The organism is Kushneria sinocarnis (assembly GCF_003633775.1).
Classification (GTDB): Bacteria; Pseudomonadota; Gammaproteobacteria; order Pseudomonadales; family Halomonadaceae; genus Kushneria; species Kushneria sinocarnis.
The window spans coordinates 1-57,671 of the sequence record NZ_RBIN01000005.1 but is presented as its reverse complement, the minus strand read 5'-3'; the positions used below and the strand labels follow the sequence as shown (position 1 = coordinate 57,671).

Here is a 57,671-nt window from a genome sequence, read left to right as displayed (position 1 = left end):
CCAGCGACCACTGGGCGCACCACAGATAGCAGACCCAGAAGGCACCTTCGCTTACGGCGATGGTGTCGTACCAGCGTCCGGGATGAAAGTAGCGCTTTGACATCAGTGATTGTCCATGTAATGGCGATCCGTTCTGCCGGTGTATCGTCCTGTTACGGTCGGTTGCCATGATGGCAGGGTTGGCTGCACTCGTCAGCGGTCGGCGCCGCCGATATGCTGTGTCCTCGTCGTCCTGCCGGAGAAGCGCGCCATGACACTATCGCATTCGGTCCCGGAGGCGGCGGTTGCCGACACCCGTAGGGCCGCCTCGCACTGGACCGACTGGGGCAGGTGGCTGGCGCTGATCAGCATGAGTGTCGATCACGTCACCCGCTTCGCCCTGCCGGCCGACTGGCCGCTGGGCTGGGCCAGCGATACCGTGGGCCGGGTGGCCTTCCCGCTGTTTGCGGCCATGGTGGCCTGGCATGCCCTGTTCGATACCCGCAATCCGTGGCGCTATGCCTGGCGGATCACGGTGATCGGTCTGGTCGCGCAGCTGCCCTACATGCTGATGCCGCGCGTGCTGAACGTGCCGGTGCTCAATGTCTGCTTCACGCTGGCGCTGGGGCTGCTGATCGGCAGTGCCCTGTGGCAACTGGCGCGGCATCCGCCGCGCACGCTGCTGATGCAGAGTGGCGTGATGCTGGCGATGCTGAGCGCCTGCCTGGGAGCACTGGCCCTTGCCGCGCTGCTGCCGGTGCGACTGGAGTACGGCTGGCACGGCGTGCTGCTGATTCCGGTCTTCATGCTGGTACTGCACGCGGCCGCGCATACCCGCGGGCCGGCGCGGCTGCTGGTGATGCCGGCGGCGGCGGTGCTGGCGCTGGTGGCCTGGCCGCTCAACGTGGTGCCGGTGAGCCAGTGGATTGCCCTGGGCACCTGCCTGCTGGTGGTCCTGCTGGCGCTCGGGGGGACGCGAGCGGTACCTGCCCTGCCGCGCTGGCTGCGCATGCCGCGCCGGCTCTGGCTCGGCTGGTATCCCGGTCACCTGGCCCTGATTGCGCTCTGGGTGATCCTGTCAGGGCGCTGACCCCGGCGATTCGGTTATCCACAGCCGGTTGCTCGGGCCCTCGGGCAACAGGTTGTGGGTAACCCTGTGCATGAGTTGTGGCCTGACTGTGGGTCGCTGCCGGACCACTTCCGGGCGCTTTTTCTCTCCTCTCGATTCGGACCTTTTCACACCGGGCGCGGCGGGTAAGCAAGTACTCGCCTCATCGGGGCAAGGCTGTGAACAGACACTATATATTGGACCTTTTTCTGCTTGCAGTACTACATCTGGTAAAAGATCATCAAATCCTATAGCCATGGATCGCTGGTCGGTGTACGCTGGGCACCTTCTGAAGAACACCCTGCAACACCCCCGAATTCCATTGTTTCGTGATGGCCGTCGAGGCCATGACGGCGTTTTCGATCGCCCATTCGAAAGCCACGAGATAGCGAGAGCACACCCATGACGACTGTAGAATCGGCCAGCCGGACGACCTCGATCACCAAGGACGGCGGCAAGCGGCAGATGCCCTGGGATCGCGCTCGACTCGAGCGCTATCTGGACCGCATCCATGAAGAGTTCCCGCAGCTCGAGATCGACGACTACAAGCGCAAGGCGTTCGCCTTCATCGAACGCAAGGAGCGTCTGTCCGCCGAGGACATGGTCGATTACCTGATCCGCGAGGCCGAGTCCAACACCGACGTGGCCACGCCGGAGTGGGAGTTCTTTGCGGCGCGTCTCTACCTCAATCGTCTCTACAAGAAGGCGAGCAAGAACCGTTTCTACAATGACGATGACCGGTACGGCTCCTATGTCGGCCTGCAGGAGAGTCTGGGCGAGCGCGGCATCTATTCGGGTGATGTGCTGCGCAACTACTCCAAGGACGAGTTGATCGAAGCCGGCGAGATGATCGAGTCGGAGCGCGACAAGCTGTTCTCCTACAACGGCCTTTACCTGCTGGCGACCCGCTATCTGGCTACCGATACCGACCGCAACGTCTATGAGCTGCCGCAGGAGCGCTGGCTGACCATCGCCCTCTACCTGATGCAGCAGGAAAAGCCGCGGGCGCGTCGCATGGAGCTGGTGCGCGAGGCGTACTGGGCACTCTCCAATCTCTACATGACGGTGGCGACTCCGACGCTGGCCAACGCCGGCAAGATCGGCGGCCAGCTTTCCAGCTGCTTCATCGACACCGTTGATGACAGCCTGCAGGGCATCTATGACTCCAACACCGACCTCGCCCGGGTCTCCAAGCACGGCGGCGGCGTGGGGGCCTATCTCGGCTATGTCCGCTCCACCGGTTCGGCCATCCGGGGCGTCAAGGGCTCCAGCGGCGGTGTGGTGCCGTGGATCAAGCAGCTCAACAATACCGCCGTCAGCGTCGATCAGCTGGGCCAGCGCAAGGGCGCCATCTCGGTCTATCTCGACATCTTCCACAAGGATATCGAGGCCTTTCTCGATCTGCGCCTGAACAACGGCGATCAGCGCCTGCGCGCGCACGACGTCTTTACCGCGGTGTGCATCCCGGATCTGTTCATGGAGACGGTCGAGCGGCGCGGCGACTGGTATCTGTTTGATCCCCACGAGGTGAAGGAGAAGAAGGGCTGGTATCTGCAGGACTTCTTCGACGAGCGTCGTGGCGAAGGCAGCTTCCGCGAGAAGTACGAGGAGCTGGTCGCCGACGAGAGCGTCAGCCGGCGCATCGTCAAGGCGATCGACATCTTCAAGCGGATCATGGTCAGCCAGCTCGAAACCGGCACACCGTTCATGTTCTACCGCGACCAGGTCAACCGGATGAACCCGAACAAGCATGTCGGCCGGGTCTATTCGAGCAACCTGTGCACCGAGATCCTGCAGAACATGAGCCCGACGAAGCTGATCCAGGAGACGATCAGCGGCGATCAGATCGTGACCTCGCGTCAGGCCGGCGACTTCGTGGTCTGCAACCTGTCCTCGGTCAACCTCGGCCGCGCGGTCACCGCCGAGTCCGATCTGGTGGAAGAGGACATCCTCGAGCGGCTGGTCGCCATCGAGGTACGCATGCTCGACAACGTCATCGACCTCAACCAGCTGCCGGTGCCGCAGGCGACGATCACCAATCGCAAGTATCGTGCCATCGGTCTGGGCACCTTCGGCTGGCACCACCTGCTGGCCCAGAAGGGCATCGACTGGAACAGCGAGGAGGCCGAGCAGTACTGCGACGAGCTCTACGAGCGCATCAATTACTATGCGGTCAAGGCGAGCAAGGATCTGGCTGCCGAGAAGGGCGCCTACAAGGTCTTCGCCGGCAGTGACTGGCAGACCGGCGAGTACTTCGAGCGCCGCGGCTACGACAGCGAGCAGTGGCAGCAGCTGGCCGGAGAGGTGGCGCGCACCGGCATGCGCAACGGCTATGTGCTGGCGGTCGCGCCCAACATGAGTACCGCCCAGATTGCCGGCTCGACCGCTTCGATCGATCCGATCTACAGCGCCTTCTACTACGAAGAGAAGAAGGACTATCGCCGGCCGGTGGTGGCCCCCGGGCTGAACATGGAGACCTACCCCTACTACGAGAAGGGGGCCTATCGGGTCGACCAGTTCGCCAGCGTGCGCCAGAACGGCCGCCGCCAGCGCCATATCGATCAGTCGATCAGCTTCAACTTCTATGTGCCCAGCACCATCAAGGCGAGCACGCTGCTCAACCTGCACATGATCGCCTGGAAGGAAGGGCTCAAGACCACCTACTACGTGCGCTCCAACGATATCGATATCGAGGAGTGCGAGTGGTGCGCCAGCTGAGCCCACCGCCGGACCGTTTCAGCATTACTGACGGCGCCTGCCTGATGCAGGCGCCATCGAAGGAGATTCGTTCATGACCACACCCGTGGCGGACAAGACGGAAAGCGCCGATCAGCTGCGTCGGATCCGGATTCTCGAGCCGACCTATCCCAATCGTTCGACCGGTATCATCAACGGCGAGACGAGCGGCATCCTGAACTGGAACGACATTCCGTATCCGTCCTTCTATCGGGCCTACAAGGAGCTTTCGACCAACTACTGGATCCCCGATGAAGTCGACATGAAGGGTGATGCCAAGCAGTACGCCGAGCTCTCCGGGCGCGAGAAGTACGCCTTCGATGCCATCATCGGCCTGCTGGCCACGCTCGATTCGCCGCAGACCCGCTTCATCTACAACGTGGCGGAGTACATCACCGATCCGGCGGCGCACGCCAACTCGGCGATCATCGGGCAGCAGGAGGTGATCCACAACGAGAGCTACTCCTATGTGCTGGCCTCGATCACCAACCTGCAGGAGCAGAAGCGGATCTTCGAGCTGGCGCGCACCCATCCGACCATCATTGCGCGCAATGAGCCGATCATGAACGCCTACAACGACTTCATGACCGAGAAGACGCCGGAGACACTGGTCAAGGCCCTGATCCAGTCGTCGATCCTGGAAGGCATCAACTTCTACTCCGGGTTCGCGTACTTCTACAACCTGATGCGCCAGAACCGCATGAACGGTACCGGCAAGGTGATCAGCTTCATCAACCGGGATGAGCTGGCGCACTCCAAGTTCATCAGCGAGCTGATCCGCGCCATCGTCGGCGAGAATCCGCAGCTGCAGAACGATGCGCTGACCGAGTACACCCACCAGGCGTTCCACCATGCGGTCGATCTGGAGACCCAGTGGTCCGGCGAGGTACTCGATGGCATCGACGGCATCGATCTCGAGGAGATGCTCGGCTACGTCAAGTATCGCGCCAACAAGATGGCCGGCATGCTGGGCATGGAGCCGCTCTATTCGGATGTCGGCGAGAACGTGATGCCGTGGATCCGGGCCTATGCCGACAACACCACGGATACCAAGACGGACTTCTTCGAGGCGCGCAACGCCAGCTACAAGAAGACCAATCTCGATAACGGCTTCGACGATCTCTGAGATCCGGCAACGCGCCAGCGGCAACGCCTGGCGCAGGGGCGACGGCAATGCACATTCTGCTGGCCTATGACTCGCTGAGCGGCAATACCCGCGAGGTGGCCGAACTGATCCACGCCGAGTGCGAGCGCCTCGGCCATCGGGTGGTGGCGGTCTTTGCCACCGCGGAATCGCTGTTTGATGTCGTCGCCGACGAGCGCGCCGCGCGTGCGTTCGATCTCTACCTGCTGGGCTCCTGGAGCGACAACGGTGGGCGCACGCCGCCGGAGATGAAGGCGTTCATTGCCGAACTGTTCGGCGATGACGGTTTCCGCCCCGAACATGTGGCCGTCTTCGGCACCGGCGAAACCCAGTGGGGCGAGGAGTATTACTGCGGCGCCGTGCACCGCATGGCGCGCTTTTTCAACAGCCGGTATCCGAAGCTCACCATCGAGCAGATGCCGGCCTCACCGAAGGATGCCGCGGCCATTGCCGACTGGACGCGCCGGATCATGACACAACGGGAAACCCACGCTCATGCAGACATTCACGCTCACCACGCCTGACGAATTCGACGCCCTGCTGGCCGATCACGAGCTGGTGCTGGTCGATTTCTTCAAGGACAACTGCCCGGGCTGCAAGATGCTCGACATGGCGCTCAAGCGCTTCGCCGCCGGTGAGCTGGCGGACAGCGTGGCGCTGGTGAAGGTGCAGCTGGAAGTCGTGGGCGAGGAATTCTTCCACCGGCACAGCCTGCGGCAGACCCCGACGCTGCTGCTGTTCCGCAGCGGTGAGGAAGTGGGCCGGCTGACCGGTTTCAACCCGCCGGAGAAGATCGAGGCGCTGGTGGCCGCGCATCTGGAGTCCTCGGCGGTGTGACCGGCTAGTACCGGGTTCATTCGGCATCCCGCCAGGACCTCCCCATCGCGACTGAAGTCGCTCCTACAATACCGATTGGTATCCCTCCAGAAGTGGTTCTGGCCGCGATTGCCTGACAGGAGAGCAGAAATCCCCACGGTGATGACCTAGGGAACCTCCATTGAATGTTCCCGTGGGTGTTGTAGGAGCGGCTTCAGCCGCGATCATTCCATCCGGGCATCAGCGCACATCAATGCCTCTCTATGCGCCTGCGGTGGTCTCGTCTCGGCGCTCCAGCAGCTTCACCAGCGCATGCAGCGTGCGATTGACCGGGGTGGCCACGCCGCGCGCTTCGCCGCGCCGCACGATATAGCCGTTGAGGTGGTCGATCTCGCTGGTGCGCCCCCGCGCCAGGTCCTGGGCGGTGGAGGAGAACTGATTCGGCATGCTCGTGGCGATCGCGGTAACGGTACCGCGCACATCGCCCGGTATGTGCACCCCGCAGGCGTGCGCCACCGCCAGACATTCGCCGACCACCTCATCCATCACCCGGGTCACCCCGACGCCCCGGCTCAGCTTGCCGTAGGGCCTCTGGGCAATCGCCGAGAGCGCATTCCAGGCACAGTTGATGATCAGCTTGGCCCACAGCGCACCGAGGGCGTTATCGGAGACCTCGGCCGGAATCGCCGCCTCGCTGAGCAGGCCGGCCATGCGTTCGCTCTCCGGGCCCGGGCCGAGCACCAGCTCGCCGCGGCCGTGGTGCTGCACATGCCCCGGCCCGCCCATGGCGGTGGCGACATACACCACGGTCGGGATCACCGGGCGATCCAGCACCGGCTGCAGGCGCTCGGCGTTGTCGACGCCGTTCTGCAGGCTCAGCACCACCGCATCCTCGGCCAGCCAGGGCGCCATCGCCTCGCCGGCGGCAACGGTATCGGTGGATTTCACGCAGCACAGCACCAGTGCCGCGCCCCGGACGCCCTCCGGCCCGGTCGTGGCCCGGACCGGGAGGTGTTCGTGCCGCGTGGCGGTCTCCAGCAGCAGGCCCCTGGCGCGTATGGCCTCGACATGCGCTGCCCGACCGATCAGCGTCACGTCATGGCCGGCGCGGGCCAGCATCGCGCCGTAGTAGCAGCCGACGGCGCCGGCCCCCATGATGGCGATCTTCATGCTCATGCTCCCCTGACAGGTTGGGATGGGTCGTCAGTCCAGTCTGACACCGGCGGCGTGCGCCCGCGTGCGCAGGCGATCCATCTCCTCGAGCAGATCGGCGACCAGGGCCGCCAGCTCCGGGACTGCATCGAAGTCCTGCTCCATCCGGCGCATTCGGCGAACCCGGGTCAGCGTGTAGCTGGTGAAATGATGATGGACCCCATGGCGGCCGCCTTCCTCCAGCAGCCCGCCTTCCAGCCGCTCGATCACCCACTGGCGGTCAACGGCACAGGCGCGGGCCAGCTCCTCGAGCGAGAGGTGCTCCTCATCCAGCAGCTCACCCGCGATGATGTCTTGGTGGCTCATGGCTCAGGCTTCCGATGACTGGCGCGGGTCGAACTTCATCTCCCGCGCCATGGTTTGGTAGAGCTGACGCGCCCGTTCGCTGTTGGCCGGGGGCAGCACCACGGTCAGTTCGGCATAGAGATCGCCCGGCGGCTCACCCGGGATGCCCCGTCCCTTCAGACGCAGCCGGCGGCCGGACTGTGAACCGGCCGGCACCGTCAGGCGTACCACACCCGGGGGCGTGGGGACCTCGACCGAGGCGCCCAGCGCCGCTTCCCAGGGGGCGAGCGGCACGGTTTCGTACACGTCCCGGCCCTCGATGCGATAGCGCGAATCCTCGTTGAAGGCGACCTCGAGAAACAGATCGCCGGGTGGGCCGCCGCCTACTCCGGGATGCCCCTGCCCGGCCAGCCGGATATGCTGCCCGGCCTTCACGCCGCGCGGAATGCGAACATTGAGGGCATGATCGACGAGGCTGACCCGGCCGTGGGCGTCCACTTCGGGGCTGTGCAGCGTGATGGTGCGGGCCGCGCCGTGGTAGGCGTCGGCCAGGTCGATGTGGATGCGGGCGTGACGATCCTCGCCGCGCCTGCGGTAGTAACCGCTGCGGGTGCGCTGCTGGTCGGGGTGGCCGAAGATGCTGGCGAAGAAGTCGCTGTAGTCACCCATGTCAGCCTGCGAGAAGCCGCTGCCGGAGAACTCGAAGCCCTCATCCCAGTGGGGTGGCGGGCGGAACTCCTCGCCGGCGTGGTGGTGCTGGTAGTCGTAGAGCTGATCGTAGGCGGCCCGCCGTTCGGGATCGGCCAGCACATCGCGGGCCTCGTTGATCTGCTGCATGTGCTGCTCGGCATCCGCTTCCCGGTTGACGTCGGGATGATAGCGCCGCGCCAGCCGGCGATAGGCCTTCTTGATCTCGTCCGGCGTGGCGGTGCGCTCGACGCCGAGTAGCTGATAGTAGTCCCTGAATTCCACGATCCGGGCTCCCACGCAAGGGCCGACGATGGCCCCGACTGGCCGCCCGACCATCGGGCGGTGTTCACCACACCTGTCTTGCCAACCGCCATGCTGCGCTGTTATCGGGGTGTCGTGCCATGCAGTATAGGGCAATCCGATGAAGGATCTGATGACCACGGGAGAGACCATTGGACGCACCTCGCATATCCGGCAGCCACGCTGCCCGCACGCTGCTTCTCGTGCTGGGCGCGGCACTGGCCCTGAGTCTCGGCACGGGCGGCCTGGCACGGGCGGCATCCCCGGAGATCATCTTTCCCGATCACGTCCAGCAGGGGGCGATGGTGATCGGCCGGGTGCCGCCCGATTCGCGGGTCGAGTACGACGGCCGTACCCTGCGGGTGACCGATTACGGTACGGTGGTCTTCGGCGTGGGGCGCAATGCCGAAGGCGATCAAAAGATTGCGGTGACCCCGCCGCAGGGGTCGACCACAACCGCCCGGGTCGGGGTGACACCGCGGGACTGGCCGATCGAGCGCATTGATGGCGTGCCGCCCGATACGGTGTCGCCGCCGCCGAAGATCGCCGAACGCATCCGCCGCGAGCAGGCCGCCGTCAGTCAGGCCCGTACCCGCAATGATGACCGCATCGGTTTCACCCAGGACTTCATCCGGCCGGTGCCGGGACGCGTCAGTGGTCGCTTCGGGCGCCAGCGCGTTTACAACGGTACCCCGGGCTCGGCGCACTCGGGCATGGATATTGCCGCCGCCGCCGGCACTCCGGTCAAGGCCCCGGCAGCCGGCGTGATCACCTTCGCCGAGCCCGATCTCTATCTGACCGGCGGTACCGTCCTGCTCGATCACGGCTTCGGCATCAGCTCCAATTTCCTGCACCTGTCACAGCTCGATGTGGCGGTGGGGGATCACGTCGAGCAGGGCGAGGTGATCGGTCGGGTGGGCGCGAGCGGCCGTGCCACCGGGCCGCATCTGCACTGGGGAATGAACTGGTTCGAGACCCGGATCGATCCACAGCTGGTGCTTGAGCGTACCCAACAGTAGTGATTACGAGCTATCGCGACTGAAGTCGCGAAGGCTTTTCTTCAAGAACCTCCGACGGACAAAAAAACAGGCCCCGCGGGTGCGGGGCCTGTTGCGTCTGCTGCGACAGCGCCGGCTCAGTGGCCTGCGGCCGCCTTGAGCGCCTGTACCGCCGGCAGCTCCTTGCCTTCCACGTACTCCAGAAAGGCACCGCCGCCGGTGGAGATATAGGAGATATCCTCGGTGACGCCGTACTTGTCGATGGCCGCGAGGGTATCGCCGCCGCCGGCGATCGAGAACGCCTCGCTCTCGGCGATGGCCTTCGCCATGGCTTCGGTGCCGCCGCCGAACTGATCGAATTCGAACACGCCCACCGGACCGTTCCAGAGGATGGTGCCGGCGCTCTTGAAGGCGGCGGCATAGGTCTCGGCGGTCTTCGGGCCGACGTCGAGGATCATCTCGTCCTCGCCGATATCGTCGATCGGCCGCGTCTCGCCCCTGGCATGTTCGGCGAACTCGGTGGCGACGACGACGTCGGCCGGCAGCGGCACATCGACCTTCTCCATGAAGGCCCTGGCCTGATCGACCAGGTCGGCTTCATACAGGGACTTGCCGACGTTGTAACCGGCCGCGGCAATGAAGGTGTTGGCAATGCCGCCGCCGACGATCAGCTGGTCGCAGCGCTCGGAAAGCGCGGTCAGCACATCCAGCTTGGTGGAGACCTTGGAGCCGCCGACCACGGCCACCATCGGGCGCCTGGGATTCGACAGGGCGCGCTCCAGCGCTTCCAGCTCGGAAGCCAGCACGGGGCCGGCGCAGGCGTCCGGGGCGAAGCGGGCAACGCCATGGGTGGAAGCTTCGGCGCGGTGCGCGGTACCGAAGGCATCCATCACATAGAGGTCGCACAGCTGGGCATACTGCTTCGCCAGCGCTTCATCATCTTTCTTCTCGCCCTTGTTGAAGCGCACGTTCTCCAGCAGCACCACTTCACCATCGGCAAGCTCCAGCGGACCATCGAGATAGTCGCGCTCCAGCCGGACGGTCCGGCCCAGCAGCTCGCCGAGATGGTTGGCCACCGGAGCCAGCGAGAGCTCGTCATCGGGCTCGCCTTCGGTCGGGCGCCCGAGATGACTCATCAGCATGACCTTTGCGTTCTGCTCGAGTGCCGTCTTGATGGTCGTCAGGCAGGCGCGGATGCGGGCGTCGGAGGTGACCCGGCCATCCTTGATCGGCACGTTGAAATCCTCGCGAATCAACACACGTTTGCCAGCGAGATCGAGCTCGGACATCTTGCGCACGTTCATGGTCCATCCTCGTTTGTGCCAGGGGCCGAAGCGATCGGCCCGGTTCTTGAAAAGGGGCCGGCTACAGTCGGAACCGGCGGCGGGCGATGTCGAGCCTCCGATGGGGGTCGCCCCGTCTGCTATCGAACCAGCATAGCAGTTCGAACGGCCGGGAACCGGTCCCGCGGCGGCGTGAGCCGGCACGGCCATGGCAGGGCCGACCCGAATCGGTGTCGCCTGAGCAAAAGGCACGATGACCGGTCAGCGCAGATCAGGGGGCGCGGCACGCCAGGCGCGGGTATCCGCCCGTGGGCATGCCTCACAACATGCCTGATTCAGGCATCGGTCACAATGGCTGCAGGCCACGCCACAGCGACGTTTGCCGCAATAACATGTTGCGGGACTTTCGTTGATACCCCTTTAGTCGTATATCGTTGGTAGAAGATCAATGCGATCAAGTCGGCACCCGATGGTGGCGGAGAGAATCCATCGGGCTGCAACGTTCCCGGCCTGCCGGACGTTACGAGAAGCTACCGACGCACTACAGGCAGGCGTTGGCGGCTCTCATATGCTTCTGAAGTGGTCGGCTGCCTGGCGGCCGATCGACTTTGCGACTCATGGAAGGAACGAGGAACACGATAATGACCGACATCACCAGGTTGTTGGGAGAGGAAGCCGAAAGCCTTTTGAGCCACACCTGCACGGGCTTTCGCAAGGAGGATCTCCACCTGCCGGGTCCCGACTTCATCGATCGGGTCATGGCGGACAGCGATCGCAACCCTCAGGTGCTGCGCAACATGCAGACCCTGTTCAACCACGGTCGCCTGGCAGGCACCGGGTATCTCGGCATGCTGCCGGTCGATCAGGGCATCGAGCACTCGGCTGGGGCCTCGTTTGCCCCCAATCCGCAGTACTTCGATCCGAAGAACATCGTCGAGCTGGCCATCGAGGGTGGCTGCAACGCCGTGGCGACGACCCTGGGAGCGCTCTCCTCGGTATCGCGGCGCTATGCGCACAAGATTCCGATGATGCTCAAGCTCAATCACAACGAGTCGCTGACCTATCCGGCGATCTATGACCAGACCCTGTTTGCCGATGTCGAGCAGGCGCATCAGATGGGCTGTGTCGCCGTGGGTGCGACCGTCTATTTCGGTTCGCCCGAGTGCCGTCGCCAGATCCAGGAGATCAGCGAGGCCTTCGAGCGCGCCCACCAGCTGGGGATGGTGACCGTGCTGTGGGCCTACCTGCGCAACCCGGAGTTCAAGCAGGATGGCACCGACTATCATGTCGCTTCCGACCTGACCAGTCAGGCGGTGCACATGGCGGCGACCATCAAGGCCGACATCGTCAAGCAGAAGCTGCCGGAAACCAATCACGGCTTCCGCGACATCGGCTTCGGTCACACCCATGACAAGGTCTACAGCGAGCTGACCTCGGATCATCCCATCGATCTGGCCCGCTATCAGGTGGCCAACAGCTTCATGGGCCGGGCCGGGCTGATCAACTCCGGCGGTGGCTCCAAGGGGCACTCCGATCTCGGCGAGGCCGTGCGTACCGCGGTGATCAACAAGCGTGCCGGTGGCATGGGGCTGATCTCCGGACGCAAGGCGTTCCAGAAGCCGATGAAGGAGGGCGTGGAGCTGCTCAACGCCATTCAGGACGTCTACCTCTCCAGCGATGTCACCGTGGCCTGACGGCTCCCGAGCGTGCCCGGTGGCGGTCCTGCCATCGGGTGGGTGACACGAAAAAGGCCCCGCCGGATTCCCGGCGGGGCCTTTCATTGAGGCGCGACAGGCGAACCCGGCTGCCGGGCAGGCCGGCAGCCGGGCGTGATCGTTACGCCTTGATCAGCTTCTCGGCGCGCTCGACCACCTTGTCGACGGTGAAGCCGAAGTGCTTGAACAGATCCGGGCCCTTGCCGGATTCGCCATAGGTGGTCATGCCGAAGATATCGCCATCGAGACCCACGTACTTGTACCAGGTCGACGGGATGGCGGCTTCGATGGCCAGCCGCTTGCGCACCGTCGGCGGCAGTACCGAGTCGCGATAGCCCTGATCCTGCTCGTCGAACTGGCTGGTGCAGGGCATCGAGACGACGCGGATCTTGTGACCCTTGCCTTCCAGCTCGCCGGCGGCCTGCATGGCCAGATCGACCTCGGAGCCGGTGGCCATCATCACCAGGTCGGGCTGACCGCTGCAGTCGCGCAGGATATAGCCGCCGCGGCGGATGTTCTTCACCTGCTCCTCGTCGCGCTGCTGGGCCGGCAGGTTCTGGCGCGAGAAGATCAGCGCGGTCGGGCCGGTTTCACGCTGGAGACCTTCCACCCAGGAGGCGGCCGTCTCGGTGGCATCGCACGGCCGCCAGGTGGCCAGGCCGGGCAGGTTGCGCAGATCGGAGAGCTGCTCGACCGGCTGGTGCGTCGGGCCGTCCTCGCCCAGACCGATGGAGTCATGGGTGAACACGTGGATAATGCGCGTGTGCGACAGCGCCGACATGCGCACGGCGTTGTGCATGTACTCGAGGAAGACCAGGAAGGTGGCATCATAGGGGATGAAGCCGCCATGCGTGGCGATGCCGTTGGCGATCGCACCCATGCCGAATTCACGTACCCCGTAGTGCACGTAGCTGCCGTTGTGATGCTCCTTGCTGATCGCTTTCGCGCCTTCCCACAGGGTCAGGTTGGAGGGCGCCAGGTCGGCACTGCCACCGAACAGCTCGGGCAGGCTGGGCGCCAGCTCGTTGAGAATGCCGAGCGAGGCCTTGCGCGAGGCGGTGGTTTCCATCTTCTCCTGGGCGCGCTGGATCAGCGCATCACCGTCGAAGTCGGCCGGCAGCTCGCCGCTGTAGCGACGCTTGAGCTCCTTCGCCAGCTCCGGATAGGCCTTTTCGTAGGCGGCCATCTTCTCGCGATACTCGGCTTCGAGCTTGTCACCCTGCTCGCGGGCATCCCAGGCAGCGTACATGTCGTCGGGGATTTCGAACGCCGGATGATCCCAGCCGAGCTGCCTGCGCGCGGCCTCGACTTCTTCCTCGCCGAGGGCGGCGCCGTGGCTCTCTTCCTTGCCGGCCTTGTTGGGCGCACCGAAGCCGATCACGGTCTTGCACATGATCAGGGTCGGCTTGTCGGTGACTTCCTTCGCTTCGCGGATGGCGCGATCGACCTGCTCGGCATCGTGACCGTCGACATCGCGGATGACGTGCCAGTGATAGGCCTCGAAGCGCGAGGCGGTGTCATCGCTGAACCAGCCCTTGACCTCGCCATCGATGGAGATGCCGTTGTCATCATAGAAGACGGTGATGTTGCCCAGGCCCAGATGACCGGCCAGCGAGCAGGCCTCGTGGCTGATGCCTTCCATCATGCAGCCATCGCCGGCGAAGACCCACACGCGATGGTTGATGATCTCGTGACCGTCACGGTTGAACTGGGCGGCCAGGGTACGTTCGGCGATGGCCATGCCCACGCCGTTGGCCAGCCCCTGACCGAGCGGTCCGGTGGTGGTTTCGATCCCCGGCGTATAGCCGTGCTCGGGGTGACCGGGGGTCTTCGAGCCGACCTGACGGAAGTTCTTGAGCTCTTCCATCGGCAGGTCGTAGCCGGTCAGATGCAGCAGCGAGTAGTGCAGCATCGAGCCATGGCCGTTGGAGAGGATGAAGCGGTCGCGATCTTCCCAGTCGGGATTGTTGGGGTTGTGCTTGAGATGATCGTTCCACAGCACTTCGGCGATATCCGCCATCCCCATGGGCATGCCCGGATGGCCGGAACCGGCCTTCTGAACGGCGTCCATGGAGAGCGCACGAATCGCGTTGGCAAGATGACGACGAGATGGCATGAGGGTTCAGGCTCCTTCGGTCGAAGTGTTGATGAACGATTGAAGCGGCCGAAGGCGTTCGTCCGATCGCCTTCTGTAGGCACGCTACATTATCAGGTTGTGCTGCCACCAAGAGTAGCGTTCTGACGGGCTCATGTCGCCCCCGGATGGCCAGATCGATCGGCGATGACGATTTCAGCCCCGGTGAAGGGCCCGTGTTTCATCGAGCATGCGGCCGAACGCGTCCGGATCGTGAACGAAACGGCCCAGAAAGAGACCGTCGAGCTGACCGCTGAGTCGGGTCAGCAGCCCCGGGCCGGCACTGCCGCCATAGATCACCCGGGTCGCCGTGCGGGACGAGAGATGCTCGCGCAGGCGGGCACAGACCTCGCCGATGTGCTCGGCAGAGGCAGGCTCACTGGCGCCGATCGCCCAGTGCGGTTCATAGGCGACAATGAGGTTCTGGTCGTGCTGGGCCCCGGTGAGCCCGGAGACGGCCGAGTCGACCTGCCGGATGCACTCGGCGGCGGCGTCCCCGGCCGGGCCGGATTCGGCCTCGCCGATGCAGAGGATCGGGGTCAGGCCGTTGCGGATGGCGGCGGTGGTCTTGGCCGTGACCACGGCTTCATCCTCGCCGAAGAGGCGACGTCGTTCGGCGTGGCCGACCTCGACGTAGCGACAGCCCATCTCTGCCAGCAGGGCCCCGCTGACCTCGCCGGTGAAGGCGCCGTGATCCTCCCAGTGCAGATCCTGGGCGCCCACCCCGACGCCGCTGTCCCGGAAGATCTCCAGCGCCGGTTCGAGCAGCGGAAAGCTGGGCAGCACGAAGAGATCCACGCTGTGCGAGGTGACCACCGGGTGACGGCGCGCCAGCTCGGCGATGCTTCTGCACCAGGCCAGTGTCTCGTGATAGCCGAAGTACATTTTCAGACTGGTACCGAGACATGAAGGTGCCGATGTCATCAGCGTGGACTCCCTGCTGTGGCTGTCGTGGCGGCCATTAGCCGTTGCTGGCCTGTTCCTGCAGTACATCGTGGACGGCACGCACGATCATTGCCAGCGAAATGGCGCCGGCATCCGGCGTGCCGATGCTCTTCTCGGCCAGCGGTCGGGCACGACCGATCCTGGGCGTCAGGTCGGCAGTGGCCTGGGCGGCTTCATGTGCCCGCTCGACAGCGGTCCCCCAGGCATCCGGCAGCGAGGCCTGACGATTGACCTGTTCGGTCAGGGTTTCGCTGAAGGGCACCAGCACATCGATCAGTGTCTTGTCCCCGACCTGGGCCTTGCCGAAGTGCATGATGTTGTCGCGTGCCTTCTCCACACCGCGGGCAATCGTGGCGGCATCGGGGGCGGTCTCGTCGCCGATGGTGGCGGCCAGGGCATTGAGCGCTGCGCCCCAGATGGCGCCCGAGGTGCCACCGGCACGATCGGCCCAGGCATCACCGGCCATGCGCAGCAGGGTGCCGGCGCCGGCACCGCGCTCGGCGGCATCACGCGCGGTTTCGGCGGCGGCGCGTGCCCCCCGCTCCATGCCGATGCCATGATCACCATCACCGGCCACGGCGTCGATGCGGCCCAGTTCCTCGGCGTTCTCGACGATTACTTCCCGGGTCGCTTCGATCGCTGCCAGGACCCGGCCGGCGGACTGGCGGGACTCTTCGGAAGCGGGCGGAATGGCGTCGGGATCGGGGATGTCGAGCTCGGCGGCATCGATCTGTTCGGCCGTGGCCACGCTGCCCTTGCGATAGGCGGGTGCGTCCGCCGGGGCATGCCAGAAGCGCTCCAGCTCTTCATCGAGCCAGAACAGGGTCAGCGAGGCGCCGGCCATGTCGAGGCTGGTAACCAGTTCACCCACCTCGGGCTCGACGATCCGGACGCCGGCCTCTTCCAGCAGCCGGTTGACCCGGCGATAGACCACGAACAGCTCCTCGTACTTGATCGTGCCCAGGCCGTTGAGCAGTACGCTGGCGCGCGCGCCGTTGGCGCGCTCGACACCCTCCGGGAGCTCCTCGAGCAGGCGGCCGACCAGCAGCTCGGCGAGTTCGTCGGCGGAGGGGATCTCCTGCTCGCTGATGCCCGGCTCGCCGTGAATCCCCAGGCCCACGGCCATCTTGCCTTCCGGCACGTGGAACAGCGCATCGTCGGCGCCCGGCAGGGTGCAGCCGTCAAAGGCGACCCCGAAGGAGCGGGTACGCAGGTTGGCGGCCTCGGTCACCCGCACCACCTCGTCGAGCGTATAGCCGGCCTCGGCTGCGGCGGACGCAATCTTGAACACGGTCAGATCGCCGGCAATGCCGCGGCGCTTGTTGATCTCCTCGAGACTGGCACTGGAGACATCATCGATCACCTTGACCATCTCGCAGGGAATCCCTTCGCTGACCAGTCGATCCCGCGCCTGGCCGAAGTGCAGCACGTCACCGGCATAGTTGCCGTAGCTGAGCAGCACGCCGGCACCGTTGTTGGCGGCCTTGGCGACCGAATAGATCTGCTGGGCGGAAGGGGAGGCGAACAGGTTGCCCATGGCCGCGCCGTGGGCCAGTCCCTGACCGACCAGCCCGGCAAAGGCGGGATAGTGGCCGGAGCCCCCGCCGATTACCACGGCCACCGTGTCGGGTTCACTCTTCGTGCTGCGGATCACCCCCCCGGGGACCTGACGCACGCGCCAGGCGTGTGCCGCCACGAAACCTTCGGTGGCTTCGTCGACGAATGCAGCGGGATCGTTGAACAGGCGAGTCATGGCGGGAAGTCTCCTGGTGCAGCCAAAAATGTATCGGAACAAGCGTTCGGTTCATGCGAGCCGGTCGGAATGAAAATATGATCCCGGCTTGTTCATTTGAAAAGGCTCTGGTTCCGGAATGGTAGCTTCCGGAAGGGCTCGAAAAGCATCCGACTTTAGTGGTACATGGCGCTTCCGCGGTATTCGACCAACGGGCTAGAGGTGTTCAGGGCCGCCGTGTGGCAAGGTTTTCGACATGCCTTGCCCGTCTGCTGACAGGGGTGGCGAGGACAGATCGAGTGGAATGGATCATTTGACTTGCCTTTGTTCAAATGAACGATCCGGCGTATCATGATGTCGGTAATGTATGGACGTGCAGCCCTTCAGGAGGAAGCAGGCATGGCAGAACAGACGAAGTATCGCGTGGCGCTCGGCTGTGACGAGGCCGCCTATGACATGAAACAGGCGCTGGTCGAGCATGTCCGTTCGCTCGGTCACGAAGTCGAGGATTTCGGTACCTATGATGCCGAGCCGGTGCTCTATCCGGATATCGCCTTCAAGGTGGCGCAGTCGATCAACGAGGGTAAGGTCGATCGTGGCATCCTCTGCTGCGGTACCGGTATCGGCGTGGCCATCTCGGCCAACAAGGTCCCCGGTATCCGGGCCGCGCAGGCGCACGATACCTATTCGGCCGAGCGGGCCCGCAAGAGCAACGACGCTCAGATCATCACCATGGGCGGTCGGGTGATCGGCACCGAACTGGCCAAGACGATCGTCACTTCGTTTCTGACCAGCGAGTTCCAGGGCGGTGGTTCCCAGGCCAAGGTCGATCGCATCAAGGCCTATGAGCAGGAGCATTCGACGGGTGGCTCCGGCGCCTGACACGGTGACCGCCAGCCGACCGGGTATTGCTTCGAACGGCGCTCTCCAGCGGGAGGCGCCGTTTTTCATGGGCTTGTCATGCTGGCACGTGGCACCATACCGGCGCTCGACGGAGTGGTTGCTCCGCCTTGAGCCGAGTTCGGACAACAACAGGCAGGGCTGATGAATACGATGGATGGCGGGTTCCGCCGGATCGCCAGCGGGCACCGCAGCGCCCGCCGACAGCAGGGACGGCAGACGGGAGTGACGCGGCCATGACGGAACGCACGACCGATCCCGACGTCACGCTGATGACCGAAATTGCCTCGCTCTATTACGTCGAGGGAGCCACCCAGGAGACGATTGCCGGCCGGCTCGGCCTCTCCCGGGTCAAGGTCGGCCGCCTGCTCAAGCGCGCCCAGAACGAGGGCATCGTTGACGTGCGCGTGCGCCAGCATCCGTCGGTCTCGGCGGAGATCGAGCAGGCGCTGGTCGAGCGCTTCGGCATTCGCCGGGCGCTGATTGCACTGGATCACTCCGATGCCGACCGGCAACGCCACGAGGTCTGCAGCCTGGTGGCCGATCATCTGTCGCGTACCCTCGAGGATGGCACCCTGGTGGCGGTCGGCATGGGACGCAACGTGGGCACCGTGGCAGACAACGTGTTCACCCAGCGTACCCGGCGCTGCTCGTTCATCTGTGCCATCGGCGGCTCGCTGCGGGCCGGCGAGTACATGAATCCCGACCACATCTGCCGGCGGCTGGCAGCGCGTTTCGGGGGCGAGAGCGAAACCCTCTACGCGCCGGCCATGGTGGCCAATGCCGAGCTGCGCGATGCCATGCTGGCCAACCAGACCGTGCGCCAGACGCTGGATCGGGCGCGCCGGGCCGATATCGCCATGATCGGCGTGGGGGATCTCTCCGAGGACAGCAACATGGTGCGCATGGGCTGGTTCTCGCCCCAGGAGATCGCCGAGGCGCGGCTGTCGGGCACGGTGGGCGACATGATGGGCTATGACTTCATCGATCTGAACGGTCAGCCTTCACAGACGCCCATGCAGGGGCGCGTGATCGGTCTGACCATCCCCGATCTGGCGCGCATTCCCGAAGTGATTGCCATTGCCAGCGAAAGCACCAAGGCAGCGGGCATCCTCGGCGCCCTGCGCACCGGGGTCATTGATGTGCTGGCCACCAGCGCCACCAATGCCCACACCATCCTGCATCTGGATGACGCCTCCCGCCCGGGCTGAGCGTCCTGCCTCTCCCTTGCCGACGCCGTGACCCGCACTTCGCCCGTCACGGCGCCGGGCCCCTGTGCCGTCCACGCGGACAGGGGCCGTCGTCACCTGCTCCGATCGATGGTCACCCCGGCCGAGGCGGCCCTCCCGGCGAGCGGCCGGCCGCCCTGTAGAACGACAATACGGTCTTCTGCTTTGGTCTTAGCCGGTACCTGAGCGTCTCGAATAATCCTTCTATTTCAATAATATGGGGCGTTAGACAAAAGTCGCCCCGCCCCGTTGGTTGACTGTTAACAACGCGGCCGGGTATTGCTGTTCGAACCATCTGGCACGGGGCATGGCAGTTGGCACGGGGCATGGCAGTGGCCGGGCTCCGACCCGTACGCAAACGATTCAGGGGGCAGTCATGAAGCAGGCATTTCGCGCGGATAGCACCACGGTAGCGGAGCGCAGTGCGGCACCATCGGGCCGGTTGCGCAAGGGGCTGGCTGTGGCAGTGGGGCTGAGTCTGGGGGCACTGGCGGGGGGGCGCCCAGGTTGCCCAGACCCTCGTGCTCGGCCATGGTGCCGCGGAGGGGAACCCGCGCTCGCTGGCCGCCGAGCGCATGGCAGAGCTGGTCGACAAGTACAGCGACGGCGAGCTTGAGCTGCGCATCCAGGGCTCCGAGCAGCTGGGCTCGGACGTGCAGATGCTGCAGCAGGTCCAGAGCGGCGCCATCGGGCTGACGGCCAACAGCCAGGGAGCGCTGGCGACCATCGTGCCCAAGGCCAACGTGTTCGGCCTGCCGTTCTTGTTCGATTCGCCGCAGGCCGCCTGGCAGGTCGCCGATGGCCCGATCGGCGATGAAGTGGAGGAGCAGGCCGAGCAGCGCGGGCTGAAGGTGCTGGCGTGGTGGAGCAACGGCATGCGCCAGTTCACCAACAACGTGCGCCCGATCGAGGAGCCGCAGGATCTCGAGGGCCTCAAGATGCGTACCTCGCAGGATGCGGTGACCATCGACACCCTGAGCACGCTGGGTGCCAATCCCACGCCGATGGCCTTCGGCGAACTGTACGTGGCCCTCAAGCAGGGCATGGTGGATGGCCAGGAGAATCCGGTGGTCAACATCATGTCCAGCAATCTGGACGAGGTGCAGCAGTACCTTTCGCTCTCCGACTATCGCTATGAAACCACCCCGGTGGTGATCGGCATGCCGACCTGGCAGCGGCTCTCGGAGGAGAACCGCCAGGCCCTTCAGAAAGCCGCCCGGGAGACCACCGACTTCCAGCGCCAGACCCTGATCGATCAGACCGATGAGCTGCTGGCACAGATCCGCGAGAACGGTGTCATGGAGGTCAATTCGGTCGATACCGCCGCCTTCCGTGAAGCCACCCGGCCGGTCTATGACACCTGGCAGGAAAAGCTGGGCGAGATCGTGCCGCGGGCCCGTGAAGCCGCCGAGCAGGCCAATCAGCAACAGACCGACAGCGGTGCCGACGATCAGCAGTGACATCATCGGGCCCGGCGCTGCCGGGCCCGATGCCATGGTCGGACCGGGACTGCAAGGGGAGGCACATGATGCATGGCGTGATGAATGACAAGGGCGCTGTCCGGCAGCGTGAGGAACGCCTGCGGACACTGTCACGCTGGCTGGCCCGGGGCCGCGAGCTCTTCTATCTGCTCGGCAGCGCGGTGGTGGTGGTGACCACGGTCGTGATCGGCACCACCCTGATGGCCGGGGTGATCGTACGCTACTTCCTCTCCGGCTCGCTGGCCTGGGGCAACGAGCTGCCCGTCATCCTGTTCCCGTGGCTGGTCATGGGAGGCGTGGTCATGGCCGCTGTCCGCCAGCAGCATCTGGGGGTGGACTTCTTCGTGCGGCGCCTGCCGGCCGGGGTAGCCAGAGCGGTGGCCGCGCTGATGCAGCTGCTGGTCATCGGCCTGATGGGCATGCTGATCTACCAGTCGCAGTCGCTTCTGATGTTCATGCAGTACCAGAGCTCGCCGGTACTGGGCTGGCCGGCCAGCTGGGCCTTCTACAGCCTGCCGCTGGGCGCCGCCGGCGTGATGGTGATTGCGCTGCTGGAGCTGGTGGCGGTCGTGGCGGGTTGCCCGGCTGTCCCGAATGAGGAGAACGAGTCATGACGCTGCTGGCGCTTCCCGTCTTTCTGCTGCTGGCACTGGCACTGCCGATCGGCTATGCCCTGATGGCCGCCAGCAGCGCCGGTATCCTGGTCAGCGGCCAGTATCCGCTGTCGATCGTGGCCCAGCGGCTGTTCGACGCCACCCAGAGTTCGCTGCTGCTGGCGATACCGTTCTTCATCCTGGCCGGCGAGCTGCTGATCTCGGGGGTCCTCGGCCAGCGCATCATCCGTTTCGCCAGCCTGCTGGTCGGGCGCGTGCGCGGGGCGCTGGGGCAGGTCAGCGTGGTGACCTCGATGCTGTTCGCCGGCGTTTCGGGCTCGGCCGTGGCCGACGCCTCGGCGCTGGGCTCGGTGCTGATCCCGTGGCAGAAGCGTGAAGGTTATCCCGCCCCCTTTGCCTCGGCGGTCAATGCTGCCAGTTCCGTGATCGGGGTCATCATTCCACCCTCGATCCCGCTGATTATCTATTCCAGTGTTTCGCAGGTCTCGGTGGGCGCACTCTTCCTGGCCGGGCTCGTGCCGGGACTGATCTTCGGCATCGCCAGTCTGGCAGCCGTCTATCTGATCGCCCGGCGCAACGACTTTCCCCGCAGCGAGCAGGGCTTCTCGCTGTCGGCGGTGGTGCGCGGCTTCATGAGTTCGCTGCCGGCGCTGTTCATGCCGGTGCTGATTCTCGGGAGCCTGATCGGGGGCGTGGCGACGCCGACCGAGGTCAGCGTGGTGGCGGTGTTCTACGCCCTGATCGTGCGGCTGTGCTACCGCGACCTGTCGTGGCGCGGCGTGCTGGGGTCGATCTTGAGTGCCGGCCGTGCCACCGGTGCCGTCATGCTGCTGATCATGGCCTCCTCGGTGCTGGGCTGGATCATGACCGTGGATCAGCTGCCCTCCCGGCTGGTGGATACCATCAACGCCATGGGGCTGCCGGATGTACTGATCATCGTGTTCATGAACCTGCTGATGCTGGTGGTCGGCGCGGTCATCGACATGACCCCGGCGATCCTGCTGCTGGCACCGATTCTGATGCCGCTGGCGCAGGCGATCGACATGAGCCTGATCCAGCTGGGCATCCTGATGGTGCTGAACCTGTCGATCGGACTGTTCACGCCTCCGGTGGGCACCACGCTGTTCATCTCGTCGTCGATTGCCGGGGTCCGGATCGAGGAGACGGCGCGGGCACTGGTGCCGTTCTATATCTTCGCCGTGATCGTGCTGCTGCTGGTCAGCTATGTGCTGGCCCTGATCGTGGGCGCCTGAGGGCGCCCGCCGAGCAGCAGCCCGGGGGAATCGCTGTGTCCGAATACACTGTTAACAGTCAACATGAGCCCGCGGGGTTCAGACCATACGGGAGAACAGACGTGGCACCGCAGACAAGCAACGCGAAGCTGGCAGAAGCCATCGGCCTGTCGGTCAGTACCGCCGCCTGGGACGGCTACGAGCTGCCGGAAGCCCTGGCCTCGATGGCGCGCCTGGGCATTGCCGGTGTGGAAATCGCCTATATCCGGGGGTATGTCAACGAGTTCACCGACAGCGATCTGAATGCCGCGCTGGCCCGGGAACTGCGCCAGGAGATGGCACGCCATGGTCAGCACTGCCGGGTCCTGTCGGCGCATATCGACCTGGGGGAGCCCGGGGCGCTGGAGAGTTTTGCCGTACGGGTACGCTTCGCCGCCGAACTCGGCGCCGGCTACCTGATCACCAATGCCGCCAGCCGAGCCGGCAGTGAGCGCTTTTTCGCCAATGCCGACGCCATGGCCGATCTGGCCCGCGAGGCCGGCGTGCGGGTCTGTCTGGAGAACCCCGGCGATGGCAGCGACAACCTGCTCGATCGGGCCGCGGATCTGCCCGCGGTGCTGGAGCGGCTCGACCGGTCGGTCTTCGGCATCAATTACGACCCCGGCAATCTGGTCTCCCACCGGCCGGCGTGCGCACCGGTCGAGGATGCGCTCGCGGCCGTGGCCCTGAGCGATCACTTTCATCTCAAGGCCGTGCATCGCGACACGGATGGCTATCGTTTTGCGCCCATGGGCCGGGGCGACATCGATTACGCCCCGATTCTCGCCGCGATTGCCGAACGACACCTGCCCTTCAGTCTGGAGCTGCCGTTCCGGCTGCGGCGTGACAGTCGCGCCCAGCCATGGAAGGGCAGTGAGCCGCTGGCGCTCGAGACCATCGAGCAGGGCGTGACCGATTCACTGCAGTGGCTCCGGGCGCACTACCCGGGCCTTCAATCTCTCTGACGGAGAAACCAGCATGACCCAGCTGCTCGAAAACAAGGTGTGCATCATTACCGGCGGAGCCGGGCCGCGCGGCATCGGCAAGGCGACCGCCCGCCTCTTCCATGAACACGGCGCCACGGTGGTGATTGCCGATCTCGACGCGGAGAAGAGCCGGGAAGCGGCGGCCGAAGTCGCCGCCGACCGCACCATGGGCGTGGCCTGTGATGTGACTGACAAGGCCTCCTGCGAGGCGGCGGTCAAGGCCGTGATGGAGCGCTACGGTCGCGTCGATGTACTGATCAACAACGCCGGCATCACCCAGCCCCTGAAGACCCTGGAGATCACCCCGGAAAACTACGAGCAGGTGACCGATGTCAGCCTGCGCGGCATGCTCTACATGTCACAGAGCGTGTTGCCGCACATGGCCGACCAGCAGGGCGGGGCCATCGTCAATACGTCCTCGGTCTCCGCCCAGCGCGGTGGCGGCATCTTCGGCGGCCCGCACTACAGTGCCGCCAAGGCCGGCATGCTGGGGCTGGCCAAGGCCATGGCGCGGGAGTACGGGCAGTACAACATCCGCATCAACTCGGTCACGCCCGGGCTGATCCAGACCGACATCACCGGCGGCAAGCTGACCGACGAGATGAAAACGCAGATCCTGACCGGCATTCCGCTCAACCGGCTGGGTGATGCCCAGGATGTGGCAAAGGGCTTCCTGTTTCTGGCCTCGGATCTCTCTTCCTATACCACCGGCGCCGTGCTGGACATCAATGGCGGTATGCACATGTACTGATCATTGGTCCACCCGGTCCGCTGTCTGCCGCCGGCGCACTGCCGGCGGCGTTCACCCCTCCGCACGCTGTTCCAGCGCCGTCATCAGCCGCCGGGCAGCCTCCTCCATGTGCTCCATCAGCACCTGCTCGATGCGGGTCGCGTCGCCCTGCGCCAGGGTGTTCACGATCAGGTCATGGCGATCGGCGGCCATGTTGTGCAGGGCGTGCTCCAGTCCGGCATGCATGATCGAGATCCGGATCGGCCCTTCCAGCGTCAGCCAGGTCGTCAGCAGGGCCTGATTGCCACTGAGCTCACACAGTGCGCGGTGGAAGTTGAGGTCGGTCTCGATCTGTTCGATCAGGTCTTCCTGTACTTCGTGCATCCGTCTGACATGTGAAGCGAGCGTGGCAATGCGCTCGTCGCGATCGGGCTGTTCGCACAGGGTCCGGGCGGCCAGCGCTTCCAGTGCGGCACGCACCCGGTAGATGTCGTGAATCTCCGACTCCTCGATATGGCGCACGCTGAGCTGGCCACGGGAGCCGGCCACCAGCAGCCCCTCCTGTTCGAGACGCCGCATCGCCTCGCGCAGGGTGCCGCGGCTGACGCCGAAGGCTTCGGCAAGTTCGGTTTCGACCAGATGATGCCCGGTGGGCAGCTGGCCGGAGGTGATGGCCGAACGCAGGGCGTTCAGGCACTGGTCACGCAGGGTGGTGCGCTGAAGATTTCTGATCATGGTCCGGTGTCCTGGTTGAGCCGGCCGAGGGCCCCTGAGTGATGGGAATGCGTCCATTGTAAACTGTCAACAAGTACATCATTAAGGGCTCATGGCGGAATGAGCAAATGCACCGGATATGAACATATGGTTTGAGAATTCTTTCCGGATGATGCCCGCCATGTCCGGCGTTCGGACAGGATGACTTTGGTCGAACAAGACGTTGGTCGAAGTCGATAAAAAGCTTGGAAAACAAAATGTTAAGGAAAGTTACTCTAAAGTCGTAGTGTTTCGGAACCTCCTGCCAATTGCAGTCTGTCAGGTAACCGGGTTATTTCATTTGCACATTACTGGAACAAATGATTGCCCGGCTTACGGAGGCTGCCATGACCGATACCGTTTCCTCTTCTTCCACCCGTGGCGAGCAGGGTGAACTGCCGAAGGTCATGAAAGCGGTCGTGGCCTACGGCCCCGGAGATTATCGCTATGAAGAAGTGCCGGTGCCCGAGCTGGAAAACGATCACGAGATTCTGGTGCGGGTCGAGGGCTGCGGCATCTGCGCCGGTGACATCAAGTCCTTTGACGGCGCACCGAGCTTCTGGGGCGACGAGTACCAGCCGCCCTATATCAAGGCGCCGATGATTCCGGGCCACGAATTCATCGGCCACGTGGTCAAGGTCGGTGATGCGGTGACCGACTACAAGCCCGGGGATCGGGTGATCTCCGAGCAGATCGTGCCGTGCTGGAACTGCCGCTTCTGCAACCGCGGCCAGTACTGGATGTGCGAGAAGCATGATCTCTACGGCTTCCAGAACAATGTCAACGGCGGCATGGCCGAGTACATGAAGTTCACCAAAGAGGCGATCAACTACCACGTCCCCGAGGAGCTGCCGCTGGAGAAGGCGATCCTGATCGAGCCCTACGCCTGCTCGCTGCATGCCGTGCAGCGCGCGCGGATCGAGCTCGGCGACGTGGTGGTGCTCTCCGGGGCCGGCACGCTGGGGCTCGGCATGGTGGGGGCGGCGAAGAAGGCCGGCGCCGAGAAGCTGGTGGTGCTGGATCTGTTCGATGACCGCCTCGAACTGGCGCGGCAGTTCGGCGCCGACCTGACCCTCAACCCCGGACGCGATGATGTGGTCTCGATCATCAAGGAGATGACCGAGGGCTACGGCTGCGACGTCTACATCGAGGCGACCGGCCATCCGAAGTCGGTGGAGCAGGGCCTCTCCATGATCCGCAAGCTGGGCCGTTTCGTGGAGTTCAGCGTGTTCAAGGATCCGGTCAGCGTCGACTGGAGCATCATCTCCGATCGCAAGGAGCTCGACCTGCTGGGCTCGCACCTGGGGCCGTACTGCTATCCGCTGGTGATCAACGGCATCAGCGACGGCAGCTTCCCGACCGAAGGCGTGGTGACCCACAAGCTGCCGCTGGCGCAGTTCCAGGAAGGATTCGAGCTGATGCAGAGCGGGTCGAAGTCACTGAAGATCGTGCTGATTCCGTAACCGGTGCGCTGCCGTGCGCGGCGGCCTCCCGGGATGTCCATCAGTCACTGGCTTCGCTTCAGGAGAGTGCCTTACATGAGTTCGCAAGCTGCTACCAGACCCGCCGGCCGACTGCGCCGCAGGCGCGGCCCGCTGATCGCCGCCGGTGTGGCCATTCTCGTGATGGTCGTCATGGCGCTGGATACCACCGTTGTGCCGATCGGCTCGGAATCCTCGCAGAGCGACAAGTTCTCGCCCGAGCAGTACGGGGCGGAACAGTTCCCGCGGATTCGCGACAGCGTCGAGCAGCGTGCCGTTCCGGCCGAGACACTGGCCGAAGCACTGGCCGAGGACCGGAGTGCTGCCGGTGAGCAGTATGGCGTGCCCGCCGGCATCGGCCCGATTCTGCCGGTGCGCTTTACCGGGGTCGTCGGCGAAGGGAAGTCCGGCATCTATACGGTGGATGTCGAGGGTGTGGCCGATGAGCTGACGATCCGGGTACAGACCGGGCCGGCCATCAATGGCACCGCACTGCGCGATGCCACCGGCGATATCGACTTCGGCCAGTTCACCAACCAGATCGAGTATCAGAATGCCGGCGCTGCCATCAATGATGCCATGAAGGCGCAGGTGCTGGCGGATGTGGAGACCGGCAGTCTCAATGGCAAGACCATTTCGGTCGTCGGGGTGTTCCAGCTCATCAATCCGAAGAACTGGCTCGTGACCCCGGTCAGGCTGGAAGTGCAATGAGTCGCACGGAGTCGACGATGAACGAGCAACCCCTGAATCGGCCGGCCGCCGATGACGCCCCCGACGAGGTCGTGCTGTCGGCGCGTCATGTGGCCAAGTCCTTCGGCAGCGTCCATGCCCTGAAGTCGGTCAATTTCGATATCCATCGCGGGCGGGTGACCACGCTGTTCGGCGAGAACGGTGCCGGCAAGTCGACACTGATGAAGATCCTGTCGGGGGTGATCCAGCCCTCCTCGGGGGAGATCATCCTCGACGGCCGGCCGGTGAGCTTTGCCTCGACCGTCGATGCCCAGCGTCATGGCATCTCGATCATTCACCAGGAGCTGAGCCTCGCGCCCAATCTGAGCGTGCGCGACAACATCTTCATGGGGCGCGAACTGGGCGGCCCCGGCGGCGTGAATTACGCCGAGGAGGCACGACAGACGAAGGCGCTGATGGCGGAACTCGATGAGCCGATCGATCCGCTGACCCCGGTCGAGGACCTGCGGCTGGGGCAGCAGCAGATCGTCGAGATCGCGCGTGCCCTGTCGGTCAACTCGCGCATCCTGATCATGGATGAGCCGACCTCGGCGCTCTCGGCCTCGGAGGTCGAGGTGCTGTTCCGGGTCATCCGCGACCTGAAGGCCCGGGGTGTGTCGATCGTCTACATCTCCCACCACCTCGAGGAGGCGCTCACGATCACCGACCATGCGGTGGTGCTGCGGGACGGAACGATGACGGCGCACGGTCGGCGCGACGAAATCGATCTCGAGTGGATCGTGCGCAACATGGTGGGCGAGAACTTCGATCTCGGCTCGCCACCCACCGGCCATCGGATGGGCGAGGTGGCGCTGTCGCTGGAGGACATCTCGATTGCGGATGTGGCAGTACCCGAGCGCTCGGTGGTGGATCACCTGTCGCTGCAGGTGCGCGCCGGCGAGATCGTCTGCATCTACGGCCTGATGGGTGCCGGGCGCACCGAGCTGCTCGAGTGTGCCGCCGGTCGCGTGCCGATGAGCGGGGGCCGGGTCGTGCTGGAAGGGGTGGATGTCTCGCAGCTGAGCATTGCCGAGCGGATTGCCCGCGGGCTGGTGCTGGTGCCGGAGGATCGTCAGCGTGACGGCCTGGTGCAGACCATGTCGGTAGGCCAGAACCTGTCGCTGGCCAGCATTGGCGCCTTTACCCGCTGGCTGATGACCTCAAGCCGGCGCGAGCAGGGCGTCATTCGTGAATCGATCGGCAATGTGCACATCAAGACCGATGGCCCGGAAGCGTCGATCGGCTCGCTCTCCGGTGGCAACCAGCAGAAGGTGGTGATCGGCAAGATGCTGGCAACCCACCCGCAGGTGGTGCTGCTCGATGAACCCAGCCGCGGCATCGATATCGGCGCCAAGGCCGAGGTCTTCCGGCTGCTCGCAGAAGGGGCCTCGAAAGGACTGGCGGTGGTGTTTTCGACTTCCGAACTCGGTGAGTGCCTGAGCGTGGCCCACCGGGTCGTGGTGATGAGCCGCGGCCGCATTGCGGCGGAGTTCGGGGCCGACGTCACCCGAGAAGAAATCATGGCGGCCTCCGGCGAAGCCGTGGTTGCCTGAGCCAACTGTACAGCGGGGAATCCCACCATGTCCGACATCAGTCAGACCGCTTCCGGCGAACAGTCGCGCAAGGGGCGCGGCAGCTTCGATCTGGGCCGCATGCTGCTCGAGGGGCGCGCCTTCTTTGCCCTGATCGCGATCATCATCATCTTCTCGATCCTGTCGCCGGTCTATTTCACCACCAACAACATGCTGACCATGTCGTCCCACGTGGCGATCTTCGGGCTCCTGTCGCTCGGCATGCTGCTGGTCATCCTGACCGGCGGCATCGATCTGTCGGTCGGCTCGACCCTGGGCCTGTCCGGCATGGTGGCGGGGTTCCTGATGCAGGGCGTGACGCTCGAGTCCGCCGGCGTGACCCTCTACTTCCCGGTCTGGGCGGTGGTCATCCTGACCTGTGCGCTGGGCGCCTTCGTCGGGGCGATCAACGGCATCCTCATTGCCTGGTTCAGGGTGCCGGCCTTCGTGGCCACCCTCGGCATGCTCTATGTCGCCCGCGGGGCGGCGCTGCTGATGACCAACGGCCTGACCTACAACAACCTGGGCGGCAGCCCGGAGCTGGGCAATACCGGGTTCGACTGGCTCGGTTTCAATCGGCTGTTCGGTATTCCCGTGGGCGTGCTGATCTTCGCCGCGGTGGCGATCGTGCTGATCTTCGTGCTCAACCGCACTCCCTTCGGCCGCTGGATCTACTCCACCGGGGGCAACTCGCGGGCCGCCGAGCTTTCCGGCGTGCCGGTCAAGCGGGTGCAGGTGCTGGTCTATGTGCTGTCGGGGGTCTGCGCCGCGATTGCCGGGCTGGTGCTCTCCTCGCAGCTGACCTCGGCCGGGCCGACGGCAGGCAATACCTATGAGCTGACCGCGATTGCTGGCGTGGTCATCGGCGGCGCGGCGCTGACCGGTGGCCGCGGCAACGTGCGTGGCACGCTGCTGGGCGCATTCGTGATTGGCTTTCTCTCCGACGGGCTGGTCATCATCGGGGTGTCGTCCTACTGGCAGACCGTCTTCATGGGCGCGGTGATCGTCCTCGCCGTCCTGCTCAACAGCATCCAGTACCGCGGCCGGAAGAAGAGCGCCAAACCCGCTTCCGGCAGTGGCAGTGCTTCTCCGCAATCGGGCACGACCGGCGGCTGAGGCCGGCCATCCGATGCGGAAAGATCGGGCCGGCCCGTTCGCCGGCCCCCCAATCATGAAAACAGGGGAACCCGCCATGCTCGGAAAAACGAGGCATCTGCTGATCGCGCTGCTGGCTGTGGGCGCCGTACTCTTCGGCGGCAGTGCGATGGCACAGGAGCAGAACAAGGGACTGATCTCGATCATCGTCAATGATCCTTCCAATCCCTACTGGTATACCGAGGGTCAGATCGCCAGGAGTACGGCCGAGGAGCTGGGCTATACGGCCAACGTCAGTGCGCACAAGGGAGATACCAACACCGAGAGCCGCCAGATCGACACCGCCATTACCAATCAGGCGAAAGCGATCATTCTCGATCCGGCCAATGCCGATGGTTCGGTCGGCGCCGTGCGCAAGGCCGTCAATGCCGGCATTCCGGTCTTTCTGGTCAACGCCGAGATCAACCAGCAGGGGCTGGCTCAGGCTCAGCTGGTCTCCAACAATGCCCAGGGGGCAGCGCTGGGGGCCCAGCAGTGGGTGCAGATGCTGGGTGACGGGGCACGGTACGTCGAGATCAAGGGGGCGCCTTCGGACAACAACGCCGCCACCCGCTCCAACGGCTACGAGACCGTGCTGAGCCAGTATCCGGATATCCAGCGGGTCGCCTCCGATGTCGCCAACTGGGATCGCACCCAGGGCTACAACAAGATGCAGAGCATGCTGCAGGCCAACCCCGATATCCAGGGCGTCATCAGCGGCAACGACGAGATGGCGCTGGGCGCGATTGCCGCGCTCAAGGAAGCCGGCAGGCTGGATGACGTGGTGGTCGGCGGTTTCGATGGCTCACCGGACGCCGTTGATGCGGTCAGATCCGGCGCGCTGGCCTATACCGTGCTGCAGCCGGTGGCCATCTTCTCCGAGCGGGCGGTACGGCTGGCCGATCAGTACATCCGTACCGGCGAGACCGGGCTCGACAACGAGAAGCAGCTCTTCGACTGCATGCTGATCACCTCGGACAACGTTGATCAGTACACCTCGCCGTTCGTGCTCGAACAGTAATCCCGTCTGTCTGACGTCAGTGCTACGGGCGGCGGTCCTGCGGGGCCGCCGCCCTTTTCGATTGCGGGGCCGGGGCAGGCGGTGCCGGTGTTTGTCCGGCATCACGGCCTCGTGACCATTGCGAATGGCACTCCCGGTGAAAGCGGGATTGTGCATCCACTAAATGAACATTTGTGCACATAGATAACTATTGTGTAACGCTTTTGCAGCGTACCGTTACCCGGCTGCTGCGCCACATGCCCGGTCAGGGCCTGTTTCCGGCGGTCAGTGCCGGGGATCAATCTAAAGTATAAGGCCCTTTGCTTGATGGTTGTAAACCCGATCCTGCATTGTCTTTCGGTACATATGATCGAAAACTGTTCAGATGATTGGCAGCAGGAGAGCAGCCATGAGTGAGACGACAACCAGTCAGCAAGGCCGGACTTCCAGTGAAGAGATCCCCGCGACCATGCAGGCCGTGGTGGCCTATGGTCCCGGCGATTATCGCTATGAGCAGGTGCCGGTACCCGAACTGGAAAATGACCACGAGATTCTGGTGCGGGTCGAGGGATGCGGCATCTGTGCCAGTGATATCAAGTCCTTCCACGGCGCACCGAGCTTCTGGGGCGATGAGTTCCAGCCGCCCTATATCAAGGCGCCGATGATCCCCGGACACGAATTCCTGGCGCGCATCGTCAAGGTGGGGGCGCAGGTCGAAGGCTTCAGCGTCGGCGATCGGGTGATCTCCGAGCAGATCGTGCCGTGCTGGAACTGCCGCTTCTGTAATCGCGGCCAGTACTGGATGTGTGAAAGGCACGATCTCTACGGCTTCCAGAACAATGTCAACGGCGGCATGGCCGAGTACATGAAGTTCACGAAGGAGGCGATCAACTATCACGTGCCCGAGGAGCTGCCGCTGGAAAAGGCGATCCTGATCGAGCCCTACGCCTGTGCCCTGCACGCCGTGCAGCGCGCACAGATCGAGCTCGGCGACGTGGTGGTGCTGTCCGGAGCCGGTCCGCTGGGGCTCGGCATGGTCGGCGCGGCGAAAAAGGCCGGTGCCGAGAAGCTGGTGGTACTGGACCTGTTCGATGGCCGGCTCGAGATGGCGAAGCAGTTCGGTGCCGACGTGGTGCTCAATCCGAAGAAGGATGACGTGGTGGCCACCGTCAAGGAGATGACCGGCGGCTATGGCTGCGACATCTATATCGAGGCGACCGGCCATCCGGCTTCCGTCGAACAGGGGCTCTCGATGATCCGCAAGCTGGGGCGCTTCGTTGAATTCGGCGTCTTCGGTGACGAGGTCTCGGTCGACTGGAGCATCATCTCCGATCGCAAGGAGCTCGACCTGCTGGGCTCCCACCTGGGGCCGTACTGCTATCCGCTGGTGATCGACGGCATCAGTGACGGTAGCTTCCCGACCGAGGGCGTGGTGACCCACAAGCTGCCGCTGTCGCAGTTCCAGGAAGGCTTCGAGCTGATGGAGAGTGGCGCCAATTCGATGAAGGTCGTGCTGATTCCCTGAAGCACGACTCCGACAGGCGCCAGAGCTACCGCCGTGACAGCTGCCCCGGAGCAGCTGTCACGGCGGTATTGCGCCTTTTATGCTCGTAGCGCACAAGGATGGAACGCAGCATGAACGCTACAACGACCAAGTCGGTCGCAGGTGAGCCGGGAGAGACCTGGCTGGACCGGATCGGCATTCCCCACAGCCTGCGCTGGGGCTTTCTCGGCGTGCTGATCTTCATGACCGGCAATGGTGTCGAGTCCAATTTCATCGCGCCGCACATGACCCAGGCGCTGGGCGAGGCCGGCGCGCCGCTGGTGCCGACCATCATCGCCATGTACAGCCTGGCGGTGCTGATTGCTTCCTATCTCTCCGGCGCCCTGGCGGACCTGTTCGGCCCCAGGCGCGTGATGCTGCTGGGCTTTCTGATCTGGGTGGTGTTCGAGGTGGCCTTTCTCTGGTCGCTGAGCATCGATTCGGTGGTACTGGTCTTTGCCACCTACTTCATGCGCGGCTTCGGCTTCCCGCTGTTTGCCTTTGCCTTTCTGGTCTGGATCAATTCCGTGTCGCCCCGCAGTCGCAACGGCGCGGCGGTCGGCTGGTTCTACGTCATGTTCACCGGCGGACTGCCCACACTCGGCTCGCTGTTCGCGGTGGTGTCGATTCCGTTCTTCGGTGGCGGCAGTACCGGCGAAGTCGGCAGCATGTGGGCCTCGACCGCACTGGTCACGCTGGGCTTTCTGCTGGCCTGGTTCGGCGTGCGTGAACCGACCGGCAGGCAGCGGCTGGCGCCGCCGGGCGAGTCCGCTTCCGAGGTGGTCACCAGCGGGCTGCGGTTGACCTTCCGGGAACCGCGGGTGGCCATGGGCTTTCTGGTGCGCCTGATCAACACCGCGCCCGAGTTCGGCATGTTCGTGATCCTGCCGGCCATCATTGCCGATGACCTGGGCTGGGGGCAGTCGCGCTGGCTGCTGATGACCACCGTGGTCTATGCCGGCAACATCCTGTTCAATGCCGCCTTCGGTGCCCTGGGCGATCGGTGGGGCTGGACGCGCACCGTGCGCTGGTTCGGCGTGGTCGGCTCGGCGGTCGGGCTGCTCGCCTGGTGGTATGTGCCGCACATGGTGCCGGCAGGTTCCGACTGGGGCTACTTCGTGTCGCTGGTGGCGGGCACCGTGTTCGGCATCATGCTGGCCGGGTTCGTGCCGATGGGGGCGATCATGCCGGCGCTGGTTCCCGAGCACAAGGGTGCGGCAATGGCGATGTATACCACCGCTGCCGGCGGCGCCATCTTCCTGGGGACGGCCGTGGTGGCCGTGGTGCAGCCCCTGCTGGGCAATGTTGGCGTGGTCTGGACCTTCGTGGCCCTCTATGCCAGCGCTTTCGTGATGCTGCACTGGCTGAAGGTGGATCAGAGCGACGAGGCGGCCATCGCTGAAGCGGAGTCCGGCCATTCCGGGGAGACAGCACATGGCAGAACATGATCCCTGGCGTCTTGACGGGCAAGTGGTGCTGGTGACCGGCGCTTCTGCCGGCATCGGACTGGCCATCTGCAGTGCCATGGCACGCCAGGGCGCGCGCCTGGCGATGCTTGACCGGGATGACCGGGTGCACGAAGCCGCCGCCGGGTTCGAGGATGCGATCGGCGTAGTGGCCGATGTCACCCGCAGTGACGAGCTCGAGCGAGCCCGCGATGAAATCACGGACCGGCTGGGGCCGATCGATGTGCTGGTCAACAATGCCGGTGTCATCGCCCTCGATGCGGCCGAGTCGCTCAGCGAGCAGGACTGGGATCGCACCCTGGATGTCAATCTCAAGGGCACCTTCCTGGCCAGCCAGGTGGTGGGTCGGCAGATGCTCGAGCGCGGTGAGGGGGCGATTGTCAATATCGCCTCCCAGGCCGGGCTGGTGGCGCTGGATCAGCACCTGGCCTACTGCGCCAGCAAGGCCGGAGTGATCGGGCTGACCCGTTCGCTGGCGCTGGAGTGGTCGCCACGGGGCGTGCGTGTCAATGCGGTGTCGCCGACCATCGTGATGACCGAGCTGGGCCAGCAGGCCTGGTCCGGTCCCGAGGGTGATCGCGCCCGCGAGCGCATCCCGCTGCGCCGTTTCGCCGAACCCGAGGATGTCGCCAATGCCGTGGTCCATCTCGCCTCTCCGGCGGCCGCCATGCTGTCCGGCGAGAATCTGGTAGTGGATGGCGGCTACACCATCAGCTGAGTGACGGCTTGCTTCCCTTGCCGCGACACGGGCCACGATGATCGATCGTGGCCCGTTTGCGTGTGGTATGCGATGGTAGGGGATTCAAGTAGTACCGGCAGCGAACCGATAAGTATCGCATCGAGCCGGTTACTCGGGTGCAGAGGCCATGCCATACAGGATCAGGGCGCTTTCGGAGGCGCTCGAGCAGAGTCGGCTGCGTGAGCGTCGTATCATTGACAGTGCCAGTGATGCCTTTGTCTCGCTGGACGCCAACTGGTGCATTCTCGACTGGAACCGAGCCGCCGAGCGGCTGTTCGGCTGGCAGCGCGAGGAAGTGCTCGGCAAGCAGGGCTTTCTGCTGCTGACGCCGGAGGGCGAATCGCCGGCGTTGCGCCAGGCCGAAGTCGAGCAGTTGCTCGTGGAGCGTGCGCGCGAGGCAGAGGGCGCCATCTTCGAGCTGGAAGTGACCTGCAGCGATGGCAGCCGGATGATCGTGGAGTCGTCCATCTGGCAGCTGCACATGGACGGCCGGCGCGAGTACTACACCTTCTCCCGCGACGTGACCGAGCGCCGGCGCATGGAGCGGGAGCTCTCCTGCCGGGCCCATTACGATACGCTTACCTGTGCGCTCAATCGCACCGCGCTGTTCGACCATCTCACCCGGACCCTGGCAGACAGCAGCAGCGCCACGGCGGTACTGCTGGTCGACCTCGATCACTTCAAGCGCATCAATGCCACCTATGGCCATGTGACGGCCGACCGGGTACTGATCGAAGTTTCGCGGCGATTGCGCGAATGTGTCGATGACACGGCCATCGTGGCGCGGCTGTCGAGCGATGAGTTCGTGGTACTGGTCCGGCTCTGCTGGCAGGAGCCGGTCACGGCACTGGCACGCCGCATTCTGGCGCGTCTGGAGCAGCCGATCGAGCTGCCCGATGACTCGGTGCATTCGAGTGCCAGCATCGGCATTGCGCTTGCCACGGCGCAGGACAGCGCCGACTCGCTGCTGCAGGCGGCCGAAATGGCGATGTTCCGGGCCAAGCGGGCAGGCCGTGGGCAGTATGCCTGTTTCGATCCCTCCCTGCGCGAGCAGGTGGCCGAACGGATCGGCATGGAGAGTGCGCTGCGTCATGCCATCCACCACGACGAGCTGCAGCTGTACTATCAGCCGATCGTCTCGGCAGCCACCGGACGCATCGAGAGCGTCGAGGCCCTGCTGCGCTGGCACCATCCGGAGCGCGGCCTGATCATGCCCGACGCCTTTATCCCGCTGGCGGAGGAGACCGGCCTGATCGTGCCGCTGGGGCGCTGGGTGATCGAGCACGCCTGCCGGCAGGCGGCGCTCTGGCAGCGGATCACGGGCAGTGCCGGGCCGGCGCTGCAGGTCTCGATCAATCTCTCCGCCCGCCAGATTGCCCAGCCCCGGCTGGTGGATGAAGTGCGGGCCATCCTGCAGTCGATGCCGGGTGACGACACCCGGCTGCATTTCGGTTTCGAAGTGACCGAAACGGCCATGATGCATGATCCGCAGGTCTCCGCCGAGACCCTGAGCCAGCTTCGCAGGCTGGGGGCCCACCTGTCGCTGGATGACTTCGGTACCGGTTACTCCTCGATGGCCTATCTCAAGCATCTGCCCTTCGATACCCTCAAGATCGACCGTACCTTTACCCGGGGTGTCGCCGAAGACGGCTGCGATCGCTCCATCATTCGTTCGATGCTGGCACTGGCCGATGGTCTGGGGCTGGATGTGATTGCCGAAGGCGTCGAAACCCGAGCGCAGCAGCAGGCGCTGCTGGCGCTGGGGGTTCAGCGGATGCAGGGATTCCTGTTTGCCCGGCCGCAATCGGCCGCGGTGATCGAGCGGATGCTGGATGATTCGCTGAAAGCACTTGATTAGGCACCGTCCGGATTCAGCGTGTACACTTGCCGATCCGGTTATCACCAGACGCCGGCCCCTTGCCGGCGCCGTAGCGATGGCCGCACGGTCAATGCCTACCCGCAGTTCCTGTGTCAAAGACGAGAGGGTCAAGGGTCTTCATGAGCGAATATTCCCTGTTCACTTCCGAATCCGTGTCCGAAGGTCATCCGGACAAGATTGCCGATCAGATTTCCGACGCCGTGCTCGATGCGCTGATCGCTCGTGACAAGCACGCCCGCGTCGCCTGCGAAACGCTGGTCAAGACCGGCGTGGCCATCGTGGCGGGCGAGATTACCACCAGTGCCTGGGTGGATCTGGAGGATCTGGTGCGCCGGGTTATTACCGAGATCGGCTATACTTCCTCTCAGGTCGGTTTCGACGGGGCCACCTGCGGGGTGATCAACCTGATCGGCAAGCAGAGTGTCGATATCGCCCAGGGGGTGGATCGCTCGAAGCCCGAGGATCAGGGGGCCGGCGATCAGGGACTGATGTTCGGCTATGCGACCAATGAGACGCCTTCCTACATGCCGGCGCCGATCCACTATTCGCACCGGCTGGTCGAGCGGCAATCGGAGCTGCGTCGCAACGGCACGCTCGCCTGGCTGCGCCCCGATGCCAAGAGCCAGGTGACCTTCCGCTACGATGACAACGGTCAGCCGAAGGCCGTCGACGCCGTGGTGCTCTCCACCCAGCATGATGATGACATCTCGCAGGAAGAGCTGCGTCACGCCGTCGAGGAGCTGATCATCCGTGATGTGCTGCCGGCGGAGTGGATCACCGACGAGACGCGCTTTCACATCAACCCGACCGGCAAGTTCGTGATCGGCGGGCCGGTGGGGGATTGCGGCGTGACCGGACGCAAGATCATCGTCGATACCTATGGCGGCATGGCGCGCCACGGCGGCGGTGCCTTCTCCGGCAAGGACCCCTCCAAGGTCGATCGCAGTGCCGCCTACGCCGGCCGTTACGTGGCCAAGAACATCGTCGCGGCCGGGCTGGCCGACAAGTGCGAGATTCAGATCTCCTACGCCATCGGCGTGGCCGAGCCGACCTCGGTCTCGATCAATACCTTCGGCACCGGCAGGATCAGTGATGCACGCATCATCGAGCTGGTGCGCGAGCATTTCGACCTGCGTCCTCATGCCATTACCCGCATGCTCGATCTGCTGCATCCGATGTATCAGCTGACCGCTTCCTATGGCCACTTCGGTCGCGAGCCGTTCGAGCACAGCTACCGCTGGACCGATTTCAACGGCGAGGAGCACACCGAGACCTTCACCGCCTTCCCGTGGGAGAAGGTCGATCGTGCCGCGACCCTGAAGTCGGCCGCCGGGCTGGACTGATCGGCACGGCTGCAGGCAGCTTCCGGGCCCACCCTGCGGTGGGCCTTTTCATGGCCGGCCCCGCCCTCCGGCTCGGAGCGCCCGGGAGCGCATCATGCTGCCGGATTCAATGACCCCCTGAACCGGAACGACTCACCGCATGCTCAACATTGCCGCTCTGTTCATTACCATTACTGCGCTGTTCTCCTGGTTCAATCACCGCTTCATTCGCCTGCCCGCGACCATCGGGGTGATGGTGATCGCGCTGCTGATCTCGCTGTTGCTGCTGGCGCTCAACCACTTCGGGATCGGGCTGCTCACCGACCAGGCGCAGCACTGGCTCGAGCGCATCAACTTCAACACCCTGCTGATGGACGGCATGCTGTCGTTTCTGCTGTTCGCCGGCGCCCTGCATGTCGATCTCGATCAGCTCAGGCGCTACCGCTGGTCGATCGGTCTGCTGGCGACCGGGGGCGTGGTGATCTCGACGCTGGTGGTCGGCACGGCCGCCTGGGCGCTGTTTGCCCTGTTCGGGATCGCTATCCCGTGGCTGTGGTGTCTGGTGTTCGGGGCGCTAATTGCACCCACCGATCCCATTGCGGTGCTGGGGATCATGCGCAGCGCCGGCGCGCCCGCGGACATGGAGATCAAGATTGTCGGCGAATCGCTGTTCAACGACGGGGTGGCGGTGGTGGTGTTCTCGACCCTGCTGGGGGCGGCATCGGCCCACGAGGCACTGACGTTCTCCCATGTCGGGCTGCTGTTTCTGCAGGAGGCCGGCGGTGGCATCGTGCTGGGCATGGCCGTGGGAGCGCTGGTCTACTACCTGATGAAGGCGATCGACCAGCACCAGGTCGAGGTGATGCTGTCGCTGGCGCTGGTGGTCGGCGGCTATGCGCTGGCCTCGCAGCTCGAGGTGTCCGGGCCGATCGCCATGGTCGTCGCCGGGCTGCTCATCGGCAACATGGCCCGCTCGGGGGCGATGTCGCAGAATACCCGCGCCTATGTGGATGGCTTCTGGGAGCTGATTGACGAGATGCTCAATGCCATCCTGTTCGTGCTGATCGGACTGGAGCTGCTGCTGATTCCCTTCGAACTGCACTATCTCTGGGTGGCGCTGCCGCTGATCGCGATCATTCTGGCCACACGCTATCTCACCATCGGTATTCCGCTGACCTTCCTGCGTCGCTGGGTGGGCTTTCGCCGGGGCACCACCCGGGTGCTGACCTGGGGCGGGCTGCGCGGCGGCATCTCGGTGGCGCTGGCGCTGGGCCTGCCGGATGTGGCCTGGCGCGAGCCGCTGGTGCTGATCACCTACATCATCGTGCTGTTCTCGATTCTGGTGCAGGGGCTGACCATCGGTCGCGTGGTGCAGGGGGTCGCCGGCGATCGGCCGCCGTCGCCCTGAACCGGGGGCGGTCGTGGCATATCGGGGAGTGATCACGCTATCATGCCGGGCGATGCCGCAGAGGGCGGCATCGAACTCTCTTGCCGTTTCGAGGGGCGCTGCAGCGGAGACTTCCGCGAGGCTCGAAGCGGTGGTTATCGGTAACGGCGCCCGCTGTCTGTCAGGAGTGTTTCATGGCTACCGCTGAAAACGCCGTCGCGCAGGATTACAAGGTTGCCGACATCGGTCTGGCTGACTGGGGCCGGCGCGAGATTCGCATCGCCGAAACCGAGATGCCGGCGCTGATGAAGATCCGCGAGAAATATCGTGGCGAACAGCCGCTGGCGGGGGCTCGCATCGCGGGCTGCATTCACATGACCATCCAGACCGCGGTGCTGATCGAGACGCTGGTCGAGCTGGGCGCCAGCGTGCGCTGGTCATCGTGCAACATCTTCTCCACCCAGGATCAGGCCGCGGCCGCCATCGCGGCGTCCGGCGTGCCGGTGTTCGCCTGGAAGGGCGAGACCGAGGAGGAGTTCTGGTGGTGTATCGAGCAGACCGTGGCAGGCCCCAACGGCTGGACGCCCAACATGGTGCTCGACGATGGTGGCGATCTGACCGGCCTGCTGCACGAGCAGCGCCCCGAACTGCTCGACGCCATTCACGGCATCAGCGAGGAGACCACCACCGGCGTCCACCGGCTGGTCGAGATGATGCGCCAGGGCACGCTGAAGGTGCCGGCGATCAACGTCAACGACTCGGTCACCAAGTCCAAGAACGATAACAAGTACGGCTGCCGTCACTCGCTGTCGGATGCCATCAAGCGTGGCCTCGATCACCTGCTCTCCGGCAAGCAGGCGCTGGTGATCGGTTATGGCGACGTCGGCAAGGGCTCTGCAGCCGGCCTTCGTAATGAGGGCATGATCGTCAAGGTCACCGAGGTCGACCCGATCTGTGCCATGCAGGCCTGCATGGATGGCTATGAGGTCGTCTCGCCCTATGTCGACGGCAACAACGACGAATCCGATACCAGCATCAATCGCGAGCTGCTCTCCCGCATTGATGTGCTGGTCACCACCACCGGCAACATCAACGTCTGCGATGCCGGCATGCTCAAGGCACTCAAGAAGGGCGCCGTGGTCTGCAACATCGGTCACTTCGACAACGAGATCGATACCGCCTTCATGCGTGACAACTGGGGCTGGGAAGAGATCAAGCCGCAGGTGCACAAGATCTATCGCGATGGTGGCCCGGCCAGCTTCGACCCGGCCAGTGACGACTATCTGCTGCTGCTTTCGGAGGGCCGGCTGGTCAACCTGGGCAACGCCACCGGCCATCCCTCGCGGGTGATGGACGGCTCCTTTGCCGACCAGGTGCTGGCGCAGATCCACCTCTACCAGGGTCGCTTTGCCGATCTGCCGAAGGAGGATCGCCCCGAGATCAGCGTGGCGGTGCTGCCCAAGCAGCTGGATGAGGAAGTGGCCCGCTACATGGTGGAAGGCTTCGGCGGCACGCTGACGAAAATGACCGCGAAGCAGGCCGAGTACACCGGCGTGCCGCAGGCAGGTCCCTTCAAGCCGGAGGCCTATCGCTACTGAGTCTCGTGGCTGAACCGGCTGATTAAAACGCCGCCCCGGGTTACCGGGGCGGCGTTTTGCATTCATGCCCCGGCAGCGCGGGATTGCCGGGCGATGAAGGCCCGGGCGTGGGCGTCCACGGCGCGCAGGGCGGCCACGATGTCATCAGGAGTGAGCGTGTAGGCCAGGTTGTGGATGGACTCGCCCTGCTGCAGCGCGGTTTCGGCCACCCGGGTCAGTTCGCTGTCGGTGACCTTCGCGAGCCCGAGGGCTTCGAGGGTCACCGGCAGGCCGAGCGCAACATACAGGGCGAGATAGCGCTCCAGCTCTGCCTGTGGGGTGCGGTCAAGCACCAGCTGGGTCAGGGTACCGTAGGCCACCTTTTCGCCATGGGTCAGTTCGTGGATCTCGCCGTGCAGTGCGGTAAAGCCGTTATGGATGGCGTGTGCCGCGGCCAGCCCGCCGCTTTCGAAACCGAGCCCGCTCAGCAGGGTATTGGCTTCGACCACCGCTTCGAATGCCGGCGTGACGACGCCGGCCTGATTGGCCTGCCAGGCCAGCAGCCCCTGTTCGAACAGTACCTGTTCGCACTTCTCGCCGATGGTCTGACCCAGCAGGGTCGGCAGGCCTCCGGCCATGTTGGAAGCGCCGGAGCGGATAACGGCGCGGGCTTCCACCCAGGTGGCCATGGCGTCGGCAATGCCCGAGGCCAGAAAGCGGGGTGGGGCCTGGGCGATCAGTTGGGTATCCACCAGCACCAGGTCCGGGTTGCGATCGTAGAAACGATAGGATTCGAACACCCCTTCGTCGGTGTAGATCACCGACAGGGCGCTGGTGGGGGCGTCGGTCGAGGCGGTCGTGGGCAGAATGGCGCAGGGTGTCCCCAGCCGGTCGGCGACCCCCTTGGCGGTATCGAGGGTCTTGCCGCCCCCGAAGCCGACGACGACCAGGGCCTGTTCGCCCAGTGCCACCAGGCGCTCGATCTCGTGACCGGAGGCCTCGCCACCGAAACGCGCATACTCGAAGCGAATGTCTGACCCTTCAAGGCTTTGTGCCAGCACCTGACCGGCCATCTGCCAGACGAAGTCATCGGCAATGATCAGCGCCGATTGACCCAGCCGGGCAATATGATGGCCGGCGCGCTGGATGGCATGAGCGCCCTGAACGTAGCGGCCGGGACTGATGAAGACCTGCTCGCGGATGGTGGACTGTGCAGCAGACATGACGCATTCCCCCTGTTGATGGCGAACGCCCGGTGGCAGGCCATGCCCGGTGTTGCCCGGGACACGGCGCATGGGCCGGACGGGTGGTGCCACATCAGCATGGCGGATCCGGTCGGGTTCGGTCGTGTGGCATGACGTCGCGCCGTCTTCAGCGCTTCAGGGCCTTGCGCAGCTGGGGCAGGGTGCGGGTATTGAGCACGTCGTCCTTCTCCAGCCAGCCCCGGCGGGCCTGATCGACGCCGAACACCATGTGATCGAGCTGATCGGTGGCGTGAGCGTCGGTTGAAATCGCGATCAGGACCCCGGCCTCCTTCGCCATGCGGGCATGAATATCGCGCAGGTCGAGACGCGCCGGCTGGGCATTGATCTCCAAACAGACGCCGCGTTCGGCGGCGCCGTCCACGATCCGCTGCATGTCGAGCTCATAGCCGTCGCGGCCGTTGACGATCCGCCCGGTCGGGTGGGCGATGAGGCTGACATGCGGGTTGTCCATGGCGCGCAGCAGTCGCTCGGTCTGGCGCTCGCGGTCGAGATTGAAGCGCGAGTGGATCGAGGCCACGCAGAGATCCAGCTCACCGAGGACCTCGTCAGGCAGATCGAGCTGGCCATCCTCGAGAATGTCGACCTCGATCGACTTGAGCACCGTGAAGCGCTTGAGTCGCTCGTTGAGCTCGTCAATGTCGGCGAGCTGTTCACGCAGGCGCGCTGCGTCCAGGCCATTGGCCATGGCCAGCCGCTGGGAGTGATCGGTGATGGCGATGTAGTTGTAGCCCTGGCGGCGGCCGGCTTCGGCCATCTCCTCGAGCGAGGCCTTGCCGTCGGTTGCAGTGGTGTGCATGTGCAGATCGCCGCGGATGTCATCGCGCGTGACCAGCTCGGGCAGTTTTCCTGCTTGCGCGGCTTCTATCTCGCCACAATTCTCGCGCAGCTCCGGCGGAATCCAGGGCAGTTCCACCTGAGCCAACACCTCCTCCTCGGTGCGCCCGGCCAGCTGCTCATCGCTTTCAAAGACCCCGTACTCGTTGAGCTTGAGATCGCGGGCGACGGCCATCTTGCGCACTGCCACGTTATGCGCCTGGGAGCCGGTAAAGTAGTAGAGCGCGGCCCCGAAACTCTCCCCGGGCACGACGCGCACATCGACCTGCAGTCCCGAGTTCAGATGAACGGTGGTTTTGGTTTCGCCGCGCAGCGCCACACGTTCGATCTCCTGCCACTCACCGACATGCGCCATGACGCGCTCGCCATCCTCGGCGACCACCAGCATGTCGAGATCGCCCACGGTTTCGCGACGACGACGATAGCTGCCGGCCACCACCACCTGTTCGACGCCAGCGCACTGCTCGATATGATGCCGCAGCCCCTCTGCGGCCTGGCGGGCTTCATCGAGTCGGGTACGGCCGGCCTGCTGATGAAGCCGATCGGCCTCCTCGAGGATCTTCCGTTCGGTCTTGCGGCCGAAGCCCGAAAGCGCGCTGATCCGCTGTTCGCGGGCGGCCTGCTTGAGCGCATCGAGCGAGTCGACACCGAGTTCGTCATACAGCGCCTTGACCCGCTTCGGCCCCAGCGAGTCGATCCGGGTGAGCTCGATCAGCCCGGCGGGCACCTGCTTTCCGGCTTCATCCAGCGCCGGCAGCGAGCCGCTGTGATGCAGGGTTTCGATCTTCTCCGCCAGGTCCTTGCCGATGCCGCCGAGCGTGGTGAGGTCTTCCCCGCGCTCGATCATGTCACTGACCGCGGCCGACAGGCCCTCGATGGTCTGGGCGGCACTGCGATAGGCGCGTACGCGAAAGGCATTGGCGCCCTGGATCTCCAGCAAATCCGCCAGCTGATTGAAGGTACGGGCGATATCGGCGTTCTGCATCACTCCCTCCTTGAAGCGCAAGCCATGCCCACAGCATAGCCGCCCGGCGGGTGTCGGACAGCCCGGTTACCCTGCACGGCTGCAGTCAGCGCCGCGGGGGCGCCCCTAGGCTGGAAATGGATACAGCAGGCAGGGAGGTACTCATGACCGTGATTTCACCGCTGAACACCATTGATCTGGCCTTTCTCCGGGCCCCGGAGCAGGGCGGGGCCACCGGTGCGGCAGTGCCCGAGGCGCGTGGCCACCGGGGTGGCGTGATCGTTGCCAATGGCGTTGATCTCGGCCGGATCGATCGTGCGCACTTCGACTCGCTGGGTCTGGATGAGGCGCTGGCGCGCAAGTTGCGGCCCTATCTGGAGCTGACCGGCAGCGAGGCCATGGCACTGCTCAGTGCCGGCCCGTTGCGGCTTTCGCACGACCAGATCAGGGAGCTCGATGCGACCGTGCATGGCCCGTTGGCAGTCGAGCTGAGCACGCGGTTCGAACGGGCCAGCCAGCTGCAGTGGCATGAGCTGCCCCGTTCGATGGCCACTCTGCTGATGCAGGAAGCGCTCTGTACGAACGTGCCGCTCGAACAGTCGCGGCCGCAGCTGTGGCAGGCGGCCATCACCGGTGAGCAGTCGGCCATGCTGAGTGTCCTGCGCGAGTGCGAAGAGGTGGAGGCTGAACGGGCAGGGCGTGCAGCCGAATATCTGGAGCAGGCGCTGGTCGGAAGCGGCGCGGCGGCCCACTGAATCCGGCCATTCTCCCGAGCAATTGATGTCCGTGCAGCATTGAAACCGGCAACTGTGCCATCATGTGTCCCCTGTGGCCGTTGGTTGAGCAAGCCCGTTTGGTAGTGGTTGCCGACAGGGAGCACAAAGGTGCGTTACGGCCATGGATTCAGTGCAGGCCCGGCTCGCTCAAGGAGAACGCAATGGCCAACGCCAGTGACGTGCGGATTCTTTTCGTCTCGGATATCCACCTGGGGACGCCGGATGCCCAGGCCAGTCTGCTGCGCTCGCTGCTGCGGCAGACACGCCCCGAGCGGGTCTATCTGGTAGGCGATGTCTTCGATCTGATTGCCATGAAACACCGGGCCGTGCTCGACAGTGCCCAGCAGGCACTGGTGCGCCATATCCTGCGCATGGCGCGTACCGGCTGTGAGGTGATCTACATCCCCGGCAATCATGATGCCGCCTTTCGTACCTTCTGTGGTCAGAGCTTCCACAATGTGCGCATCGAGCGTGATGTCGTCCATGAAACCCGCGATGGTCGACGATTGCTGATCAGCCATGGTGATGAGTTCGACGGCCATTTTGATGGGCCGCGCTGGAAGCTGGTGATCGGTGAGATGCTGCTCAAGAGCATGCGTCGGATCAATCGCTGGACCGTACGCCTGCGGCGGCGGCTGGGGCGCCCCTACTGGTCACTCTCCAGCGCCGCCAAGCGAAGGTCGGGCAACGTGCGCGATTTTGCTGCAGCCTTTCGCAGCTCGGCACTGAGCCGGGCCGAGCGCGAGCAGGTGGATGGCTATGTCGGCGGTCACATCCACATTCCCGGTTTCGAGCTGCGTGACGGTCGTTATTACTGCAACGATGGGGACTGGGTCGAACACTGCACGGCGCTGGCCGAGGGGGCGGATGGACGCCTGCGGCTGATCGACTGGCACGGTAATACTCTGATTGATGATCCCCGACCTCCGAGCGGGCCGCGCGAGCATACCGAAGCGGAAAGCTGGCTGGGAGAGAGCGAGTCGGAAGAAGAGGCGGAAGTGGCGGATTCCCGGGAGCGCTGAGCTCTCCCCGCTACTCCCGATGCATGGCGCTCATGGCAGGTTCGGAGCGTGGCGCCGTTCCGCCCCTGCCACTCCCTGCGGGCACTGCCCGCCCGGGCTGATCGGTATGACTGCCGGGCGCGCAGGTTCAGTGGGCGCTGTAGAGCGGCGGGGCGGGGATCGACTCGCCGCGTAGCAGGGCTTCCCACTGGGAGAGGATGGTTTCGGGGCGGAAGCGTTCGGTCATCTGATAGGCTGCCTGCGAACAGCGTACCCGCCTGTCATCGTCGTTCATCATCTCGCACAGTCGGGTGGCCAGATCGGCCGGGTCGCCGTCACGGGCAAGCAGGCCGTTGCGATCATGCTCGATGATCTCCGAGGGCCCGGATACACAGTCGAACGACACCATCGGCAGGCCATAGCTGCTGGCTTCGATCAGCACCATGGGCAGCCCTTCATAGCGCGAACTCATGCAGTACATGGCGGCATTGCGGTAGAACGGCTCGATTTCACGGGTGTGGGGGTGAAATTCGACGCTCTGCTCGATCCCCAGCGCCCGGGCGCGTTCCTTGAGTGACGTCTCTTCCTCGCCACTGCCGACGATCTGCAGTTTCCACTCCGGTGATGTCTGGCCCCGGGTCTGCTGCCAGGCATCCAGCAGCATGTCATACCCCTTCTGACGATTGAGCCGACCGACGGTCAGTACGGTCCGGGAGTCGCGGTGGAAATTGTAGGGATGCTGCTCCTCGAACGGCATGGGATTGTTGATGGTGACCACGCGGGCACGCGGTCGGGCACGCTTGCGCCAGAGGGAGGCGTCCCGCTCGGTCAGGGTGACCACGTTATCCGCACACCAGGCCGCCACGTAGCGGGCAAGCGGACGGATGGCGGAGTCCGCGCTGGCCAGGAAGTTGTAGTGCTCCCAGCTGACATGACGCGTCTTCAGGCCCCATACGGCAGGCGCGACCATCAGCGCCAGGGTGGTTTCGATATTGATGATGGTATCGATCCGGTGCTCCTTCACGACCCGGCGCAGCGCCTTCACCAGCTGGAAGTAGTGCTTGTAGAGGGAGCGCTTGTGCTCGAACAGCGAAATGAAACGGACGCGCTCATCGAGCGGAAAGAAGGCGGATTCCTCGCTCTGCCACAGTGCCACCAGGGTAATGTCGTAACCCTTGTCGGCCAGACCGTTGATGATCCTGATGCCGACACGCTCGGTACCTCCACCCCAGCCGATCTGGTTGATGACGAAACAGAGTTTCTTCATGTTCTGAACCTTTCCATGAAACGGGTGGATTTGAGGAATGAGTAGAAATTGGAGAGTTCAGGTGACAGAAACAGCGCCCGGGTGTTGAAGGGCAGTTCGATCGGATGCCGGCGTCTCAATGCGCCCACCTTGTTGACCATGCGGCGAATGTTGGGCAGGGCACGTCGGTAGCCGTACATGTCGTTGTTGATGTTCTTGTAAAAGAGCGTGGCCTGAAAGGCCACGTAGAGCGCCAGCGTACGGGTCAGGTCATCCGTGGCCTCTTTCGCCATCGCCAGATAGTGGTCGATGATGCACTCGATATCCTCGAGATCCTTGCTTGAAGGGTTGCGCGTGATCCCTTCGCTGTTGCAGCGGTAGGCAATCAGCGGGGTGTCGATGGCGGTAATGGTGACTGCCCGCAGATAGATCTCGGGTAGCAGGGACATGTCCTCATAGCGCCGCCCCGGCGGAAAGCTCAGGCCGGCAAGGAGTTCACGGCGATAGATGCGCGCCCAGAGAAACCACCAGCCATGGGAGAAGATGCGCTTGAAGGTATCAGCAGAAGCCTCGCCCTGATGTGGCGCTATCACGGTGGTGTTGAACGGATAGCTGTTGATGAACTGCTCCCCTTCGATCCGGTCGAAGCGGATGGCATTGAATTCCACGATATCCGGAGGCGTCGTGCTCTCATCCAGTATCCGGGTCAGCGTATCGCTGTAGCCGGGCAGCAGCAGGTCATCCCCGTCGAGAAAGGCAATATAGGCGCCCCGGGCAGCCTCGACCCCCGTATTGCGTGCAGCACTGATACCACCGTTGGCCTGCTCGATCAGACGGATCCGTTTTTCCTCGAGCCGGTCGCCAAGATAGCGGCGAATGACCTCCCGGGTCGAATCGGTGGAGCCATCATCGATGATGACCAGCTCCATGTCGTCATGCAGCTGAGGCATGATCGATCCCAGAGCGGTCTCGATCAGGTCTTCCAGATTATAGGCGGCAAGGATCAGGGAGAGCCGGAATTCAGGCATGGGTCGTCGCCTCCCCACGCATGACATTGCCCAGGATGCCGTTGCGGATCAGTGCCACGGCAAGGGCAAAGAAGATCACGGTTTCGGTCGTCAGCAGGGTGATGGCCCCGCCCATGGCGCCATAATAGTGGGCCATGGGGACCAGGGCGACCAGATGCACCACGGCCATGATGGCCGGCACCTGGGTGTAGATGCGGCGATAGCCGTAGGGCAGCAGCATGTAATTGCCGAAGATCATCGAGGTGCTGACCAGAAAGATCAGCGGCGCGAGAACCTGGATGATGGGGGTGGCATTGGCGTACTGATCACCCAGCGCCAGTTCGGTGATCAGCGGTGCGAACAAAAACAGTGCCAGCGAGATCAGCAGGGTCAGGGCGCACTGGCCGATCATCAGCTTGCGCAGGAAGGCGTTGGCCCTGGCCTCGCTCTCCTTGAGCAGCACATTGACGCGTGGAAAGAAGGCATTGCCCAGCACCAGGAAGGCCGAGGTGATGGCGTTGCGGATCTTGTCGGACGCGTTGAACAGACCGGTCTGGGTATGTGTCGACACCATGCCGAGCATGACCGTGGTACTCATGGTGTAAAGGCTGATGGCAATGGTGGCGATGAAGATCGGGAACCCGTCCCGGAAGGCCTCTTTCACGTCTGCCGGAGAAATGGCGGCAAAGGCGATGGCGCGATAGTGCCGGACGAAGATACAGGCGATGATACCGGAGATGATCGAAGTCGAGGACTGGATCATGGCAGCAATCCAGAGATCCTCCGGGTTGTGCACGAACATGAAGATCAGGGGGACGGCGGTAGCCCGAGCCGCCAGTGATGATACGGTTACTGCCCAGAGCCGTTCGATGCCCTGGAAAAGCCAGGCCGGCAGCATGACCGAGCCGGCAACCTGAACGCCGGCAAAGATCATTACCAGCCCGACATCGCTGAGTGCGGGCACAAAGGCCACCGAGAGCGCCAGACCGACCAGTACCACGCCCAGCAATACCGTCTTGGACGTCATGGTGGTCCAGAAGATATGCGATATCTTCTGCTTGTCATCGCGGTTTTCCGCGATCTGTTTGGTGGCGGTCAGATTGAAGCCGTAATCGGTAAACAGGGTGCAGTACTGGGCGATGGCGAAGACAAAACCCAGCACCCCGAAATTGGCCGGGCCGAGGACTCTTGCCAGATAGGGGAAGGTGATCAGGGGCAGGATATACTGCCCGCCCTGCAGCACCAGCAGGGAAAAGACATTCTTGGCAAGCTGAGAGTTGATCATGTAGGTGCGCAGAGGCTTGTGGCCGAAGGATGGATGGAGTCGTTTCGGTTCCGGCCATGGCAGAGGGCGCATTGCTCATGGACTGAGATGCACATCACGAGTATCAAACTCGTGTCATGAATATTGCCACTTTATTCTACTACAGCCATGCCGGAGTCAGCAGTCGCCACAGAATAGGAGTCAATAGGCGAAGCGTCTATGCCATTGTCGCTGAATTACCTGTGGTGGGGTGTTACGAATGGATACGCCTGAGGGTTCTTTCATGACCTGATGAAAAGCGAAGAAATGCAGCCCGCGGCCTGGCCTGCGGGGAGCAGCGGCGAGCCTCGGGTGTGAAACCGGCCCGCCCGGCATGCCACGGCAACGCTTTCGGGATGACATACCGGTGTCACAGCCTTCCGCCACACTCGGCTTGCGCCGTCTCACTCCCGGGTGCTCGGCCCTGCAACATGACGCAGATTACAGTGCGCGGCGAGAAACTTTCATTGGCACCCCTGAAGGGGAGGCGGCAGAATGCCCCGGACCGATCTCGTTCCATGTCGATCCAGGGGGAGCATGCCCATGACGCATAACGCCTTTCATACCAGCTTCGAATTCTTTCCGCCGCGTACCGATGCCGGCCGTGACAAGCTGATGGGGGTGCGTGATCGTCTGGTAGAGCGGGACCCTTCCTTCTTTTCCGTTACCTTCGGTGCCGGTGGTTCCACCCGCGAGCCGACCTTCGACACGGTCCGTCAAATCCGCGAGGCCGGCATCAATACTGCGCCCCATCTCTCCTGCGTGGCCAGTGACAAGGCCTCGCTGAGCCATCTGCTGGGCCGCTACCGGGAGGCTGGCATCAGCCGGATCGTGGCCCTGCGCGGCGACATGCCTTCCGGCACCATGGCGGCCGGCGAACTGCGTCATGCACGTGACCTGGTCGATTTCATCCGTCACGAAACCGGCGATCACTTCAGTCTGTCGGTGGCGGCCTATCCCGAGTGTCATCCCCAGGCGCCGAGCTTCGAGCGCGATCTCGATCACTTCGCCGACAAGGTGCACGCCGGCGCCGACATGGCCATCACCCAGTATTTCTTCAACGCCGAAGCCTACTTTCACTTCGTCGACCAGGTGCGCCAGCGGGGAGTCGATGTGCCCATCGTGCCGGGCGTCATGCCGATCACCAATTTCACCAAGCTGGCACGCTTTTCGGACATGTGCGGTGCCGACATCCCGCGCTGGATCCGCCGGCAGCTCGAGGCCTACGGTGACGATAGCGCCAGTATCCGCGCCTTTGGCGAAGAGGTGGTGAGCAGGCTCTGCCAGCAGCTGATCGAGGGCGGGGCGCCCGGGCTGCACTTCTATACCCTCAATCAGGCCGATGCGAGTCTTGCCATCCTCGACAATCTCGGTCTGCGCAGCCACTGAACCGGCTGCGGCGTACTTCAGGCATACTTCATTCGTTGCGACTACCCTGACAGGAGACGGTCAGGGGCACCATTGCCGCCTCTGACATCATTTACCTGCAAGGGAACCGCTCCATGAAAGGATGGCTCATGGCCGCAGCGCTGCTGGGATTCACGGCTCCGGTGCTGGCGGATGTCACGGTGGAAATGCAAGAGCTCAATGATCAGGGCACCGGTGAATCACTCGGTACGGTGACCTTCGAGGACAGTCAGTACGGTCTGCTGATCAAACCGGATCTGCAGGGGCTGCCGGCAGGCACCCAGCACGGCTTCCATCTGCATCAGAACCCCAGCTGTGCGCCCAGCACCAGTGATGGTGAAACCACCCCCGGCGGCGCTGCCGGTGGTCATTTCGATCCCGCCGATACCGGTACTCATGCCGGCCCCTATGTCGAACAGAGCCATCTCGGCGATATGCCGGTACTGATGGTCGATCAGCAGGGCAGTGCCACCACGCCCATGCTGGCGCCGCGCCTGCAGGAGGCCGATCTGGCAGGGCATGCCGTGATCGTGCACGAAGGGGGCGACACCTATGATGAACCGCCCAGGCTGGGGGGTGGCGGAGGCCGGCTGGCCTGCGGCGTGATTGCCGAGTCGGACTGAAGCAAGGGCCTGACGAGGCCTGTCTTCCTTCTACGGGGTAACGCCCTGCCGCTGCCGGCAGGGCGTTTTTGATGCCGGAACGGCCGATGGGCCGCTCATTTCGACTTGTCGGGATCGAGTATCCGCACCGGCTGCATGTCGCTCTGACGCTGCGATTCGCGAATCCGGTTGACCCGGGTCTCCAGCTCCTCGGTCGACTCCTCCTCGATGGGCAACTGTTCGAAGAAATCGCAGCTGACACAGTCGCGGTAGCGAATGCCGTGCTGCTCCCAGCTGCGCACACGATCCATGGCACCACAGCGCGGGCAGACGGCGCCGGCGATGAAACGTTTCGGTGTGGAATCACTCATGCTGCCTCCCGGGCGATGGCGGGCATCGCCCTTCGGATATGCGAATGGCTCATTCGGTACCGGGCATGCGGTACCACTTCGGACAGGGGGCTACTCGGCGGATGCCGGTTCGGCAATCCCCGAGTGGCGCAGCAGCGGCTCGATCTGCGGGTCGCGGCCGCGAAAGCGCCGGAACAGCTCGGCCGCATCGCACGCCCCGCCCTGTTCGAGAATATCCTCTCGGAAACGCTGACCGATGGTGGCATCCAGCGGGCTGACGGCGTCCTCGAAGGCGGAGTAGGCGTCGGCCGAGAGCACCTCGGCCCACTTGTAGCTGTAATAGCCGGCAGCGTAGCCACCCGCGAAGATGTGACTGAAACCGTGCTGGAAGCGATTGAAGGGGGCCTGGGGGACCACGGCCACCCGTTCTCTCACGCCATCGAGCAGCTGCTGGATGTCGGCCGCGGTGGGCGCTGCATGTTCGTGATGCAGGCGCAGGTCGAACAGCGAGAATTCGAGCTGGCGTACCATCTGCATGGCCGACTGGAAGTTGCGTGCCGCCTGCAGCTTGGCCAGTTCATCATCCGGCAGCGGCTCGCCGGTATCGATATGCGAGGTGATCATGTCCAGCCCGTCGCGCTCCCAGCAGAAGTTCTCCAGGAACTGGCTGGGCAGCTCGACCGCGTCCCAGGCCACGCCGTTGATGCCGGAAATGTCCGCCACTTCCTGATGGGTCAGCATATGGTGCAGACCGTGGCCGAACTCGTGGAACAGGGTCAGCACCTCATCATGGGTCAGCAGGGCGGGTTTGCCACCGATCGGTCGGGTGAAGTTGCAGGTCAGATAGGCCACCGGCAGCTGAAGGGTGCCGTCATCGCGACGGCGACGCACCCGGCACTCATCCATCCAGGCACCACCGCGCTTGCCTTCGCGGGCGTAGAGATCGAGATAGAAGCCGGCAATCGGCACGCCGTTCTCGAGAATGTCATAGAAGCGGACATCCTCGTGCCAGCGGGGCGCCTCGAGGTTCTCGCGAAAGCTGATGCCGAACAGCTGGCCGGTCACCTGAAACAGCCCCTCGAGCACCCTGGGGGCCGGAAACCAGGGGCGCAGCGCTTCCTGGGAGAGGGCATAACGGGCCTCGCGCAGCCGCTCGCTGGCATAGCCGATGTCCCACGGCTCGAGCTGCTCCAGTCCCAGCTCCTCGCGGGCAAACGCTGCCAGCGCATCGAATTCCTGCCGGGCCTGTGGCATGGCGCGGCCGGCCAGATCATGGAGGAAGTCGAGCACCTGCTGCGGTGAGTCGGCCATCTTGGTCGCCAGCGAGTAGTCGGCGTAGTTTTCGAAGCCGACCAGCCGGGCCATTTCCTGACGCAGCGTGATGATTTCGGCCATGAGGTCGGAATTGTCATGGGTGCCGGCATCGGGGCCCTGATCGGAGGCCCGGGTCACGAAAGCGGTATAGACCGTCCTGCGCAGTTCGCGATCGCTGGCATGGGTCATCACCGGAAAGAAGCTGGGAAAGTCGAGCGTGATGCGATACCCGTCGACGCCCTTGGCCTCGGCATTGGCGCTCAGGGTATCGAGTGCGCTCTGCGGCAGACCCGCGAGGCGGTCGGCGGTCACGTCGAGATGCCAGGCCTGGGTGGCATCGAGCACATTATTGGCGAAACCGTTGGCGAGCTCCGACAGGCGCGCCTGAATTTCCCCGAAGCGGGCCTTGTCGGCGCCGTCGAGATCCACCCCGGCAAGCCGGAAATCGCGCAGGGTGTTGTCGATCGAGCGCTGCTGGCCGGTGTCCAGCCGGGCATACTCGTCACTTTGACGCAGCGTCTCGAAGGCCCGGAACAGACCCTCGTGCTGTCCCAGCCAGGTGCTGTAGGCCGACAGCTTGCCCAGACAGGCCTGATAGGCTTCACGCAGCTCGGGGGAGTTCATGGTGGAATTGAGGTGCGACACCGGTGACCATGCCTGCGACAATCGATCGTTGAGCGTTTCCAGCGGCTGAACCAGCGTCTCCCAGCTGCTCGCGCCCTGTTGGACCAGGGCCTCGATCGCCTCGCGGTTTTCGTTCAGCAGCTGATCGAGGGCCGGCTCGATGTGTTGAGGGCGGATAGTGTCGAAGGGGGGCAGAAGATGGGGTGTCAGCAGTGGATTGTCGCTGGAAGCGCTCATGGAATCGGACCTCGAACCGGAAGGAAACGGAAAATAAAGACGTCATGATGAACAGCCCGTATTCGCTCAATCATGAGGGCAGCCACAGCGGCTTTCAATGTACCGGCCGCCCGGAGCAGGGGGTATGAGCGGGGCCGACAGCGAGCAGCGCAGCTGGCGTTCCGGGCTCTCCTTTGTCCTCGCCATAACCGGGGCAGCGGTCGGGCTTGGCAACATCTGGCGCTTTCCGTATATGGCCGGTGAACATGGTGGCAGTGCCTTTCTGCTGCTCTATGCCTGTTTCGTGCTGTGCCTGGGACTGCCGATCATGGCGGCCGAGATCATGATCGGCCGGGCCGGCGGCCGGGCACCGCTGCAATCGCTGCGTCTGCTTGCGGCACACGGTGGCGGGTCAACACGCTGGGGAGGAATAGCGCTGTGGGGTGGCGCCACGCTGCTGCTGGTGCTGTCGTTCTATTCGGTGGTGGCCGGCTGGGCACTGGATTATACCCTGCAGGCCTTCAGCGGCCGACTGGCCGACCGCTCGCCCGAGGCCATCGGCGCCGCGTTCGATGCCCTGCTGGCCGACCCCTGGCGGGTCACGGCCGATCACACGCTGTTCATGATCATGACGCTGGGCGTGGTGGTGGCCGGGGTGCGCCGCGGTATCGCGCGGCTCAACAACTGGCTGGTGCCACTGCTCTACGGGCTGCTGGTGGCGCTGGTCATCATGGTGGCCATCATGACCGATGGCGTGATGCCTGCACTGCGCTGGCTGCTGACGCCCGATTTTTCCAGGCTCGATGGCGGGGTCGTGCTCAATGCCATGGGGCATGCCTTCTTTACCCTGGCCACCGGTGCCTGTGCGCTGATGGCCTACGGGGCCGGCATGCCGGCGCGACAGCGAATACTGCCGCTGGTGTTCACGGTCGCCGTGCTGGATGTGCTGGTTGCCCTGCTGGCCGGGGTGGCCATCTTTGCCGTGGTCTTCGATCAGGGCATGGAAGTGGCGCAGGGGCCGGGGCTGGTCTTCGTCACCCTGCCGATCGCCTTTGCCCAGTGGCCGGGGGGAGCGCTGTGGCTGGGGGCCTTCATGGGGGTGCTGGTAGTGGCAACCTGGACCTCTTCGATCAACATGGCTGAACCGCTGGTGGCCATGCTCGAGGATGCCGGCTGGAGCCGGCGGCGGGCGGCCTGGCTGATCGGTGGTACTGCCTGGGCACTCGGGCTGCTGTCGGCCCTGTCGTTCTCCGTGCTTGCCGGGGTTCGGCCGCTTGAAGGCATGAGCCTGTTTGATGTAATGACAGCGCTGCCCACGGATATCATGATGCCGATAGGCGGGTTGCTGATTGCCCTGTTTGCCGCCTGGCGACTGGACCGTGACCAGGCCTTTCATGCCTTGGCGGCCGGCCCGTCGGGATTTGCGGTGTGGCGCGGCATGACCCGTTTCAGCGCCATCCCGCTGCTGGCGGTGGTGCTGGTGGCCGGTCTGCTGAGCGGCGGGTGAAGGGGCGGGCCCGGTTTTCTTGGCGATGCCGGGCCTTCAATGATTCCGGGAGACGATTGTTATGGCACTACGTACCTTTCAGGGAGTGAGTCCGCGTCGTGGCGAGCGGGTGATGGTCGATGAAGCCAGTGTGGTCATCGGTGATGTCGTGCTGGGTGACGACACCTCCGTGTGGCCGACCGCGGTCATTCGGGGAGACATGCACTACATCCGGGTTGGCGCACGTACCAGTATCCAGGACGGCGCCGTGCTGCATATTACCCATGCCAGCGACTACAATCCGGCGGGTTATCCGCTGACCATCGGCGATGACGTGACCGTGGGCCATCGCGCCATCCTGCATGGCTGCACCATCGGCTCAAGGGTACTGATCGGCATGGGGGCGACGGTACTCGATGGGGTGGTGGTCGAGGATGAGGTGTTGATTGCCGCCGGTGCCGTGGTGACCCCCGGCAAGCATCTGGAACGCGGTTTCGTCTACGCCGGCAATCCTGCCCGGCAGATGCGGCCACTGAAGGAGGAGGAATACGCCTTCTTCGGTTATTCGGCCAGCAATTATGTCGAGCTCAAGGATCGGTTTCTCGCCGAAAGCGGCAGGCAGGATGGCGAAGCCGCCGAGGAGACCGGCTGACGTACTGGAATTTCTGCCAAGCAATTGTCGATAAAGGGGTTTTGCTTCAAAATCTGGATTTTTATCCAGTAATGAAGCAATGGCCAATTTCAAGACCCACATTACCGTGGCGGCGCTGGGCGGTGTACTGACTGCAGGTCTGGGCTGGCAGGCCGGGTTGTGGTCCCTGCCTGACGCCGCTGCACTGGGCGGACTGACCACGCTGGGTGGCATCATGCCCGATATTGATGCCGACTACTCCCGCTCCATTCGCCTGATCTTTACCCTGCTAGCGGTACTTGCCGTGATAGCGGCCGTGATGATGCTGCAATCGCAGCTACCGATGGCGACGCTGGTACTGGTCGCCGGTGGGCTCTATCTGGCGGTCCGCTATCCGCTCAGTACCGTGTTTCGACGCCTGACCACGCATCGCGGTATCTGGCACTCGCTGACGGCGGTGGCACTGATGTCGCTGCTGGTCACGGCAGGTGCCTTTCAGCTGCTGGCTCAGTCGCCATGGCAGGCCTGGTGCCAGGGGGGTGCCATGGGGCTGGGGATGCTCATTCATCTGCTGCTCGATGAGTGCTACAGCATCGATCTGGCCGGCAGTCGGCTGAAACGCTCCTTCGGTACGGCGTTCAAGCTCTATGATTATCACGCGCCGGCCACGGCCGTGGCGATGCTGCTGCTGATCGCCGGCCTGCTGCCCTGGCTGCCTCCCTGGCAGGTGCTGGGAAATCTGGGAGCGCGCGTTCAAATGCTGTGGCCTGGGCTGCTGTAACCGTTGCTCACTGGCGCAATCCCCGGGGGCGTGCAACCCTTGAACCGAAATCGATAGGGGGAGATGAAACGACATGACACCACAGGTGTTGCTGTTTGATGTAGGTGGGGTGCTGGCCGACTGGGATGGTACGACACCGCTGGTTGAGCTGACCGAAGGACGACTCGATCGGGATCAGGCGCGGCGCTTCTGGCTGGAGTTCAAGCCGCTGGTGCCCTTCGAGACCGGCCGGGCCAGCGTGCATGAATTTACCGGTCCGGCGGTGGAAGCGCTGGGGCTGGACATGTCCCGTGAAGAGTTCGCAGCCCGCTTCGACAGCTGGATGGCGGGCCCCTACGAGGGCGCCATGGCATTGCTGGAGCGGATTCGCCCGGATTTCGTGAGAGGCGTGCTGAGCAATAACAACTCCATGCACTGGGCGCGTTTTCTCGAGCAGTCGCGTATCGACCGGTATGTGGAGCATGTGTTCGTCTCGCATCAGACCGGTTTGCGCAAACCCGATCGCGCCGCCTACGAGCATGTGATCGACGCACTGGGTCAGCCGGCCGAAGCGTTTCATTTCTTCGATGACAACCCCGAGTGTGTTGAAGCGGCGCGCAGTTTCGGGATGCAGGCCACTCGTGTGCGTGGTGTCGGTGAGCTGGAAGCGGCCCTGGCAGCCGAGGGCTACCTGAAGGAGTCGGCAATGCATTAACCGGCTGCTGTCATGCAGCCATCACGGCCCTGTCATTTTTTTATCATCAGGGGCTTGTCAGGTCCGTCAGCGAAGCGTAGAGTACGCATCCGCTGGCAACGGACAGGGCAACAGCCCACCGGGGCGGAAGCTGCAGACAGCTGATTCGACTGAAGTTTTCCGGATCGAACGGCTGTCGCTCGAAGCATCGCTTCGGCAGCTTCCACCGAAATCGGCATTGACATTTCGGTGGCGGTGAGTAAAATGCTCACTCTCTCGCAAACGGCACAGGCCACAGCGGGAACGCTCTTTAACAAGTCGA

50 protein-coding genes and 1 riboswitch (1 of these 51 running past the window's edge) are annotated in these 57,671 nt (G+C 64.1%); of the genes, 34 read left to right on the top strand and 16 right to left on the bottom strand.

The genetic code is table 11. The features are described from left to right. Positions 1-103, bottom strand: the beginning of a protein-coding gene (locus tag C7446_RS08975; protein ID WP_121172776.1) for a hypothetical protein. 380 nt of this gene lie to the left of the window's left edge; the window shows 103 of its 483 coding nt (coding positions 1-103); it begins with the start codon at positions 101-103; its stop codon lies beyond the left edge, outside the window. A gap of 147 nt (positions 104-250) precedes the next feature. Here C7446_RS08975 and C7446_RS08970 point away from each other — a divergent pair, with 147 nt between their 5' ends. From C7446_RS08970 to C7446_RS08950, 5 genes are all read left to right on the top strand, one after another. Beyond that, the gene (locus C7446_RS08970; protein WP_121172775.1) at positions 251-1,069 is read left to right on the top strand and encodes a TraX family protein; all 819 of its coding nucleotides are present in this window, start codon (positions 251-253) and stop codon (positions 1,067-1,069) included. A gap of 420 nt (positions 1,070-1,489) precedes the next feature. Next, positions 1,490-3,805: a ribonucleoside-diphosphate reductase subunit alpha gene (locus C7446_RS08965; RefSeq protein WP_121172774.1), complete on the top strand. Its 2,316-nt coding sequence runs from the start codon at positions 1,490-1,492 to the stop codon at positions 3,803-3,805. A gap of 73 nt (positions 3,806-3,878) precedes the next feature. Beyond that, positions 3,879-4,949, top strand: a complete 1,071-nt coding sequence (locus tag C7446_RS08960) for a ribonucleotide-diphosphate reductase subunit beta (protein WP_121172773.1) — start codon at positions 3,879-3,881, stop codon at positions 4,947-4,949. 47 nt (positions 4,950-4,996) lie between these two features. After that, positions 4,997-5,491 (top strand): flavodoxin, encoded by a 495-nt coding sequence (locus C7446_RS08955; protein WP_121172772.1) that lies wholly within the window; start codon positions 4,997-4,999, stop codon positions 5,489-5,491. After that, on the top strand, positions 5,463-5,804 hold the full coding sequence (locus C7446_RS08950) for a thioredoxin family protein (protein ID WP_121172771.1): 342 nt from the start codon (positions 5,463-5,465) through the stop codon (positions 5,802-5,804). The genes C7446_RS08955 and C7446_RS08950 overlap by 29 nt, the downstream gene beginning before the upstream one ends. A 240-nt stretch (positions 5,805-6,044) precedes the next feature. Here the strand turns inward: C7446_RS08950 and C7446_RS08945 are convergent, their stop codons facing one another. The 3 genes from C7446_RS08945 to C7446_RS08935 are packed head-to-tail and all read right to left on the bottom strand — an operon-like array spanning position 6,045 to position 8,252. Next, positions 6,045-6,953 (bottom strand): ketopantoate reductase family protein, encoded by a 909-nt coding sequence (locus tag C7446_RS08945; RefSeq protein WP_121172770.1) that lies wholly within the window; start codon positions 6,951-6,953, stop codon positions 6,045-6,047. 33 nt (positions 6,954-6,986) lie between these two features. Beyond that, complete coding sequence (locus C7446_RS08940; protein ID WP_121172769.1) at positions 6,987-7,301, bottom strand: chaperone modulator CbpM; 315 nt, start codon at positions 7,299-7,301, stop codon at positions 6,987-6,989. A 3-nt stretch (positions 7,302-7,304) separates the two neighbouring features. After that, positions 7,305-8,252, bottom strand: coding sequence for a DnaJ C-terminal domain-containing protein (locus C7446_RS08935; protein WP_121172768.1), 948 nt, complete (start codon positions 8,250-8,252; stop codon positions 7,305-7,307). Positions 8,253-8,422: 170 nt separating this feature from the next. Here C7446_RS08935 and C7446_RS08930 point away from each other — a divergent pair, with 170 nt between their 5' ends. Beyond that, entirely contained in the window at positions 8,423-9,289 is an 867-nt protein-coding gene (locus C7446_RS08930) for a M23 family metallopeptidase (protein WP_211327920.1), read from the top strand. Between the two features lie 116 nt (positions 9,290-9,405). Here C7446_RS08930 and C7446_RS08925 read toward each other — a convergent pair whose 3' ends face one another. Next, the gene (locus C7446_RS08925; RefSeq protein ID WP_121172767.1) at positions 9,406-10,572 is read right to left on the bottom strand and encodes a phosphoglycerate kinase; all 1,167 of its coding nucleotides are present in this window, start codon (positions 10,570-10,572) and stop codon (positions 9,406-9,408) included. Between the two features lie 620 nt (positions 10,573-11,192). Between C7446_RS08925 and C7446_RS08920 the strand changes: the two genes are divergently transcribed. Then, positions 11,193-12,245 (top strand): class I fructose-bisphosphate aldolase, encoded by a 1,053-nt coding sequence (locus tag C7446_RS08920; RefSeq protein ID WP_121172766.1) that lies wholly within the window; start codon positions 11,193-11,195, stop codon positions 12,243-12,245. Positions 12,246-12,387: 142 nt separating this feature from the next. Here the strand turns inward: C7446_RS08920 and tkt are convergent, their stop codons facing one another. The 3 genes from tkt to C7446_RS08905 all read right to left on the bottom strand — a co-directional run bounded on the left by tkt (position 12,388) and on the right by C7446_RS08905 (position 17,098). Continuing rightward, on the bottom strand, positions 12,388-14,382 hold the full coding sequence (gene tkt, locus C7446_RS08915; protein ID WP_121172765.1) for a transketolase: 1,995 nt from the start codon (positions 14,380-14,382) through the stop codon (positions 12,388-12,390). 174 nt (positions 14,383-14,556) lie between these two features. Continuing rightward, entirely contained in the window at positions 14,557-15,324 is a 768-nt protein-coding gene (locus tag C7446_RS08910) for a triose-phosphate isomerase family protein (protein WP_121172764.1), read from the bottom strand. A 37-nt stretch (positions 15,325-15,361) separates the two neighbouring features. Next, the gene (locus C7446_RS08905) at positions 15,362-17,098 is read right to left on the bottom strand and encodes a dihydroxyacetone kinase family protein (RefSeq protein WP_121172763.1); all 1,737 of its coding nucleotides are present in this window, start codon (positions 17,096-17,098) and stop codon (positions 15,362-15,364) included. 378 nt (positions 17,099-17,476) lie between these two features. Between C7446_RS08905 and rpiB the strand changes: the two genes are divergently transcribed. The 7 genes from rpiB (at position 17,477) to C7446_RS08870 (ending at position 24,309) form a co-directional block, all read left to right on the top strand. After that, the gene (gene rpiB / locus C7446_RS08900; protein ID WP_121172762.1) at positions 17,477-17,959 is read left to right on the top strand and encodes a ribose 5-phosphate isomerase B; all 483 of its coding nucleotides are present in this window, start codon (positions 17,477-17,479) and stop codon (positions 17,957-17,959) included. Positions 17,960-18,213: 254 nt separating this feature from the next. Next, positions 18,214-19,188: a sugar-binding transcriptional regulator gene (locus C7446_RS08895; RefSeq protein ID WP_121172761.1), complete on the top strand. Its 975-nt coding sequence runs from the start codon at positions 18,214-18,216 to the stop codon at positions 19,186-19,188. 539 nt (positions 19,189-19,727) lie between these two features. Then, positions 19,728-20,666: a TRAP transporter substrate-binding protein gene (locus C7446_RS08890; protein WP_121172760.1), complete on the top strand. Its 939-nt coding sequence runs from the start codon at positions 19,728-19,730 to the stop codon at positions 20,664-20,666. A gap of 65 nt (positions 20,667-20,731) precedes the next feature. Continuing rightward, entirely contained in the window at positions 20,732-21,301 is a 570-nt protein-coding gene (locus C7446_RS08885; RefSeq protein ID WP_170150038.1) for a TRAP transporter small permease, read from the top strand. Further along, positions 21,298-22,554, top strand: coding sequence for a TRAP transporter large permease (locus C7446_RS08880; RefSeq protein ID WP_121172758.1), 1,257 nt, complete (start codon positions 21,298-21,300; stop codon positions 22,552-22,554). The genes C7446_RS08885 and C7446_RS08880 overlap by 4 nt, the downstream gene beginning before the upstream one ends. Before the next feature lie 101 nt (positions 22,555-22,655). Continuing rightward, complete coding sequence (locus C7446_RS08875) at positions 22,656-23,537, top strand: sugar phosphate isomerase/epimerase family protein (protein ID WP_121172757.1); 882 nt, start codon at positions 22,656-22,658, stop codon at positions 23,535-23,537. Between the two features lie 13 nt (positions 23,538-23,550). Beyond that, a complete protein-coding gene (locus C7446_RS08870; RefSeq protein ID WP_121172756.1) occupies positions 23,551-24,309 on the top strand; it encodes an SDR family NAD(P)-dependent oxidoreductase in 759 nt (252 codons plus the stop codon). 51 nt (positions 24,310-24,360) lie between these two features. Here the strand turns inward: C7446_RS08870 and C7446_RS08865 are convergent, their stop codons facing one another. Continuing rightward, on the bottom strand, positions 24,361-25,023 hold the full coding sequence (locus C7446_RS08865) for a GntR family transcriptional regulator (RefSeq protein ID WP_121172755.1): 663 nt from the start codon (positions 25,021-25,023) through the stop codon (positions 24,361-24,363). Positions 25,024-25,388: 365 nt separating this feature from the next. On the opposite strand from C7446_RS08865, the gene C7446_RS08860 reads away from it, so the two are divergent. From C7446_RS08860 to ahcY, 12 genes are all read left to right on the top strand, one after another. Further along, positions 25,389-26,504: an MDR/zinc-dependent alcohol dehydrogenase-like family protein gene (locus C7446_RS08860; protein WP_121172754.1), complete on the top strand. Its 1,116-nt coding sequence runs from the start codon at positions 25,389-25,391 to the stop codon at positions 26,502-26,504. A 75-nt stretch (positions 26,505-26,579) separates the two neighbouring features. After that, the gene (locus C7446_RS08855) at positions 26,580-27,233 is read left to right on the top strand and encodes a DUF2291 family protein (RefSeq protein WP_121172753.1); all 654 of its coding nucleotides are present in this window, start codon (positions 26,580-26,582) and stop codon (positions 27,231-27,233) included. A gap of 17 nt (positions 27,234-27,250) precedes the next feature. Continuing rightward, on the top strand, positions 27,251-28,804 hold the full coding sequence (locus C7446_RS08850) for a sugar ABC transporter ATP-binding protein (protein ID WP_121172752.1): 1,554 nt from the start codon (positions 27,251-27,253) through the stop codon (positions 28,802-28,804). 27 nt (positions 28,805-28,831) lie between these two features. Next, positions 28,832-29,938: an ABC transporter permease gene (locus tag C7446_RS08845; RefSeq protein ID WP_121172751.1), complete on the top strand. Its 1,107-nt coding sequence runs from the start codon at positions 28,832-28,834 to the stop codon at positions 29,936-29,938. 76 nt (positions 29,939-30,014) lie between these two features. After that, positions 30,015-30,977, top strand: a complete 963-nt coding sequence (locus C7446_RS08840; protein ID WP_121172750.1) for a D-ribose ABC transporter substrate-binding protein — start codon at positions 30,015-30,017, stop codon at positions 30,975-30,977. A 388-nt stretch (positions 30,978-31,365) separates the two neighbouring features. Then, complete coding sequence (locus C7446_RS08835) at positions 31,366-32,481, top strand: MDR/zinc-dependent alcohol dehydrogenase-like family protein (protein ID WP_121172749.1); 1,116 nt, start codon at positions 31,366-31,368, stop codon at positions 32,479-32,481. 110 nt (positions 32,482-32,591) lie between these two features. Next, positions 32,592-33,947, top strand: coding sequence for an MFS transporter (locus C7446_RS08830; protein ID WP_121172748.1), 1,356 nt, complete (start codon positions 32,592-32,594; stop codon positions 33,945-33,947). Next, complete coding sequence (locus tag C7446_RS08825; RefSeq protein ID WP_121172747.1) at positions 33,934-34,683, top strand: GolD/DthD family dehydrogenase; 750 nt, start codon at positions 33,934-33,936, stop codon at positions 34,681-34,683. The genes C7446_RS08830 and C7446_RS08825 overlap by 14 nt, the downstream gene beginning before the upstream one ends. A 148-nt stretch (positions 34,684-34,831) precedes the next feature. Further along, positions 34,832-36,562 carry a putative bifunctional diguanylate cyclase/phosphodiesterase gene (locus C7446_RS08820; protein WP_121172746.1) on the top strand — a complete coding sequence of 577 codons (1,731 nt, stop codon included), beginning with the start codon at positions 34,832-34,834 and terminating at the stop codon, positions 36,560-36,562. Between the two features lie 140 nt (positions 36,563-36,702). After that, entirely contained in the window at positions 36,703-37,926 is a 1,224-nt protein-coding gene (metK, locus tag C7446_RS08815; RefSeq protein ID WP_121172745.1) for a methionine adenosyltransferase, read from the top strand. Between the two features lie 139 nt (positions 37,927-38,065). After that, positions 38,066-39,313 carry a cation:proton antiporter gene (locus C7446_RS08810; protein ID WP_121172744.1) on the top strand — a complete coding sequence of 416 codons (1,248 nt, stop codon included), beginning with the start codon at positions 38,066-38,068 and terminating at the stop codon, positions 39,311-39,313. An 84-nt stretch (positions 39,314-39,397) separates the two neighbouring features. After that, positions 39,398-39,472: riboswitch (S-adenosyl-L-homocysteine riboswitch) on the top strand. Between the two features lie 14 nt (positions 39,473-39,486). After that, positions 39,487-40,890, top strand: a complete 1,404-nt coding sequence (ahcY, locus tag C7446_RS08805) for an adenosylhomocysteinase (RefSeq protein WP_121172743.1) — start codon at positions 39,487-39,489, stop codon at positions 40,888-40,890. Between the two features lie 62 nt (positions 40,891-40,952). Here ahcY and C7446_RS08800 read toward each other — a convergent pair whose 3' ends face one another. Together C7446_RS08800 and polX are read right to left on the bottom strand one after the other, a co-directional pair. Next, a complete protein-coding gene (locus C7446_RS08800) occupies positions 40,953-42,092 on the bottom strand; it encodes a glycerol dehydrogenase (protein WP_211327919.1) in 1,140 nt (379 codons plus the stop codon). Positions 42,093-42,240: 148 nt separating this feature from the next. Next, positions 42,241-43,953, bottom strand: a complete 1,713-nt coding sequence (gene polX, locus C7446_RS08795) for a DNA polymerase/3'-5' exonuclease PolX (RefSeq protein WP_121172742.1) — start codon at positions 43,951-43,953, stop codon at positions 42,241-42,243. A 143-nt stretch (positions 43,954-44,096) separates the two neighbouring features. Here polX and C7446_RS08790 point away from each other — a divergent pair, with 143 nt between their 5' ends. Together C7446_RS08790 and C7446_RS08785 are read left to right on the top strand one after the other, a co-directional pair. Then, positions 44,097-44,687 carry a pesticin C-terminus-like muramidase gene (locus C7446_RS08790; RefSeq protein ID WP_170150037.1) on the top strand — a complete coding sequence of 197 codons (591 nt, stop codon included), beginning with the start codon at positions 44,097-44,099 and terminating at the stop codon, positions 44,685-44,687. Positions 44,688-44,869: 182 nt separating this feature from the next. Further along, a complete protein-coding gene (locus C7446_RS08785) occupies positions 44,870-45,730 on the top strand; it encodes a UDP-2,3-diacylglucosamine diphosphatase (protein ID WP_121172740.1) in 861 nt (286 codons plus the stop codon). Between the two features lie 127 nt (positions 45,731-45,857). On the opposite strand, the gene C7446_RS08780 is transcribed toward C7446_RS08785, so the two are convergent. The 3 genes from C7446_RS08780 to C7446_RS08770 are packed head-to-tail and all read right to left on the bottom strand — an operon-like array spanning position 45,858 to position 49,247. Beyond that, a complete protein-coding gene (locus tag C7446_RS08780) occupies positions 45,858-46,976 on the bottom strand; it encodes a glycosyltransferase family 4 protein (protein ID WP_121172739.1) in 1,119 nt (372 codons plus the stop codon). Beyond that, a complete protein-coding gene (locus tag C7446_RS08775; protein WP_170150036.1) occupies positions 46,973-47,983 on the bottom strand; it encodes a glycosyltransferase family 2 protein in 1,011 nt (336 codons plus the stop codon). The genes C7446_RS08780 and C7446_RS08775 overlap by 4 nt, the downstream gene beginning before the upstream one ends. Then, positions 47,976-49,247: a flippase gene (locus C7446_RS08770; RefSeq protein WP_170150035.1), complete on the bottom strand. Its 1,272-nt coding sequence runs from the start codon at positions 49,245-49,247 to the stop codon at positions 47,976-47,978. Before C7446_RS08770 ends, C7446_RS08775 begins: the two co-directional genes overlap by 8 nt. A gap of 561 nt (positions 49,248-49,808) precedes the next feature. Here C7446_RS08770 and metF point away from each other — a divergent pair. After that, positions 49,809-50,654 carry a methylenetetrahydrofolate reductase [NAD(P)H] gene (metF, locus tag C7446_RS08765; RefSeq protein ID WP_245977782.1) on the top strand — a complete coding sequence of 282 codons (846 nt, stop codon included), beginning with the start codon at positions 49,809-49,811 and terminating at the stop codon, positions 50,652-50,654. 113 nt (positions 50,655-50,767) lie between these two features. Beyond that, complete coding sequence (locus C7446_RS08760) at positions 50,768-51,295, top strand: superoxide dismutase family protein (protein ID WP_121172735.1); 528 nt, start codon at positions 50,768-50,770, stop codon at positions 51,293-51,295. Positions 51,296-51,390: 95 nt separating this feature from the next. Here C7446_RS08760 and C7446_RS08755 read toward each other — a convergent pair whose 3' ends face one another. Together C7446_RS08755 and prlC are read right to left on the bottom strand one after the other, a co-directional pair. Then, positions 51,391-51,645 carry a YheV family putative zinc ribbon protein gene (locus tag C7446_RS08755; protein WP_121172734.1) on the bottom strand — a complete coding sequence of 85 codons (255 nt, stop codon included), beginning with the start codon at positions 51,643-51,645 and terminating at the stop codon, positions 51,391-51,393. A gap of 90 nt (positions 51,646-51,735) precedes the next feature. Next, complete coding sequence (gene prlC, locus C7446_RS08750; protein WP_121172733.1) at positions 51,736-53,799, bottom strand: oligopeptidase A; 2,064 nt, start codon at positions 53,797-53,799, stop codon at positions 51,736-51,738. A 124-nt stretch (positions 53,800-53,923) separates the two neighbouring features. Between prlC and C7446_RS08745 the strand changes: the two genes are divergently transcribed. From C7446_RS08745 to C7446_RS08730, 4 genes are all read left to right on the top strand, one after another. Continuing rightward, on the top strand, positions 53,924-55,285 hold the full coding sequence (locus tag C7446_RS08745) for a sodium-dependent transporter (RefSeq protein ID WP_121172732.1): 1,362 nt from the start codon (positions 53,924-53,926) through the stop codon (positions 55,283-55,285). A gap of 61 nt (positions 55,286-55,346) precedes the next feature. After that, positions 55,347-55,916: a gamma carbonic anhydrase family protein gene (locus C7446_RS08740; RefSeq protein ID WP_121172731.1), complete on the top strand. Its 570-nt coding sequence runs from the start codon at positions 55,347-55,349 to the stop codon at positions 55,914-55,916. 79 nt (positions 55,917-55,995) lie between these two features. Further along, entirely contained in the window at positions 55,996-56,676 is a 681-nt protein-coding gene (locus C7446_RS08735; protein WP_121172730.1) for a metal-dependent hydrolase, read from the top strand. Positions 56,677-56,749: 73 nt separating this feature from the next. Next, positions 56,750-57,370: an HAD family hydrolase gene (locus tag C7446_RS08730; protein ID WP_121172729.1), complete on the top strand. Its 621-nt coding sequence runs from the start codon at positions 56,750-56,752 to the stop codon at positions 57,368-57,370. Positions 57,371-57,671: the final 301 nt, after the last annotated feature.

Coding starts and splice junctions, on each gene's coding strand:
- C7446_RS08970 (WP_121172775.1), top strand. CDS start 251: ATGACACTATCGCATTCGGTCCCGGAGGCGGCGGTTGCCGACACCCGT.
- C7446_RS08965 (WP_121172774.1), top strand. CDS start 1,490: ATGACGACTGTAGAATCGGCCAGCCGGACGACCTCGATCACCAAGGAC.
- C7446_RS08960 (WP_121172773.1), top strand. CDS start 3,879: ATGACCACACCCGTGGCGGACAAGACGGAAAGCGCCGATCAGCTGCGT.
- C7446_RS08955 (WP_121172772.1), top strand. CDS start 4,997: ATGCACATTCTGCTGGCCTATGACTCGCTGAGCGGCAATACCCGCGAG.
- C7446_RS08950 (WP_121172771.1), top strand. CDS start 5,463: ATGCAGACATTCACGCTCACCACGCCTGACGAATTCGACGCCCTGCTG.
- C7446_RS08945 (WP_121172770.1), bottom strand. CDS start 6,953: ATGAAGATCGCCATCATGGGGGCCGGCGCCGTCGGCTGCTACTACGGC.
- C7446_RS08940 (WP_121172769.1), bottom strand. CDS start 7,301: ATGAGCCACCAAGACATCATCGCGGGTGAGCTGCTGGATGAGGAGCAC.
- C7446_RS08925 (WP_121172767.1), bottom strand. CDS start 10,572: ATGAACGTGCGCAAGATGTCCGAGCTCGATCTCGCTGGCAAACGTGTG.
- C7446_RS08920 (WP_121172766.1), top strand. CDS start 11,193: ATGACCGACATCACCAGGTTGTTGGGAGAGGAAGCCGAAAGCCTTTTG.
- tkt (WP_121172765.1), bottom strand. CDS start 14,382: ATGCCATCTCGTCGTCATCTTGCCAACGCGATTCGTGCGCTCTCCATG.
- C7446_RS08910 (WP_121172764.1), bottom strand. CDS start 15,324: ATGACATCGGCACCTTCATGTCTCGGTACCAGTCTGAAAATGTACTTC.
- C7446_RS08905 (WP_121172763.1), bottom strand. CDS start 17,098: ATGACTCGCCTGTTCAACGATCCCGCTGCATTCGTCGACGAAGCCACC.
- rpiB (WP_121172762.1), top strand. CDS start 17,477: ATGGCAGAACAGACGAAGTATCGCGTGGCGCTCGGCTGTGACGAGGCC.
- C7446_RS08895 (WP_121172761.1), top strand. CDS start 18,214: ATGACGGAACGCACGACCGATCCCGACGTCACGCTGATGACCGAAATT.
- C7446_RS08885 (WP_170150038.1), top strand. CDS start 20,732: ATGATGCATGGCGTGATGAATGACAAGGGCGCTGTCCGGCAGCGTGAG.
- C7446_RS08880 (WP_121172758.1), top strand. CDS start 21,298: ATGACGCTGCTGGCGCTTCCCGTCTTTCTGCTGCTGGCACTGGCACTG.
- C7446_RS08870 (WP_121172756.1), top strand. CDS start 23,551: ATGACCCAGCTGCTCGAAAACAAGGTGTGCATCATTACCGGCGGAGCC.
- C7446_RS08865 (WP_121172755.1), bottom strand. CDS start 25,023: ATGATCAGAAATCTTCAGCGCACCACCCTGCGTGACCAGTGCCTGAAC.
- C7446_RS08860 (WP_121172754.1), top strand. CDS start 25,389: ATGACCGATACCGTTTCCTCTTCTTCCACCCGTGGCGAGCAGGGTGAA.
- C7446_RS08855 (WP_121172753.1), top strand. CDS start 26,580: ATGAGTTCGCAAGCTGCTACCAGACCCGCCGGCCGACTGCGCCGCAGG.
- C7446_RS08850 (WP_121172752.1), top strand. CDS start 27,251: ATGAACGAGCAACCCCTGAATCGGCCGGCCGCCGATGACGCCCCCGAC.
- C7446_RS08845 (WP_121172751.1), top strand. CDS start 28,832: ATGTCCGACATCAGTCAGACCGCTTCCGGCGAACAGTCGCGCAAGGGG.
- C7446_RS08840 (WP_121172750.1), top strand. CDS start 30,015: ATGCTCGGAAAAACGAGGCATCTGCTGATCGCGCTGCTGGCTGTGGGC.
- C7446_RS08835 (WP_121172749.1), top strand. CDS start 31,366: ATGAGTGAGACGACAACCAGTCAGCAAGGCCGGACTTCCAGTGAAGAG.
- C7446_RS08830 (WP_121172748.1), top strand. CDS start 32,592: ATGAACGCTACAACGACCAAGTCGGTCGCAGGTGAGCCGGGAGAGACC.
- C7446_RS08825 (WP_121172747.1), top strand. CDS start 33,934: ATGGCAGAACATGATCCCTGGCGTCTTGACGGGCAAGTGGTGCTGGTG.
- C7446_RS08820 (WP_121172746.1), top strand. CDS start 34,832: ATGCCATACAGGATCAGGGCGCTTTCGGAGGCGCTCGAGCAGAGTCGG.
- metK (WP_121172745.1), top strand. CDS start 36,703: ATGAGCGAATATTCCCTGTTCACTTCCGAATCCGTGTCCGAAGGTCAT.
- C7446_RS08810 (WP_121172744.1), top strand. CDS start 38,066: ATGCTCAACATTGCCGCTCTGTTCATTACCATTACTGCGCTGTTCTCC.
- ahcY (WP_121172743.1), top strand. CDS start 39,487: ATGGCTACCGCTGAAAACGCCGTCGCGCAGGATTACAAGGTTGCCGAC.
- C7446_RS08800 (WP_211327919.1), bottom strand. CDS start 42,092: ATGTCTGCTGCACAGTCCACCATCCGCGAGCAGGTCTTCATCAGTCCC.
- polX (WP_121172742.1), bottom strand. CDS start 43,953: ATGCAGAACGCCGATATCGCCCGTACCTTCAATCAGCTGGCGGATTTG.
- C7446_RS08790 (WP_170150037.1), top strand. CDS start 44,097: ATGACCGTGATTTCACCGCTGAACACCATTGATCTGGCCTTTCTCCGG.
- C7446_RS08785 (WP_121172740.1), top strand. CDS start 44,870: ATGGCCAACGCCAGTGACGTGCGGATTCTTTTCGTCTCGGATATCCAC.
- C7446_RS08780 (WP_121172739.1), bottom strand. CDS start 46,976: ATGAAGAAACTCTGTTTCGTCATCAACCAGATCGGCTGGGGTGGAGGT.
- C7446_RS08775 (WP_170150036.1), bottom strand. CDS start 47,983: ATGCCTGAATTCCGGCTCTCCCTGATCCTTGCCGCCTATAATCTGGAA.
- C7446_RS08770 (WP_170150035.1), bottom strand. CDS start 49,247: ATGATCAACTCTCAGCTTGCCAAGAATGTCTTTTCCCTGCTGGTGCTG.
- metF (WP_245977782.1), top strand. CDS start 49,809: ATGACGCATAACGCCTTTCATACCAGCTTCGAATTCTTTCCGCCGCGT.
- C7446_RS08760 (WP_121172735.1), top strand. CDS start 50,768: ATGAAAGGATGGCTCATGGCCGCAGCGCTGCTGGGATTCACGGCTCCG.
- C7446_RS08755 (WP_121172734.1), bottom strand. CDS start 51,645: ATGAGTGATTCCACACCGAAACGTTTCATCGCCGGCGCCGTCTGCCCG.
- prlC (WP_121172733.1), bottom strand. CDS start 53,799: ATGAGCGCTTCCAGCGACAATCCACTGCTGACACCCCATCTTCTGCCC.
- C7446_RS08745 (WP_121172732.1), top strand. CDS start 53,924: ATGAGCGGGGCCGACAGCGAGCAGCGCAGCTGGCGTTCCGGGCTCTCC.
- C7446_RS08740 (WP_121172731.1), top strand. CDS start 55,347: ATGGCACTACGTACCTTTCAGGGAGTGAGTCCGCGTCGTGGCGAGCGG.
- C7446_RS08735 (WP_121172730.1), top strand. CDS start 55,996: ATGGCCAATTTCAAGACCCACATTACCGTGGCGGCGCTGGGCGGTGTA.
- C7446_RS08730 (WP_121172729.1), top strand. CDS start 56,750: ATGACACCACAGGTGTTGCTGTTTGATGTAGGTGGGGTGCTGGCCGAC.